Source organism: Enterobacter mori (genome assembly GCF_025244905.1).
Classification (GTDB): domain Bacteria; phylum Pseudomonadota; class Gammaproteobacteria; order Enterobacterales; family Enterobacteriaceae; genus Enterobacter; species Enterobacter mori_A.
In genome coordinates, this window is the sequence record NZ_CP104285.1 from 4,020,675 (window position 1) to 4,078,345 (window position 57,671).

Consider the following 57,671-nt stretch of genomic DNA (forward strand, 5'->3'; position numbering starts at 1 on the left):
ATGCAGTGACGCCCAGGCGCTGACATGCTCGGCGCTGTCACGCAGTGATCTGCCGGTTTCTTTGCTGATTTCTTTAGCCAGCCCCCGCCCGTCAATGTTCTTGCTGATGTATTTGGCAATGTAGCTGGTCGGCGTGCCCTTGCGCGGGTTGATTAGCTCGGACTTGAAGCGCGGCCCCGTATTGGTGCCCAGCTCCTCGCGGTCTTCACGGATGGCAAACTTGCGCAGCATCGCAGTGATGGAACGGCGGTCTTTTTTGCGCATGAAGCACAGAAGATGCCAGTGCACGGTGCCGTCATGGTGCGGCTCTGCCACGCGGACGCCATACCAGCGCAGCCCGGCCTTGTGCATGGCCTTGCGGAAAGCGGCGAATGTATCAACCAGATAGTCACTGCTCTGCCTGACAGTGGCACTGGTCCACTTCGGATTAGGTCTGCCGTTGTTAAGGGTTGCGTGGAAGCGTGACGGGCAGGTGATGGTATAAAACACCGCACAGTCTCCGCGCATTTCCGCGATCAGCTCCAGCCCCTTAACACAGGCCATCATTTCATTACGGCGGTGTGCCGGGTTGCTGTTGCTGGCGTTCACCACGTCTTCCATGTCCAGCGTATCGCCGTCTTCATTGATCAGCTCATGCGAGCGGAAGAACTCCAGCGATTTGCGGCGCTGCTCGCGTTTGTGGATCACGGCTTCATAGCTGACATACGGGGACGCTTTTTTGTTGACCAGGCAGACAGCGCGCAGCTGTTCTTCCCGCCATTCACACCGCATCTGCCACAGCTTGCGATACCACCAGTCCGCGCAAAGCATACGGGCAAGCGAGCCCGGAATAAGCTCGTATGGGACCGGCTTACGGCGGTGCTTTTTACGGCGCAGCTGTTCGAAAGCAGGCGGGATAACATCAAGGCGCATGGCCTCAGCGGCCACCCTTTCCCATGACCGGCGGATCTCTTCCGGCGTAACGTTTTCATCCATAAACAGCTCACCGCAGGCAGCATCCAGACACATGCTCATGTGTGCCGCCACCAGGGTAGATAACCGCTTGACCTGCTCCTGGTTCATTTCCGGCAGGACCAGCAGGCCCTCCAGCCCGTCGTGGCTTGCCATAAAACGGAACGAGGCAGAAACCTGGCTGGTACGCACGCGCTCCAGGCGTTCAAGGCACGGCCTGATGGTTTCACGCAGATAGCGGGAATATGCCTTCGGCTTGCCCAGGCCCTCGAAATATTTAATCCGTTCAAGCAGCGGCTTACTGATATGCGCCGGTTGGGCGCTCACGTCAGCAACGATGACCAGATCGGGGTTGAATTTCTGCTGCTCGCGGGCCATTTTGGCGCGGCTTATCAGCTGATCCTGCTCCATTTCTCGCTGAACAGGATCACGGGATTCATTGTAGAAATAGCGTTCCCAGACCTCATTACTCAGGGCCTCGCGGCGCAGCTGCTCCTGCTCGTTATCCGCAACATAGAGAGTAATCAGGTTTGAAAGCGCAGAAACCGGCGCTTCTTCCGCCGGGTCCATGTAGGGGTTAATCGCCTTTTTAGGTACATTCCAGGCAAAAGCAGCGGCGGAATCTTCTGCACCGCCGTGCTTTTCAACTTCGTGATGACTCACGCGCGCACCTCATGCACGACCGAGTAATCAGGGCCGCCGGCTGGATCAAAGCCAGCCCATACTTTCGGTTTGAGTACAGCAATCAGTTCGTCTGCGGTTTTCCCTTCGCCTGCAGCAATACCAATGCTGCGTTTTACGTTAATGCGGTTATGAGTGAAATTGCGATACAGGGAACGAGTCAGGAAAGTGTCGCTGTTCGAAACGATGACCGGATGGCCTTCTGATGCACGGCACTCAAGAATAGAGGCCAGATGATACTGATCGTCCTCAGTAAAACCGGCAGTGTGATAGCCACTGAAAGTACCGTCATAAGGCGGATCGCAATAAATAACATCCCCAGGCACTAATAATGCCAAAGTTTCGTCATAGCTGGCGCAAATGAACGTGGCGCGGGTAGCTTTTTTAGCAAAAGCGCGTATTTCATTTTCAGGAAAATACGGTTTTTTATAATTACCGTAAGGGGCGTTAAACTCACCCTTTTTGTTATAACGGCAAAGACCACGGTAACAGTGGCGATTTAAGAATAAAAACAGCGGCGCGCGCCATTCAGGGTCTTTATCATGATTGAATGAATCCCGGCTATCATAATAACCATCTTCACTATTGAATATTTTAAACAGATGTTTGGCACGCTCAATAAAATCTGATGCGTTTGTTGCTATCTCCCGATATAGATTTATTAAATCAGGGTTAATATCCGCGACAAGATAATGAGGATAGTCTGTTGCCATCATCACAGCGCAGGAACCTGCGAAAGGTTCAACCAGTCGAGGGCCATCTGGGAAGTGCTTTTTGAGTTCGGACATGATGGCGGTTTTGTTTCCCGCCCATTTCAGGATAGTGCTCATACAACGCCTCCGTTGTAGTGCTTGCCTTTAAGCTCTGCGATTTCCTGACAGGTCACACAGCACTGCACGCCCGGAATAGCGCGGCGGCGAGCTGGAGGGATCGGCGTATCGCATTCGATGCAAAGCACACGGGAAACGCCCGGCGCTCTGTTGCGGGCAGTGTGGATGTGGCGCTGGCGTTCTTCTTCAACGCGCTGTTGTACGAGGTCCATAGAGTCAGCCATTAGTGGAGCTCCTGAGATTCGTTTTCGTAGCGGGTTGCTTCGCAGCGCAGTAGTTCAGCTGCTTCAACACCGTTTAACCCTTTGTTGGTGATGTGGGTTGCCAGCGCCTCAAGGCGGATTGAAACTGCGAGCGCGCGGCCTTTGCGCTCCTCACGTTTGGCAATATCGATCACCGTCATAAGTGGATCGGTTTCGGCTACAAACATTTTTCGTAATTCTTTCTGCATTGTTCTCTCTCCTAAATTTGGGCAAAAGAATGCCCGGCGGGTTTACGCCATTAATTTCTGTTGTGGGTTAATTCGGCATGGTTAGCCGTTTGGGAAATAAGCTCACCACTGCACGAAAATGATTCATTGCTTTAACCAGTTCCCGCTTTTCGTCAGTAGTCAGATCACTAATATTGACGCCGTGACGTTCTGCCGGAATTTTTGCCATAAAGAATATGGCAGCCAGTGCGCGCTCATTTTGTTTATGGTTTATATCGCGACGGTCGCGCATATCTTTAATGAACCTTTCAAGCTCTGGCTCAATATTCAGACCAAACACACTCGCCCTTAATTCAGCTATATGGTTCAGTCCTTCAAGCCGTTGACCCGGGCTTAGTGGAACAGTCGCAGAAGTGCCTTCAATAGCCATGGATTCACCTTTTTGGTAGTGGTCAGCCCTGCCAACAGTTCTTCCTGAGAGCGGCACGGGTGCCAGCGCTTGCCATCTTTCCCGATAATCCAGCCATGGCCGCAGTGCATACCCTGGCTTTGTTTAGCCAAAAGCGATGCGAATGACGGTTCTTTAGTCAGCATAATCACCTCAGATGATGCCGAACGAAGCACCAAGGCCCGTTACGGTGTCCACCGCACTTGCCATAGCGGGGTTGGCCTGCAGGCGGGCCTGCATGGAAACGGCAGCCAGTGCCATCAGGCGAGTTACTGAGTTAATGCTGTTGATCACATCACGGCGTCCGGCAGTGGTTTTCACATCGCCAGTAACGGCACCGGCAGCAACCCGCCCTATCTCAGCGGTGGCGCTCATGACGTAATGCGGCAGTTTCTCTTTTGCCACTTCGTTCATCGGCACGCATGGCAGGCAGTGAATTTGTGCCAAGAAGCCGTCAACTAGGGTTGAGTCCTCAGTGATATCCGTGAGTAACCAGATTTCCGACGGAGTGAGCTGATGGAGCTGCTCAGGGTTAAGCTTGTTGCGCAGCGTTTGGACCTTTATTCCTGCGCGGTCTGCCAGTTTCGCCATATTGTGACGCAGTGCGAAAACGCGGCAGGCTTCATCAAAGTGAGGATGTTTGGAAACGCGATAATCAAACATGTTTTAAATCCTTTTCTATCCCAAAATGGAACTATCAGGCTTGCATTGCGATTTCACAGCCCTGAGCGGCTTCCATCGTTAACGCGAACATGTTGATTTCGATGAGGCTATTTACTCCGGCCTTTTTCCTGATAGGTAAGCGGTTTTCACGGATCATCTGGCGGGCATAGCTGGCCTTGTAACCGGTACGGCGGCAGAACTCATCCAAGGTAATGAATGGTTCAGACACCACAAGATTGATGCTAGGGCGCATTGATAATTGGCGATTCATGATGCAATATCCCTCAGTTTGGGTGACGAACTCACTATTCGGCACTGTTTTACATTATTCACAACATCTTGAATCGAGATATTAGGACCACTAAATGAACATGTCAACACGCAAATTAACGAATGAAGATGACATCAACCTGATTCGAGATTGCATATCACAAAACAGAGGTGGGAAAGAGGTCATTGCTCGTATCCTTGAAGCCTATGGTTTTAACACCCGTATTTCCCTCTGCAACCAGCTTGGCGTCTCACAAAGCACCATGGCTAACAGGTATGCGCGCGACACCTTTCCGGCTGACTGGGTGATTGTCTGCCATCTTGAAACGGGAGCATCATTAATCTGGCTGAGTACAGGCGTTGGAAGTAAGTTCGTTGATGGTCGTGACGATAAAACCATAAACCTTAAACGCATAGACATCACAAATGGGATCATTAAAACCCAAAACGACTTAATTGCAGATGTTTCAATAATCCCTGAAGGTCTGTCGTCACCGTTCATATTGACCGCAGACAAAACAACCTATCTGGCTGATCGCTATGACGGGGAGTTAGTTGATGGTTTTTGGTTTATTGAAATTGATGGGATTGTGAGTGTACGTGAACTTTATAGATTCCCTGGGGGGCGCGTGCGAATTGAAAATGGCAAAGCCTCTTTCGAATGCCCGCTCGATGACATCAAAATCCTAGGCAAAATTATCAATCGTACTCAGAGTCTCTAATTTATGGCCGTATCAAAACTACCAAATGGAAAGTGGCAGGCTCAGGTTTTCCCGAACGGTAGGGACGGACGGCGCATACGCCGCCAGTTCGCCACTAAAGGGGAAGCCCTGGCATATGAACGATACGTTAAAGAACAATCCGAGGATAAGCCCTGGCTGGGCGAGAAAGCGGACAAGCGGCGCGTTAGGGATTTAGTAACCGCTTGGTATAACGCGCACGGCGTAACACTTGCAGATGGTGAAAAGCGAAAAAGCGCCATGGAGTTTGCCTGCCTCGCCATGGGTGATCCGCTCGCTATTGAATTTAACGCAAAGCTGTTCTCAACTTACCGCGAACAGCGGTTAAGCGGAAAAATAACGCGCTCTGATCGAGTGAAGACCGTAACCCCTCGAACAGTAAACCTTGAGCTGGCTTATTTCCGGGCTATGTTCAATGAACTGAAACGACTGGATGACTGGGCCGCGCCCAACCCTCTTGAAAACGTCAGAGAGTTTAAAATTGCTGAGGTGGAACTGGCCTGGCTGACGGTTGAAGAGGCAACACGTTTGCTTGAGGAATGCGAAAAAAGCAAAGCGGACGATTTAACCACTATCGTTAAGATTTGCCTGGCGACCGGCGCGCGGTGGGGAGAGGCAGAGAATTTAACAGGCAAGCAGATCAGCCCGGGTAAAATCACTTTCATTAAAACGAAAGGCAAAAAAAACCGCGCGGTACCAATCAGTGATGAACTGTATGAGATTCTCCCCAAATTGAGAACATCGAAACCATTGTTTACGAAATGTTATTCTGCATTTCGAGGTGCCATTAAACGCGCTGGTATCGACTTACCAGACGGACAACTTTCGCATGTTTTAAGGCATACTTTTGCCAGCCATTTTATGATGAGAGGCGGTAACATTTTGGTGTTACAGCGAATATTGGGACACACAGATATAAAAGTCACTATGCGCTACGCTCATTTTGCGCCGGATCATCTGTCGGAAGCTGTGAGTTTGAACCCACTGAACCTTATAATTAATTAAAATCAGGGCATATAAAATGCCCTTCTTACAATTTACATCAAAAGTAATTCTTTTCGAAATCTACAGCACTCCCGAGGTCTGGCCTTATTCTTTCTATTAACTCTTGGCTGACAGTTTCATCCTCCATAAGAGCTTTTAGAGCTTTCTCTTTAACCTTTGGTATGTTATTAAATTTGCCTTTCATCATACCTTCAGCTCCATATGCTCCCCAAATCCCTGCGTCACATACTCTGACAATTAACTCTAAGCATTCCATATTGCTCATCAGATGGGACAAATCTTCATCATAAGCACTTGCACTTCTTGCGAATGAATTAGCTTCGTCAAAGGTTGAAGAACCTGCTTTTTCAAATATTGAGTTGATGACTTTTCTTTTAGCCCAATCTTTATTTTTTACTATTTTCATTAACAACGGACTTAGTTTATATTTTTCTAAAACATCATCAACACTTTTCTTAAAGAACTTATTAATTATCTCTTCATCTAACTTTAGCAAACTCTTAGAAATTTGAATAGGATGTTTTAAATATGTATGTTGATCAGATGTCTTTGAGGACATAATACTATCCTCAAACATTTTATTAAGTCTTAAGTATACTATTTCATCTAACCCATTCAGCAATCGGTAGTTGGTAGCTATGCACTCCATTATAAGCTGGGCCTTGTTATTATCGGAACAACAGTCAATTATTATATGTTTTTTAATCTGTTGTAAAACATCATGATTCAAGGGCTTAAATGCTAAACCTAGTAGATACCGCTTAGCATTTGTTTTTATCTGTTCATTAGCATGCTCTAAAGATTCAATCAATTTTAATAAAAGATATGAGTAGCCGTCACTATGTAGGTTTTTAACCCCATCATTTACAACAGCTGAATGATCAGTAATATTAGTTGTAGGGAATAGATAGGCATTTGTTAACTTAGAAAGGATTTGGTCTGCAACCTGCGTAGTTGAAAGTACTGGTTTAGAAAGAAATCGATTAATTGTTTCAGAATAAACATATCTCGCTTCCTCTGCAGTAGGTTTGTGTCCTGAAGGATGTGCAGCTTTATTCCTGAGAGTTTTTAATACCGTCAAAAAATCCGCATCAATTTCTGTTATTATTTTTTCAGACTTCAATTTGTTGAGCAGATCATTTTCATAGACTTTCTGCTCATCTCTTTTTTTACTAATCTCAGTAAATATGGCTCTTGCTGTTTTATTTGTTGTTGCCATCCCATCTAATTTCTTTAATAAATCCTCAAAAATAGCAATGAATGATAGTACTACACAAGCACGATGCGCTCCAGTCATGTAACATGTTAGAGCTTCACGCATATATTCCTTAAGTTCTACATCAACAATATCACTTATAAGTTCTTCCATATCTCTCAAATTTGACACAGCATCTCCTTGTTTTTACTATTAACAGCCATTTATAAACATTTAATCTAATCGGCAATGATGGTCCATAGTTTAGTGTTTTTTGGTCAAATCGAAAACCTTTGCCGTTCAGCAAGGCCCCGCCCCCCCCTTGAGATGGCAGCAAATTGGCAGCAAACCTATCCACTATGCTGGCATATTCTCCATTATTCGACTTCGCAAGCGGTTGAAATTAAAGTAACTAATTGTTTTATCTAACTTAAGTTTCGGACTCATAATCGCTTGGTCGCTGGTTCAAGTCCAGCAGGGGCCACCAAATTTTAGTTGTAGATTCAAATAATTAAGCCACTCTAGCGAGTGGCTTTTTTGTTTATCACTTTTGGCGTGCGATAAGAGAACGTGGAGACGCCAACAAAGCACAAAAAAGCCAACCCCGCATCAACGCGGCGTTGGCCCTGTTTTTAAAGCAGTCACAATATCAACAGGTTAAAAGACATAGCGCATGCCAAGGGTAAATTCATTAGAGACAATGTGCGCTTTCATTTGCTCATCTTTTAAGCCACGCGCGTTGATAAAGTTGTTATATCCGCTTTCGATCTTACCCATATCGATGTAACGGTAGCCCAAATCAACATACAGACGCTCAACCGGCATATAGATGACGCCTGCACCTAAGGCGTAGGTCAAATTGCTTTGGGTGGTAGACGCATATTCACGACCTGCATTACCCTGCCAGCCGCCCGCTTTAATCTTACTCACACCCACCCCTGCGGTACCGTACACGGAAACACCGTAACCCAGCTCATAATCGCGATACACGTTGAGCATCAGGCGCTCAGTTTCAGTCTGCAGGTGGTTATAGCTGTTGGCGAACGTGCTGGAACCGCTGGTGTATTCAGTTTTCTGCTTAAAGGTGTACTCACCTTCGGTGCGCCAACCGTTACCAAACTGATAGCCCGCAGCAATCGCCGCTCCGCCAAAATGCTCTTTTTCTTTACCGCCGGTAAACTGCCCGACACCCGGGCGAGCACTGGTATCCATCTCTTTCGCTCGCTGCTCGATCTGCAGGTATTTTGCAGAAGCGTAATAGCCTTCTTCAGTATTTGCCGCCATAACGGTAACCGGGATTGCTGCGACCGGCAGGGCGACTAACATCGCTTTCATATTCATCTTCACTCCGTTGGAAATTATTACTGCACGTCGAACCGCCGTCCGCCAGTGTCAGGAAATAACAGTCAGTGAGACGAATCATAAACAGGCCGGTGAGGGCAAACTATTAGGGTGATTACGCGTTTTACCTGGTAATTTTACGTAGGGATTTGTCTCGATTTTTATCCCGATCTTTTTACTTTCAATTATTTATTGGTTGGGGAAAACGCAGCAGGACAATCACGCCATCGGTCAGAACCTTTTCCAGTTCCGTCACATCCAGCGTGGTATTTTCCGGCAACCGTTGTTCAGTTTACCCGCTATGGCATTCTTGAGTATTGGTTGTGGAAGCCCATTGCCGAGCCCCCTGGGCACAGGGAATCGGCCTTTAATGCACGGCCCGTCGGCATTTTTGAGGGTGGTGAGATAATGCAGTTTTACCGTATCAATTAATACATGACTATCATCTACTGTGCATTATTCATAATGCAGTGAAGTCATACACACAGGATTAGAAAACCTAATATAACCGAGTTTTTTCTATGCAGAAAACACTAAGCCTGCCCCGTAATGAAAAATTTTCTGGTCACCTCAGAGACAAAATCGAAATCATTTATCACTTCATGAGAGCGACGCCAGGAAACAGGTAATACAGGTCTCTCCACACTTGAAAAACAGGCGTTTTGGATATTTTTTATTTTTGTTTCATCGTCTATATACTCAATTAATGAAAGTAAGAAATGCATACCATCTGAATGAATGCTGAGCGTTTTTTGATTATCAAAATCTTTAATATTTACACTTCCAGTATGAGTCCTGAGCTTATGAAGAGCATCACAGACATCTGCCCACAAAGGAGAATCCTTTTTACTGAATCCTGTATGTTCGCAAAACAGGAAAAGCTTCATATTCATCTTTCATCCTTTAACAAAGTTGTTCTCCTGGAATTTTAACATGGAAGACAAATAATCAAGAGTAGGATGAAGAAAGATAAAGTGATATTGCTGGCAAATTACAGATTTTAGGAATTTTATGGTAAACAGGGAGAATGGATGACAGGGTGTTTTGAATGACAACTGCAAACAAGCGTGACAACAGGTAATGGGGCGAATGTTACGGTTGAAAAAGAGATTTCAGCGCGGGGCCAGAGATCATTTACTCAAAAATATTGTTCATGAATATTTTCTGAAGCCACTTCGCAATTCTCAAAATTATCTCCCCACCAGATACTGAATTTTTATACAGTCCGGTATAATCAACCCATAGAAAATCACTCCACAGTAAAGGAAGCATTAACAGGATATAATTTTTCAAATTATTAAAGAACGCGACATGAAGGTGTACCACCACCTCCATGCCGCTAACCACAAAGCAACTAATCAGGAGTTGAATATGGCTGAGACGAATTTTAAGCCAGAGTTTACTGTTTTCAAAACAGAATCAGACGCTTTTAACAGTATTACTGAAAACCGCGATCTGATACGCAAAAAAGATATCCGTCGTTTGCACGGAAACCAGACTGATGCTGCCCCTGTTCATCCTCGTGCAGAAACGCAGGAAGATAGTTCTGCCTGTTGCGAGCTTTATTCCCGGGTGGACTGTCGATACCTTCCCCTTAGCGGCAAGTGGCTCGCAAATGCAGGTTTTATCAACGGCATGCCTGTCAAAATCCGGGTGATGAAAGATTGTATTGTTATTACACCGCAACATACACGCGAACTATGGGGCTGTCTTGAAGGCATGAGTGTGGCGAATATTAATAAAAAGAAAGTGGCGCAGTGGCTGAAAACGTTTCCGGGAGCGCTGAATGATTTGGGAGATGTGCCGGTGGTAAAGCGGGGGTAAATGACGTATAAAAAATAAAATCCCGGTGTTAAGACCGGGATTGGATAACTTAATATAGATGCTACTTTTTAAGCAAGCGCGGGAGTTGATTATTTAACTCAAGGATACAGGCATCCATATACTTCTGGGTTTCAACAGTTACCTTCTTATAATTCTCACGTTCCCATTCTGACAGATTCGCTTCCACAGGAGCTGGGGAACATTCAGCTACGGTATAAGCGGAAAACATATTCCCACTCTCAGGTTTTTTATAGAAAAGTACCTTATATTTCAGCTGATAAACGGGAGTGGTTGCCGTAGCATTTTTAAAGATCAATGCCCAGGTAGCATGGCCAATATAGAGTTGCTCTTTATAAACATACCCGCTGGATTGGGAGTCCATCCATTTACTGATAGTTTTCTTTGCAGCTTCAGCGAGATAGGTATCAGTAGGGTTTTTGATCGACTCGATGATTTCCCCTTTATAATTTTCTTTATCAAAACTGCTGGAATTTATATTTCCGGTTAACACAGACAAAACGGCTAGCCCTTTTCCTACAGCGTTATGAGTCGGGGTAACTACGCGTAGTGAATTATCTGCGATACGATTATTATTAAGGTCTGCCTGTGCTGACACAGCCATAATCTCAATCGAACTACCATTTGAAGAGGTTACATTTTCAGGTTTTACTTTGCTGGCACAACCCGTTAGCGCTACAACGAAAAGTAAAGTAGTTGCTGAAAATTTTGTTACTTTCATTTTCTTTCCTTGAGATAAAATAATGAAGGAGAATATCCTTCTACTTGCTTACGCTTACCGCTCTTTCGTACTTAGTTCAGGCCTAATTCGGCGTTCCCCTGCATTCTGCAATATCCACTGCCGTTAAATGTCGACAATCGGCTGGTGATCCAGCACAGGAACGGGAATTTCGGGTAAAGCCTGATAGAACGATCCCGGCGCGGTGGCCGGGATCGTTTATACGATTATTTGATTGATTTTTAATATATCTTTTCTTAGATCATCGTTAATATCTGAAGGAGACAGCTGGTTAATCAGTTGCCTTATTTGGGTAAAAGTATTTTTCTGACCTCTTAGATCTTCTGCTTTTATGGTTGATAAGGCAGTAATTAGTTCACCATCGTAATAATCACCTGCCAACGGCTCTTCAGTCAGAACTTCCAATACCCTTGGCATCAATTGGTCAATACATAATTTCTGTCGGATAGCTCGGCAGAGGTCTTCCACTGTTAGCTCTTCAATAGGTACATCAATAATACGTTCGAACCAGAGTTCAAGTGGTGATTGTTGATCTGGTTCTTTCGTCACATTGATGTTTCCAATCAATTTACGGAAGGTAATCATATTCCATGTCCTTTCAAAGCCGATTCTATTTTATTAATAGCATCTGTTGCTCTACTATACGCAGCCTGAGCTTCGGGGTTGTTGACGTTTTTCAACGTATCCGCATGATTTCTTAATCCTCTGAGCGTATTTTGCATTTCCTGCATATGATCCCAATACCCTCCATTCTCTTTAGGCACTGGATTACCATCCATGTCTTTGATAGTTCCAGTAATATCATGGTCTTTCAGAGCATTTTTTATAGTGTTATCAATCTTCTTAATCGCACTTTCTTGTTTCTGATTAAGCTTTTCTACGGGCTTTTCATTTTGCTGCTTAGGATCATTTTCCGGCGGTGGTGGTGGTGTACCGGTGCCTGAACCCGCACCGCCCAGTTCTGCTTTCTCACCATCCGTCAGATCCTTGCCAATATTCGGGTTCGAAGCACTCCCTGAACCGTACTTATCCTGCAACGAACTGAGATACTTACTGGTGATCTCATCATTACCCATCATTTCAAGGGTAACAAGATGATCCAGTTCATCAGCAGTCAGCTTGTCGGCAAGTGTTTTTGCCACGGCGCCAGTAATACCGGCTTTGACCCCGATTTCCAGCAACTGCTCTGCGACCTTCGTCCTGCAGGGTGCAGCAACCGCGCAACCTCTGGCAACCAGTGCCAGTGAGTTATTCTCCGCCGCATTCTTCCCGGCCTGCCCCCCGGCCACCGCTGACCCCGTACTATCCCCCGTCAGCCCGCCAGCCATCCCGGCCGATATCGTTGCCAGCGCACTGACCGTCTGCTTCTGCTCCTCGCTCAGCTTCGACAAATCTTTGACGTCAGGGTACAGCATACCCGCTATCGCTTTCGCCGCAAGCTCACCGGTCGCCGCGCCCGCAGCACCCGCTGCCGCACTGTTCCCCTGCAGTGCCGCAACTGCGCCACCCAGTATCGCATGCGCTATGGCTTTCGCTGCCGTATTGTCATCAATCCCCATGCCGTGACCAATACGATACGCCAGCTCCGGTGCCGAGGCCCCCGCCAGCGCTGCCTTCAGGTCGCTGCCTGCCAGCCCCTGAAGCGCGGCCGTCGCCGCCTGGATACCCCGCTGCAGGTCGCTGCCCGTGCCGTATTTCGCCGTCGTGGTCTTGTACGCATCGGTCCCGCGCAGGGCATCCTGATAGGCCTTTTTCAGTGCGTCGCTGGCATCCGCGTCCGGCTCAGTCACGCCCTCTTTCGACAGCGCATCCCGCGCTGCCTTCAGCCCTTCTGTCTCTCCATAAGTGTTCGCAATGTCCACCGCCTGCGAGCCAATCTCACCAATCAGCTGCACTTCCTGCAGGCGCTGCTGCTCCTTCTCCTTGTCAAATATCGGACTGATGATGCCGTTCGCATGCTCCGCATCGCGGCTCAGGTCAGCCACATCCTGCTTCTGGCTCTCCTTGTCGCGGATGATGAGCGTCCCCTCGCTCACCGCCGCCTGTGTCGTGCCTTCCGCGTGACCACTGTTACCGCCTCCGGCCAGCAGAGCGTTCGCCATGTTCCCGGCAAACTGCCCGCCGATGCTGCCGCCCGAGCTGATGCCCGCGCCCTGATGTTCGGTCTTAAAGTCCGCCTGGTTGTGGATATCACTGAAGCCCAGCGTCCCGGTGTCGAGGCGATTTTTATCCGCCGTCGCCGTTGAGGCAATCACCCCGCCGTCAAGCTGCGTGTGTTTACCCACCGTCACATCAAAACCACCGCTGCCGGCGAACAGCCCGCTCTGCTCCTGCACCGAGTCGTAGTCACTGGTCATTTTATCGCGGCTGACGTTGACGCTGCCCGAAGCCGTGCCTGCACCAAAGGTGTACCCCACGCCGCCGCTGACGCTGTTCTGTTTGCTGTTGTAGTGGTCACTGTCCTGAGTACTGGCAATCGTCAGGTCGCGCCCGATATCCGCCACCACGGCTTCACCGCTCACCTGCGCCCCGGCAATCGTCGCGTCACGCCCGGTGTTGATGGTCACGCGGTTACCCGCATCAACCGTGGTCTCGTTCTGCCAGACGCCGTTGCCCTTCTCGTGCCCTTTGCTGCTATTGGCGTTCGCCGAGATGCTGATGCCCGCCCCACCGGAGCCGACACCTACCCCGACACCCAGGCTGCCGCCGCTGCTGCTGTTTTTACCCGTCGTCTGCTGCGTGTCCTGCGAGGCAATCAGGTTGACGTCCCGCGCCGCCTCCAGCGTCACGTCTTTCCCGGCCTTAATCTGGCTCCCCGCCACGGTGATGTCGCTTCCGGTGGCTTTTATCGTGATGTTATTACCCGCACTCAGGGTGCTGCCTGTTGTCGTCTCACTCTGCATATGGGATGAGGATGTCGACGACTGCGTTCCCACCGACGCACTGACGCCGACAGTGTTGTTATTCCCTTTGTCAGAACTGCCCTTCGCCTGGTCCAGCGCAACCGCCTGACCCGCCTGCACGCCGGAAAGCGCCGCCTGAGTACCCTGAAGTGCAGCAAGGCGCGAGTCGCTGCTCTGCTTCGCGCTCTGCGCCGTGGTGACCGCGTTATTCACCGCGCTCCCCGCCGCCCCTGACAGCGCCACCGTCAGCCCGCTGCTCTTCTGCTCAAACGTCTCATCGCGGGTGCGTTTGTCATGCCCCGGTTCAATCACCACGCTGTCGCCCGTCAGGCTGATATCCTTCTGCGCGATGATATCCGCCCCGCCGATATGCGCCTGTTTGCCCGCCGTGATGCTGACGCTGCCGCCCGTCGAGCCGACGGTGCTGAAGCTCTCGCTCTGCGTCGTGCCCTGCTCTCGCAGGTCGTGGGTGGTTTTGCTGCTGCCGATGGTGAAGCCGATACCGCCCGTGCCCATCAGGCCGGACTTTTTGGTCTCCTTAAAGCGCCAGGAGGTGTCGGTGTTGGTGGCCGCCACGATGTCCACGTTGTTGCCTGCGGACAGGGCCACGTCGCCGTCTCCGGCGACCGCCGAACCTTTCACCAGCAAGTTGTTCCCTGCCGACACCGTCACATTGTCACCGCTCAGCAGCGAGCCTTTCTCCCGCGTCGCGCTGTCTTCCTCGATGGTGTGGGTGGTCTTCTTGCTGAGGAACCCGCTACTGGTTTTGGTTTGCTCCCGGTAGCGGTAATCGCTCTCCGTTGCCGTCGTCAGGTTGACGTCGCGGCCTGCCGCCACGCCGATATCGCCCTGCGCAGTGACCTCTGCCGCCTGCGCGGTCACGTCGCGCCCGGCGAGGATCACCGTATTACCGCCGCTGGCAATCTCCGTTCCCTGCTGACGAACAGATTCATCAATGACGGTTTTTTTCTTCGCCTGGCTGCTGGAGCGTTCCGTTGACGCTTCCGCCAGCAGGTTCACATCCCGCCCGGCCTGAACCCCCACATCGCCTTCCGCTGCCATCGCCGCCGCACGAGCATTCACGTCGTTACCCGCCTGCAGGGTCAGATCGCCGCCCGCACTCAGGGTGCTGCCCTGATGCGTGACGGACGCTGTCTCTGTGGTCGCACGGTTGCCCCCGGCACGTCCCTCGCTCGTCGCAATCTCGTTGGCGGTGATGTTGATGTCATTCCCCGCCGCCATGGCCAGACTGCCGCCCGCCGACACGTTTGCGCCGGTCACGTTGATATCCTGTCCGGCGCGCATCGTCAGCCCGTCGGTGGCGGTGACGGAGGCCGTCCTGCCCACATCCGTACCGCTAAAACGCACATTGCCCGCATCAACATTCCACTGCTGCGCGCGGGTCACGTTGTTAATGCTGCCCGTGACGCTCTCCAGCCCTACCGTTTTACCGCTGATGGTGGAGCCGATGTTGTTGATGTCCCCCAGCACGCTCAGGTTCAGCCCGCCGCCTGCGCTCAGCAGCCCGGCGTTGAGGTTACTCAGGCTGTTGCTGCTGTCGATTGTCAGGCCATTCTGCGCCGCGATCGTACTGCCGCTGTTGATGACGTTGCCGCCCGCCAGCTGGACGTTATTACCGCTAATCACGCTGCCGCTGTGAACAGTGACGTCTTTCGGTGACAGATAGACTTTCGGGATCATCACCGTCTGACCATTAATGGTCGCCGCTTCCCACCACAGCAGGCTGTGGTCAAGCGCGGCAACCTGCGCCGCCGTGAGCGCCACGCCAAATTGCAGCCCCAGCGTTGTCTGTTGCTCTGCGGCGCTGTCCATCAGGTAGCGCATCTGTTCGAGGTCGGAACCGATGCCGTTGATATACCGGCTGCCGGTCTGGTTCAGGATGGCGTTGCTGACGTAACGGGTATCGAATGCCGCGTCGCCGAGGAAACGGTAGTCGCGGTCCGGGTTCAGGCCGAGCCTGTCGAGGAAATACGATGAACCAAGGAACTGGTTCCGATCGGTGAACGCGCTGTTGGTTTCGCGCGGCGCGTCGCCGGGTTTTATGCCGAGCAGGTCATACAGTCCGTCAAACAGGCTGTCGTCCATATTACCGAGGTCATCGAGCTTCGGGTTCACCGTAATCAGATACGGGCTGTCGGGATCGGTGGATGGCACGAAGTAACCGTTGTTGCCGGATGGCAGTGGATAGTTACTGCTGCTGCCGTTCTGATCGGAAAGGGATGAAGCGCCGGAGATGTCTTTCAGGGCGTCGCTTAACGCATCACGCCATTGCGGCGTGGTGATGTCCTGCGTATCGGTTTCGACAAGAGACTGCGCCTGCTCACCATTGGCGATGGACTGATTGCTGAGTGGGGTCAGCGTTGGTACGGCAATCGTATTGCTAAAGCCATCCGTGTTCGCGGTGACGAGCGTGTTGCTGATATCGTTAGTAAAGGTTGCGGAGACATTGCCGCCAGCCTGTATTACTGCCCTAACAACGTTAGCGGTATTTTCTGATTCGAACTCACGACCAGCCAGAGTATAGGTTATACCACCAGCATTAATGGTTGATGCCGTGTAGACAAGATACTCCGTCTCAGAACTGGCCTGATAGCTTTGGTTGTTGAGTTGCGTACCTTTTAGGCTAATGTCGCGATTAGCAAGTATATTGCTACCGCTATTGTCGAGATAATTTGCAGTGATATTTAGATTATTAGCAGATGCTATGCGCGCTGCCTGGCCAGCACTGCTTACATCAACCTCAGTTCGTTTAATACCAAAACGTTTGGTTTGACCCGAATCATTAATCCGGTAAGAGGTGGTAAAGAAAGGCTCGTCCATGCTGCACGCACCTGGATAGGTTGGAAAACTCATACAGCTTCCAACCCAGACATCCGTGCGATTTTTTACTGTTGAATAGCTTCCTTCCTCCATATCATCCAGGCTTACAACAAAGGATGAATCACCAACCCAGGAAGGGTTATCCAAATCAATTATCTGAGTATTCGAATTGCTTCCATCTCGCTCATTTAATAAGTGGGCTGTAATGATCGTAATATCACCCTTCTGCGTCTCAATATTTCCGGACGTGTTCACCACTTCACTGTTCGCCGCACCCGCTGCATTTTTCTGCATCCACAGGCTATTCCCTGCCAGAATATCGCCGTAGACGTTATGGATACGCTCAGCGAAAAGTTGCAAATTATTCGCAGCATAAATCAGTGCGGTATTGAGCAAGGTGCCCGCCGCATTCATCGTCAGGCTGCCTGCCGTACCGGTAAAGCCATTCACGGTAATATCGCTCAGGCTCTTAAATACCACGTCGCCGGCTGCAGAGAGGCTACCGGCTGCATTGAGCAAAATACGTTGCGCACTGAACGCGCTGTCACCCTTACCTGCGGTGAACTGGCCGTTGTTGGTTAACGCCCCACCGGCGCTCAGAACGAGGCTGTTTCCCTGTAGGGTGCCATTATTGGTGATATCACCCTCAGTGGTGAGAGACAGGCTGTTGCTGGCGGCCAGCGTTCCACTGAACTCCAGCGCACTTAACAGGTGAAGCGTGACATCCCCCAGCGCCACAATCTGTCCGGCGTTTTTCAGCGTGCCGTTGTTGAGCATGAGGTTACCCGCACTGAATAACCTACCGCTGGTGGCGTTGGTAATCGCATCGCCCTTCACCGTAAGCGAAGTGGTGCCGAGTGCCGTACCGCTGTTATTCAGTTTTTGATAGTTAACCAGCAGGTCTGCACCCTGCAGCGTGCCGTCGTTGGTGAGAGTCATTCCCCGTAGTTCGGCGTTGTCGGTCGCAAGTATCCGCCCACTATTCACGACGTTCACCACATCCAGCAGCAACCTCACTGCCTGAACCAGCCCAACGTTACTGTTCGTCAGCTCCGGCGCGGTCAGTGTGAGGCCACCGCCAGAGAGCACTTTGCCGTCGTTCTGTACGCGGGTGGTGGCCTTCACCGCAGATTCCCCACCGCCCTGTATCGTGCCCTGATTATTCAGCGTGTCAGCCGACACCGTCAGTGCGTTTTCACTGAGCAGCACACCGCTGTCGGTATTGTTCAGCACGCCCGTGGCACTCAGCGTCAGCGCTTCTCCCTGAAGCCGTCCGCTATTAATGAGTTGCCCGGCAGTAACCGTGGTAGCTTTCCCCTGGATTTGCCCGGCGTTCGTTGCATTGTCCGCATCAAGCGTCAGCGCTCCTGCACTGAGCAGTTTTCCTCCGGCCTGGTTATTCAGCTGCTTAAGGGCGACCGAAAGCGCATCAACGCCGGTGATCTCGCCGCTGTTGTTCAGCGTACTGGCCTCCAGCGAGAGGTGCTTCGCAATCCACTGCCCGCTGTTTGCCAGCGTCAGTGCTGAGAGCGCCAGTTCTCCGTTTGAGGTGACTTTGCTGCCCGTCGTACTGATAAGATTGCTGACGATATGCGCATCCAGTACATCTGCCGCCTGGATCGCACCGCCGTTCGTAAGCGCCTGCGCATGAATAAGTACCCGTTTACCCTGCCATTGCCCGGCGTTACTGAGGTCACCGGCCGTCACCGTCAACTCACCTGCCGTCAGCAGCGCTCCCGATGCTTCATTCACCAGCGAGAGGAGCGGTGCAGCCATCTCCAGACGAGCAGCCAGCGTCAGCGCGGCGATCCCGGTGAGCGTGCCGCTGTTAGTGATACTGTCCTGATGCGCGGTGACATGGTTCCCCTGAACCGTTCCGCTGTTGCGCAGCGTATTCCCCGCGAGCGAGAGCGTGCCAGCCGATAACAGATTGCCGTTGTTAACGGTATTGCCCGCATTCAGCGTGATGTCTCCCTGGCTCATCACTTCACCGGTATTGCTGAATGTCCCGGTGGTGAAGGAATTAAAGGAGCCGGTCGCCAGCGAACTTCCGCTGTTATTCCAGTCGCGGCCGCGGAGACTGACATTCTGCCCCTGCAGCTGGCCAGCGGTGGTTAGCGTGGTGCCTGAAAAGGTGAGGTTCCCCCCCGTAAGCGTGCGCGAGCCTGCCGCTAAATCCAGCACACCGGCGGTCACGGATAACGCGGTATCACCCTGCAAAAGACCGCGACTGTCGAGGCGATCGGCATTCAGCGTCAGCGTGTTCCCCACGATACTGCCTGCACTGGACACCGATTGTGCCGTGATGCTGTTTTCCCCCTGCGCCAGCAGCAGGCCTCCTGCGCTGTTATTCAGCGTATCGTAATCAACAAGAAGTGAAGCGCCGCTCAGCTCGCCGCTGTTGGTCAGGGTTGAGCCAGACAGGGAAAGCGCCGCGTCGCTGGTGATAATACCGGCGTTGTTCAGTTCAGAGAGAGAAAGCGACAGCGCCGCCGGGCTGTACAGCACGCCGCTGCTGCGGTTATCCAGCAGACGGGTAACCAGTGACAGCGTCTGACCCGCGTGGATCAAACCACTGTTAATGACTGCAGGGCTGCTGATGGCGAGCGAAGACGCCGTCAGCGTCCCCCTGTTATTGAGATTCGTGGTTTCAATCTTCAGGGCTGACGCTGAAGATTTTCCCCCGTGACTGAGAGCGTCAGTGGCTGTCAGGATAAGCCCATATTTCGCAGCCTGCGTCCCATCAAGCTGCGCATTCTGTACGTCCACGCTGACGCTGTTACCCTGCGTCTGCGCCGTTGCCGTGGTCGTCAGGCTTTGACCCCGAACGCTCACGGAACCGCCCGCGCTGGTTTCGCCTGCAAGGGTGGTAGCCGTATTGTTCAGCGCCAGATCGCCATCGCTGTGGGTCACTGACTTTTCGGTTGTGATGAACGCGTCTGATGAGCCATCAAGCCCTCTGGCACCGGAAAGCGTGCCGCTGTTTGTCACCTGTGCAGCCTTCAGCGTCAGCGTGTCATCGCTGACGAGCGCGCCGCTGTTATCCAGCTTACCGCTCGCGATAACGGTCGTTTTGCCTTTCGCGCCGGTGTCACCAGACAGCGTGGCGTTGCGAGCGTTGATACCCAGCGTGGAGGCGCTTTTCAGGGTGCCGGAACTGGTGATGTCGGTTCCTGAAACGTCCAGGTTGTTGCCCTGAACGGTGCCGGTATTGCTGAATGTCCCGGTCGTCAACGAGGCATCCGTCCCCGCGGACAGCATCCCGCTGTTGATCAGGTTCCCCGTATTTATGGCAAGAGATTTTCCGGCAGTGGTACTGCCTTTCAGCAGGGTGTTCCCTGACGTGGAGAGAGCGATATTCCCGCTGGCACTGGTTCTGCTGCTGCTCTCCTGAGTCAGCGCCTGACCGCTGAGCGAGATATCTGAGGCGCTGACGTTTCCGCGCTGCGTCAGCTCACCGCCTTTCACCAACAGTTGCTGACCCGCGACGACAGAGCCGTTAAGCGCGGCACGCTGCGACGCTTCCAGCGAAATATGGCGTGATGCGGTCAGCTGCGTCCCGGTCTCCAGCGTTTTCGCGTTAACCGTGGCATCCTGCCCGGCGATGTTTTTCCCCTTAAGCGCCGCGTTTTCTGCAACGTTCACAGCAAGGTTACGACCGGCACCGGCCTGAGCATCCGCACTCTGGGTGAGGGCGTTTGCCGTCAACGTGATGTCTGCTCCCGCAGTGAACGCGCCGCCGTTTTGCGTGAGGGTACCGTTGGTCGCTAACTGAAGATTTTTCTCGGCGGCGATATGGGCCTGGTCGAGCGTCAGGGCGCTCTGCCCGGAGACAGTGAGGTTACCCCCTGCTTTATGGTCGCCGGTTAACGTCACCTCTTTCGCAGAAACGCGGGTGCTACCGCTGGCAAGCGTGTTTTTCAGCACCACTTTCCCCGCGCTGCTGAGCGTAATATCCCCCTGGCGTGCGTTCAAATTGCCCAGGTTTACCCCCAGCCCCGCTTCACTGGACACCAGACGAATACGGTTGGCGTACATGCCACCCAGCGCGCCGGTGTCTACCGCCACCTTCGGCGCGTCACCTTCTCCTTTCAACGCGCTGACGCTGCCATCCGCCGCGACGCGGTTCGCCCCGGCGACCACACGTACCTCTTTCGCATGCAGTTGCGCATTGATCTCAGTCGCGCGGGAGATAATCGACACCGCATCGCTCTGGCTACCATTCAGCCCCGCGCCCTCAATGGTGACGGCGCCTTTGGTCACATCAAGCGATTGCAGCTTCCCGCTGGCGTCGAGCATCGGTTTACCCGTGGTGAGCGTCGCATTCGGCGTGTTGATAAACCCGCAGCCGTTACAGGTGATGCCGTAGGGGTTCGCCACAATGACGTTGGCTGCCTTGCCCGCCACTTCGGTGTAGCCCTGCAAATTCGAGCGGTTCGCGCCGGTGACTTCGTTGATGATCCCTTTGGCTTCCTGCCCGGCTTTCAGATTCGGGTTGTTCTGGATCAGACCGCCAAGCTGAGTCTGGTTCAGCTGCCCGGTCGCGTTATTGAGGATCAGCCCCTCTTTCCCGACGTTGTAATCGTTGTACTTGTTATGGGAAATACCGGACTGATTCGGCGTGGCAATGTTCACGACCGGAACACCGTTTGCCGCCTTGTCCATCTGCGTATTGCCGGTCGGGGTGAGGGTTGCCGCCATCGCAGGCAGCAGCGGCTGCGTCGCCAGCAATACGCTCAGAAAGGCGCTCAGCGCGCGCTGCGAAAAACGAACCTGATCCTTTTTCATCATCCTTGCCCCTTAAAAAGCCACTGATACGCGGTAATAAATCGTGAGGTGATCCGGCCCCAGCCAGTCCGGATACGCCATCGGTGTGCCAACGGTAAACTGGCTCGAATAGCCACGATGAGCCGTCGTCAGCCCCAGTGCAGCCCCCCACAGCGTGCCGGAGGCGTAACGGTCAAAACCGTCCTTCTTCAGCCAGCCGCCATCAATTGCCGCCAGCAGGCCGACATCCCCCACCCACGGTAGGGTAAAGAGCGAATAATTGAGCTCATTTCGCCAGTAGCCGCCGTTATCCCCGGAGATGTAGTGCTCCTTAAAGCCGCGCACGGAGGCTTCGCCGCCCAGCGTCAGCCGCTCGCTGCCGTACAGCCGGTCCGGCGACCACTGAAAGTAGATGCTGGTCAACCACCACAGCCTGTCTGCAACGGGGCGCTGAAAGCTGCCGTTCACGCTCCATTTGCGATATTCGGCTTTCGGCACATCGCCATGCTTGTCGTTATCATCTTCGGCGCCAAACCACGGTACCCCCTGCGTAAAGGTCGGGTTCAGGGTCGCCACGCCGGAGGCGATTTTTTGCGTGTGGTTAAGGCCCAGAGAGAAACTGGAAAGCTTGCGGCTGCTGGTGGCCAGCAGAACATCGTCGAGATAGTTATGGTTGATGCGGTGCGTGAGGCCCGCCGCCACGCCGGTTTTGATATCGCCATTGCGGAACAATATCCAGGAGCCCGTCAGACGGTGCGTTTCGGTATCCCCCGTCGATCGCCAGAGGTAGCCGTTATTATCAATAGTGCTGAGGTAGTTGCTCCAGCTGTAGCTGTAGTCCAGCAATCCGTAGCCGTAAGGGATGCTGACGCCTGCTGCAAAATTTTGAGCATCATTGCTGTTGGAAAAATCACTGCTGCGCCCGCCGCTGATAAACCACTTATCCGCCAGACCCAGCAGGTTATTTCCGTACAACGCGCCATTAAGCTGCCCGGTCCCGGTGCTCTTTTGCCCGCTATTATCGAAACTCACTGAACCGCTGAGGGGGAATTCTGGTGTAGCCGTCAAATTGACGACAGAGTAGCCCTGCCTGTCGCCGGGCAATATTTCTATTTCAACCGGCGTCTGGCGCACGCGATTAAGTTGCTCCATACCCTGTTCGATATCGCGCAGGTTGAGAATTTTTCCTTCGAGCCCGGGGAAGGTCATGCTCAGGGTGCGCGACGGGACGCCTTCAAGGCGTATTTGCTGGAGCTTACCCTCCAGAACCGCAAGCTGGAGGACACCACCGGAGAGGTCCTGCTCGGTCAAAAATGCGCGGCTGGTGATATAGCCCCGGCTGATGTACCAGTCGGACACAGCGTTAGTCAGGGCATTTAAACGGGCAATATCAAGGCACTGATTCAGCCATGGCGCAATCAGCTGCTTTTCAGCAGAAGGCGAAAGCAGGGTTGCTCCAGACAGCGCAATGCGGCTGATGAAGAAACACGGACCCTGTGACGCAAAGGTTTCGTCTGGCCTGACAGGCCGCGGTAACACCACGCTGCGCTCGAGCGATTCACGCTGACGCTGGCTCTCATCCAGCAACTGCTGCTGTTGCTGTTGGATGATATTACGGTCAGCCGGTGACAACGGGGCGGCGAGTGCGATGCCTGGCATCAGTAACATGATAGCCGCCAGCAGCACGCATGCTGATGTTTTCCCTAACATTATTTACTCTCCGCTCAAAGTACGCTTACAAACTTGACTGTTAAAAAACGAGCAACTTATTTCAAAAAGTAAATAGTGTAAATATCAGCAAAGAGAATAAGGATATTTCTGGCGCATTTTCAGATTTTTGCAGGGGTAAATCTGAAGCAAGATTAAAGAAATCCCTTATCGCGCCGATCATCATCCGTGTGTATTATTTCCTGTAGCTTTTACAACAACTATCCTTAACTCAAATACTTAAGCGCCAAAGCGAAAGGCATCATGAGCACACCGATCAAACGGCTAGAAATCATAAAAAATGCCATCGAACTGGAAGATGACGACATCATCCAGAGCCAGCTGACGCGGCTGAAAAATGAAGCGTTTGACGAGGAGCTACAGGCAATCGTCGTGGCGCTTGAGCAGAAGAACTACACCGCAGCTATCAGGGCCATCACCGCATGGCTGCAGGGCCAGCGTGCCGTGACTCCGTGGCGTGACCCGCAGGTGGCTGCCAGCAAGCTGGAGCTGAAGGCGCTAGAGGAGCGTCTGCGCGATCTGATTGACCGTCGCAACGCTCGCGTGCAGCAGCTTGATGAGTTCAACGATCTCTATTTCTCCCGTCTCGGGCCGCTGATGCAGCAGATCCTCGCCCTGCGTAAAACGCTGGCGGAGCTAAACCTGCGTCGTCAGCAGGCGGAGGCGCGTCGTCGCGAAGAGGATTATCGCCGCTGCCAGCGCTATATGGCGCAGGCGGTAGAGGTGCTGGCAACGCTCACCCAGCGCTGGCGCGATCTCCCGGCCGATTCCGTACAGGCTGCCGAGGCGCGTAAACAGCTACAGCAGCAAAGCAACCTGATTGCCAATCTGCTGGCCGAAGCGCTGGAACTGGAGAGCGGCTTAACGCGTGAAGAAGAGCCCGCGCGCCAGGCGCGCGATGAGGCTAACGAAGAGTACGAGAAGTATCGCGAGCAGCATCACGATGCCGAAATGCGTCTGCGCAAAGGGAAAGATCTCTCGGAAGAGGATCAGAACGAGCTGAAACGCCTGTGGCGTCAGGCGAGCAAGCTGTGCCACCCGGATCTGGTGGCAGACGATCTGAAAGAAGAAGCCAACACCATGATGGTACAGCTCAACCAGGCCAAACAGCGCGGAGATGTGAAAGCGATCCGCTCACTGGTGGCGCGTCTGCAGCAGGGCTTTGAGCCAATGATGGCGAGCGACAGGCTGAACGATCTGGAGCGTATCCGCAAAAAAATGGCGCAGGTTCGCGAGCAAATCGACACCTTAGTGAACGAGCTGGCGGAACTGGAGAAAGAAGAATCCTGGCTGCTGGTTTCGTCGCTGAACAATATGGAAGCCTACTTTGCCCAGCAGGAGAAGGCGCTGCATGAGGTCCGCGCCTCGCTCGAACATCAGGTGAGCGAAGCGCAGCTGGAGTCCGCAGCCTGACTATTTCGCGTGCCAGTATGCGCTGGCACGCACCAGCTGTTGGTCAATCGCGTCGGTTTCAAACTGGCGGCTCAGGTTTTTCACCACCTTCCCTTCCCCGGTCAGCCAGATAAAGTAATCCTCTTCTGGCACGGCCAGCGTCGCCAGACGATCGGCCACCGCCTGCGGGTTGTGGCCCACAATCCAGGTGAGGTTGAATTCACTCAGGTGCGCCAGATAGTCCTTATAAGATCCGTCACCCACGGTCACGACCGCATGAATGTCCGGGCGCACCGGCAGTTTTGCGATGCCTTCTAAACGGCGGCGCAGCGCGGGCATCCCGGATTCATCGCACACGTACAGCTGCCAGGCGTAATCTTCCGGCACCACCAGCGATCCGCGTGGCCCACCGATAGTGAGTTTGTCGCCAGGTTTGGCCGCTACCGCCCAGTTGCTGGCAACGCCGCCATCATGAACGAAGAAATCCAGCACCAGCTCATTTTTCTCCTCATCGAACAGTGGCGTATAGTCACGCGCCTGCGGGCGTACGCCGTCGCCCCAGTCGATGCCTTCATCGGTGACAACGGGCGGAACAAAGGTCGCGCCCGGTGCCGGGAAAAAGACCTTGGTGTGGTCGTCGAAGCCGCGGGAGCTAAAGCCCTCCAGCGCCTCACCGCCGAGAACAATGCGCTGGAAGCCAGCGCTGACACGCTCGACGCGGAGCACGTTCAGCTCACGAAAGCGCAGGTCATTGCGGACACGTTGAGGGTAACGGGTTGGTGTCATTTTTATGCCCTTCTCAGATGAATACGATATATCGAAATTGATTTTTTAATGATAATGATTGCTATTAACCAGGAATGCAAGATCTTTTAGATTGCATCTGAATATATCTAAGATATAGTTTAGATATATCAAATTGAGAGAGTCACTATGCGACACGAACATGATGGCGGCGGACGCCGACCGCGCTTTTTCGGCCACGGCGATCTACGGCTGGTGATCCTGGATATCCTGACCCGCAATGCCAGCCACGGTTATGAGCTGATCAAAGAGATCGAGAACCTGACGCAGGGGAACTACACACCGAGCCCGGGCGTGATCTACCCAACCCTGGATTATCTGCAGGATCAGACGTTTATCACCATTACGGAAGAAGAGAACGGCCGCAAGAAAATTGCGATAACCGCTGAAGGACAAAACTGGCTGGATGAAAACCGGGAACAGCTGGAACAGATCCAGGTGCGCATCAAAGCGCGCAGCGTCGGCTTCCAGCTGCGCAAAAACCCGCAGATGAAGCGGGCGCTGGATAACTTCAAAGCGGTGTTAGACCTGAAGGTGAATCAGGGAGAACTCAGCGACGCGCAGCTCAAGCAGATCGTCGGGGTGATCGACCGCGCGGCGCTGGAGATCTCCCAGCTGGATTAAGCCAGCGCGCGTTCGCTCACGCGGAACACTTTTACCAGCTCTTTCAGGTGCATCGCCTGCTCGTTCAGCGAGGCCGCCGCCGCAACGGACTCCTCCACCAGCGCGGAGTTCTGCTGGGTGGTGGCGTCAATCAGGCCAATCGCGCTGTTGATCTGCGAGATGCCTTCCGTCTGCTCATGGCTGGCCTGACGGATCTCACGCAGAATCACGTCCATCTCCTCCACGTTGCCGACCATCCCGTTGATCAGCCCGCTGGCTTTTTCGACCAGGTTCATCCCGTCCTGGGTCTGGCTGGTGGAGCTTTCAATCAGCTGGCGGATTTCACTCGCCGAAGAGGCGCTCTTCTGTGCCAGCTGGCGCACTTCGCCCGCAACCACCGCAAAGCCACGACCGTGCTCTCCCGCACGTGCCGCCTCGACCGCTGCGTTAAGCGCCAGAATATTGGTCTGGAAAGCAATGGCGTCGATCAGGTCGATAATGTCGGACATCCGGTTGGATGTTTCGTTAATCAGGCGCATTTTGCTGGTCACCTGTTTCATCATCTCACCATTGTTTTTGACCACCGTGGCGGCATCGGCAGAGAGGTTGGTCGCTTCCCCGGTGTGCGATGCGGTGTTTTTCACCGTTGCGGTGATCTGCTCCATCGAAGCAGCCGTCTGCTCGACGGAACTGGCCTGCTCTTCGGTGCGCGCGGCCAGATCCTGGTTACCTGCAACAATCTGCGCGGCGGCGCTGGAGATGTTTTCCGAGCCGGTTTGCACCTGCTGCACAATCTCCAGCAGACGGGTTTTCATCTCCATCAGCGCATACAACAAGAGGCCGGTTTCGTCTTTACCGTGAGACGTAATGCTGCCGGTCAGATCGCCATCGGCAATGGCTTCAGCAAAGCTCACCGCTTCGCCCAGCGGACGGGTAATGGAGCGCACGATAAACCAGCCGATCAGGCTGCCCGCCGCCACGCTGAAGAGCGTGATCAGGAGCAGCAGCATGCGGTTGGTTCGGAAATCACCGTCCACCTGCGCGCCCGCGCTCTGCATCTCATTGTTTTGGATGGCGATCAGCGCCTGCACCTTCGCTTTGTAAGCCTGCTGCACGGTGAGGGTGTTGGTCATCATCTCCTGGATAGCGCCCGCACGGTTGTTGTTCTGCACCGCCTGCAAAATGCGGTAGCGCGAGTCCAGATATTGCTGGCGCACGCTGCGGATATCCGCCAGTACCTGCTGAGACTTCTGATCCTGCAACGCGTTGTTCAGCTCGCCCAGGAGCACCGTAATGTGCTCGCTGATCTCTTTCAGACGCTGCTGAGATTGCCCCGTGTAGGTGCCCTGCTCGTCCAGCAGCATAAGCTGCTGCGTGCTTATAAATTCCTGGAAGTTGTCGATTAGCTGGTTGGCTTTTACCGTGGTTGGATAATCCTGGGTAATGATAGTCTGCATCCCGTTGTTCGCCCGATTCAGGCTCAGCAATGAGACACTCGCACTGACGATCATCAGAACAATAAAGAACCCGAACGCCAGAAATAATTTCGTGCCGATCTTTACGTCATGTAAGAACATATTTACTCCATCGATGTGATTATTTCTCAGACGATCGCTGTTATCGGTAACGAACGCGCTAACTTTATGACTTTGATCGTTTTTTTATTTCATAACCATCACAATGGATAGGTACTGTCTATTAATTTTGGCGCATCGATCGTTGCTTAACCACCGGAGAGGGCATTTCTGAAATAGCATCGGGGAAAACTGACTTAGGCAGGCATAAATAACTGAACGGATTTTTTAGTTATTTAATATTACATTAACAATAAACATTAAAAATAATCACATTAAAACGCCGTTTATACCTGGTGGCATAAACGGCTTTTCTGGAACATTACTGACTCAATGGAGCACGGTCACGGCATCTTTGAGACGTCCCGCACGGTGCTTCACCATGGCGGAGATCTGCGCGCTCTCCTCTACCAGGTCCGCATTTTTCTGCGTGATACTGTCCAGTTCGGCAACGGCCCGGGTTAACTCGGACAGCCCACTAGCCTGTTCAGACGTGGCGTGGCTAATCTGGGCAATAAGCTGCGTGACGTTTTTCACCTGCTCAACAATGTCATCCATAGTGCGGCCTGCCGCGTGAACCTGATCGGAGCCGGACTGTACCTTGCTGGCGCTGGCGTCAATCAGCTTACGGATATCGTTGGCCGCACTGGCGCTGCGGCTGGCGAGGTGGCGAACCTCACCGGCCACGACCGCAAAGCCTTTACCCTGTTCGCCTGCTCGTGCCGCTTCCACTGCCGCGTTCAGCGCCAGAATATTGGTCTGGAAAGCGATGTCATTGATAAGCGAGGTGATCGAGCCAATCCGCTGGGTGCTGTCAGCAATATCATCCATGGTTTTCACCACCGTCTGCATCGCATTTCCGCCTTTGGTCGCCGCGTTGCTGGCCGCCACGGAGAGCTTATCGACTTCGGCAGCGGTTTCAGAGTTGCTTTGTACCGAGGCGGCCATCTGATTCATCGTCGCCACAGTCTGCTGCACATTGGTGACGGTTTGGCGCGTACGGTCGTTGAGATCGTCATTCCCCTGCGCCAGCTTATCGCTGCCATCGCGCACGCTCACCACCTGGCTTGATACATCATTGATTAACCAGCGACACATCAGCCCCAGCTGTCCGATCGCGCGCAGCGTCAGCCCCAGCTCGTCGCTGCGGTTCAGGTGCTGCACGCTATTACGCTCACCGGTCGCGACCTTCAGCGCCTGACGCGTGACATTTTCCACCGGTCGGACAATCTGCTGCTCGAACAGCATCGTCCCGACGACCATCACGACGGCAGCAGCCACTAGCGATGGCCAACCTGCAGAGGTTAACGCCAGCGTGGTAGCCATTACCGCAAACAGCGCCGCCATTACGCTACGAACCCGCCAGCGCAGCGGCATAGCCGCTAACTTCCCGAGCCAGCCTTTGCGCACCACCAGCCCTTTATGGATACGTTTTTTACAACGGCCTTCATTGAGCGCCTTATATAAAGGCTCCACGGCCGCAATCTCTTCAGCCGTCGCTTTTGTGCGGATCGACATATAGCCGGTCATTTTCCCGTGGCGCACCATCGGTACGGCGTTCGCTCGCACCCAGTAGTGGTCGCCGTTTTTGCGGCGGTTTTTGACAATCCCGCTCCACGGTTCCCCCTGTTGCAGCGTGTACCACATGTCGGCGAAGGCCGCTTTCGGCATGTCGGGGTGACGCACCATGTTGTGCGGCTGTCCCATCAGTTCCTGGAGCGTATAGCCACTTACCTGCACAAAGGTGTCGTTGGCATGGGTCATGTAGCTCTGGAGATCGGTGGTCGACATAAGAGTGGTGTCACTATCCAGAGGGAATTCATTCTGGGTGACAAAGGATGGAGAAGACATGGCGGGCATTCCTTGCAGGTTATTCGAGTGTTAATTTTGTGGTTTATTGTTTTTTCGGCGGTTACAAATTTATCTTTAGTTGTTAAATCCGATCGAGATCGCAAATTTAGGGTAAACCGCACTTTCTGTATGCTTTTCTAATCGATTGATTTGAAATACTTTCGTAGAGGAATTACCCGCAAAGCATGATCTATTAACGCCCACTTAAGTGGCATCTTACGCACCACGTCGGTGCAATTGACCCCATCCATCGCTTTCTCCCCTCTCTCCTTCATCCCGTCAGGCTGGTATCGGCATGATTAAATATTGCGCAATATTATTTTAACCTGGTGTTTATCCCGATTTTCGTTAAGTCCGCTGAAGTGGCGTAATCCCTGCAATAATTAACGCAGTATCATGTGATACGCGATCCCCGGGAGCACATTTTGAACAGGTTACCTTCCAGCGCCTCGGCTCTTGCCTGCACCGCGCACGCACTGAATCTCATTGAGAAGCGAACGCTTGATCATGAGGAGATGAAACAACTTAACCGAGAGGTCATCGATTACTTTAAAGAGCATGTGAATCCTGGTTTTCTGGAGTATCGCAAATCTGTTACCGCCGGCGGGGATTACGGAGCCGTAGAGTGGCAAGCGGGAAGTCTGAACACGCTTGTCGACACCCAGGGACAGGAATTTATCGATTGCCTGGGTGGTTTTGGTATTTTCAACGTGGGGCACCGTAATCCAGTTGTGGTTTCCGCCGTACAGAATCAACTTGCGAAACAACCTCTCCATAGTCAGGAACTGCTCGACCCGCTTCGCGCCATGCTCGCGAAAACGCTGGCGGCCTTAACGCCCGGCAAACTGAAGTACAGCTTCTTTAGCAACAGCGGCACGGAATCGGTCGAAGCGGCGATTAAGCTCGCCAAAGCGTACCAGTCGCCGCGCGGGAAATTCACCTTTATCGCCACCAGCGGCGCGTTCCACGGGAAATCCCTGGGTGCACTGTCGGCGACCGCCAAATCCACCTTCCGCAAACCGTTTATGCCGCTGCTGCCGGGCTTCCGCCACGTGCCGTTCGGTGACATTAATGCCATGCGTACCGTGCTGAGTGAATGCCGTAAAACCGGCGACGATGTGGCAGCGGTGATCCTGGAGCCTATTCAGGGTGAAGGCGGCGTGATCCTGCCGCCGCAGGGCTATCTACCCGCCGTGCGTCAGCTGTGCGATGAGTTTGGCGCGCTGCTGATCCTCGACGAAGTCCAGACCGGGATGGGGCGCACCGGCAAGATGTTTGCCTGCGAGCACGAGAACGTGCAGCCGGACATTCTGTGTCTGGCGAAGGCGCTCGGCGGCGGCGTGATGCCAATAGGCGCGACGGTGGCGACGGAAGAGGTGTTCTCGGTGCTGTTCGACAACCCGTTCCTGCATACCACCACCTTTGGCGGCAACCCGCTGGCCTGTGCGGCGGCGCTGGCGACCATCAACGTGCTGCTGGAGCAAAACCTGCCTGCGCAGGCGGAGCAGAAAGGCGACATGCTGCTGGACGGCTTCCGCCAACTGGGCCGGGAATACCCGGACCTTGTGCAAGAAGCGCGCGGCAAAGGGATGCTCATGGCAATCGAGTTTGTGGACAACGAAATCGGCTACAGCTTCGCGAGCGAGATGTTCCGCCAGCGGGTGCTGGTGGCCGGGACGCTCAACAACTCTAAAACCATCCGCATTGAGCCACCGCTGACGCTGACGATTGAGCAGTGTGAGCAGGTGCTGAAAGCGGCACGTAAAGCGCTGGCAGCCCTGCGCGTCAGCGTGGAAGAGGCATAATAATGAGCCCCCTGTTTAGTGGGGGCTCCTGTTATTTCTTAACGTAATAAAATAATGATTACGGCAACATTTACCACAACCGTAAATAAATCAGGCACTGATAATAGTTATTCAAACGGTATTCGTATGTCTCGCGACTGATATCACCGATTTCACATATTATACATTCAAATAAATTAATATAACTCCGGCAAATAGGTTCCCATAGATTAAGATTATTTTAATCATAAATTAAGAAGTTCTAATAAAAAACACCGAACAAATCGATTGCATTACCTTCGGTACATTTCTACCATGTAAATATTAAACTATAAATTACGATATCAAAATGTCTAATATAATATTTTTACTGTTGATATTTTTGGATGTATAGCAAGGCCCTTCTGGTATTCCAGATATTATTAACGTTAATTTTTGTTTTAAAAAAGGATTTCTATGAAAAAGCAATTGTTGGGTATGGCTGTGACTGCAGCGTTATTGGGCGGGCTGGCAATGAACGCTCAGGCTGATACCGTAACCGTCTCCGGCGGTACGGTGAACTTCGTCGGTCAGGTGGTTAACGCCGCGTGTTCCGTTGCGGCTGATTCCGTCGATCAGACCGTCATTCTGAGCCAGGTCCGCACTGTCAAACTGACCGCAGCCGGTATGCAGGCAAATCAAAAAGAAGATTTCAGCATCGTGCTGGAAGATTGCGACACGACCGTCAGCCAAAACGCTGCGGTTATCTTTAACGGTCAACAGGATGCCGCTCATGTGGGCTCCCTGGCGAATACTGCAGGCGCAGGCGCCGCCACCAACGTTGCTCTGCAGCTGTTTGGACCAGATGGCAACACGCTGAAGCTGGGTGAAACCTCCTCCTCCACAAAACTCATCAACGGCGAAAATATCATTCCTCTCAGCGTGGACTACATCGCGACGGGAGCCGCAACACCCGGTAACGTCTCATCCACGGCAACATTCCAGATGGTTTACTCCTGATTCGCTAACGTCTGTAACATCTCTCTGACGGAGAGGTGTTACGCGTTCAACGGGAATTTAGCGAATGATGAAGCATGCCACTCAATACGTATTACTCGCTCTGGGCCTGATAGCGTGTGCTTCAGGGCATGCTTTGGCGAGTGAAGATGGGCAGGTCACCTTTATGGGTCAGGTCGTTAATGCCGCCTGTACCGTGAGCACCGACAGCCAGGATCTGGTCGTTCACATGGGTCAGGTACGTAGCAGCCAGTTCATCTCGACCGGGGACTGGGCTATGCCGACGCCTTTTCAAATCAAACTTGAAGAGTGTGATGCCAGCGTAAGCCAACATGCCGGCGTGCTGTTTTACGGAGAGACGGCGTTAAAAGATCCCCAGATCTTTCATGCCGGCAAGGGTGCAGGGGCCGCGAAGGGTATTGGGATAGGTATTTTTGATGCGGCAGGTCATCTGCTCGTTCCGGGTACCACGCCCCTCTGGAAAGCTCCCCTGCGAGGGGGTGAGAACGTGCTGCGATTCATCGCGAAATATCGGTCGACAGCTCCTCACGTCCAGGCGGGAACCGCCGATGCGCAGATCTGGTTTAACGTCATCTATCAATAAAATGCAGACAGTCGTCTCATAGAGAGAATAAAGAGATAATGAAAGGATTCATGATTAATCAATTACGTGCTGGCTTATTCATGGCCGCAACGTTTACGCTTACAGTAGGTATAACACCTGATGCAAATGCCGGCGGCATCGCCCTGGGAGCCACTCGTGTCATTTATCCTCAGGGTGATAAACAGGCATCACTACCAGTTATTAACTCGTCAAGTAATAATACATTCCTGATTCAGACTTGGGTGGCCAATGCTGAGGGTGTAAAATCTTCTGATTTTATTATTACTCCACCGCTGTTTGTTATACACCCTAAAAAAGAAAATACGTTACGTATTATGTATGCGGGGCCTGATCTGCCCACCGATCGTGAAAGCGTATTTTATCTTAACAGTAAAGCAATCCCCTCTATTGATAAAAGTAAGCTGAATGGGAACACGCTACAGATTGCCACGCAAAGCGTAATAAAACTGTTTGTCCGTCCGAAAAAATTGGCGTCTCTCTCCGCCGATGCGCCCAAAACACTCTCCTGCCAGACAGCCAACGGCAAAGTGTCCATTAAAAATCCGTCCCCCTATTACGTTTCGCTTGTGCAGTTTTTCGTCGGTGATACACAACTGCCAAATTCGATGGTGGCCCCCTTCAACACCCTTACCTTGCCTGTTCCAGGCGGCGGTGCCGGGCGCGTCAGGTTCCAGACGGTGAATGATTTTGGTGCTAATACGCCCGCACAAACGTGCTCTTGATAGCAGACTGGAAAACACGGTCTGCACGTTATGCAAGCAGACAAAAAGTGCCTTGCCATGGATAGCAGGAAAAGTAGATGAAGCGTAACGATTCACCGGCTCCAGACACAGCCTATTTAACCTCGCTGACGCCCGTGGCAGTAGCCGTTACGGCACTCCTCGCACTTACCGAAGCGCGCGCTGAGTATTTTTTCAATCCCGCCTTCTTGTCAGGCGATCCTTCAGCGGTTGCCGATCTGTCGCGTTTTTCCACTAACGGTCAGGCGCCTGGCGTCTACCGCGTGGATATATGGCTAAATGAGCACTTTATCGCTACACGCGATATCACCTTCGATGCCCGGAAAGTGGAAGACAGTGCCCCGGCAAAATCGACGGATGACACTGGCCTTGTCGCCTGCCTGTCGGCGAAATCTCTTGAGAATATGGGGGTCAACCTACAGGCTCTCTCTTTACAGGCATCGGCTCAAAAAGATAACTGTATTGATGTGGCGGGTGCCATTCCAGATGCCAGCACCACGTTTGATTTTGAAAAGCTCAGACTGGATATCAGCATCCCCCAGGTTGCCATGAGAAACAATGCGCGAGGCTATATTCCTCCCGACCAGTGGGATGAGGGGATTAACGCGCTCCTGCTTAATTATAATTTTTCCGGATCGCGCAGTCGCGATCGCGGAACCGATAATGGGATCAGCAATAACGCTTTTCTCGGCCTTAACAGCGGGTTAAATATCGGCCCGTGGCGTTTGCGTGACAATGCTTCCTGGAACCATTCCAGCAGCGCTCAGAGCAAAAGCGATAGCTGGCAGCATATCAGCACTTATGCGGAGCGTACGGTCGTCCCCCTTCAGGGAAGGCTAACGCTGGGAGACAGCTATACCCCCTCAGATGTCTTTGACAGCCTGCCCTTCCGCGGTGCGCAAATTGCCTCTGATGACAATATGCTGCCGGACAGCATGAAGGGCTTTGCGCCAACCATTCGCGGTATCGCGAAAAGTCATGCCCAGGTAACCATCAGGCAGAACGGCTACGTCATTTATCAAAGCTACGTGCCGCCCGGCGCATTCGCGATCAACGACCTTTTCCCCACCTCATCCAGCGGTGACTTGATGGTCGAAGTCAAAGAGGCAGACGGCAGCATCAATAGCTACTCCGTGCCCTATTCCGCAGTGCCTATTTTGCAGCGCGAAGGGCGACTAAAATACGCCCTGACGGCGGCTGAATACCGTAGCAGCGGTAGCCAGCAGGATGACGTTGAGTTTATTCAGGGCTCCCTGATCTGGGGGCTTCCTCACGGTCTTACCGCGTACGGCGGATCGCAATTGACCCGGAACTACACTGCCGCCGCATTGGGCGCAGGGCTGAACATGGGCGAGGCGGGAGCCCTCTCTGTTGACGTGACGCACGCAAAAAGCCTCCTCGCCGATGATAGCAGTCACTCCGGACAGTCCATTCGTTTTTTGTACGCGAAATCCTTAAACGCCATTGGCACAAACTTTCAGCTGCTGGGCTATCGCTACTCCACCTCCGGGTTTTACACCCTGGATGAAACCGCCTACAGACAAATGCGGGGCTATAAAGGCGACGCTCAGGAGGAGGATAACGCGCAAACCCTCTGGATGGATTACTACAACCTTTACTACACCAAACGCGGCAAGGTGCAGTTCAATCTCTCTCAGCAATTGCCTGGTTCAGGCTCTGTTTATGTTACCGGTAGCCAGCAAAGCTACTGGCACACGGATGAGAAAAATACGCTATTGCAGATTGGATACAGCGGAACCTGGGCAGACGTCTCCTGGAGCCTCTCCTATAACTACAATAAGGCCCCCGGCATGACGGGAAGTGATGAAATCTACGCGCTGAATATATCGCTGCCATTAAGCCAGTGGTTATCCCCACAGAATGAAGTGGGACAAAAACATAATTATGCCTATGCAACCTATAGCCTGAGCACGAACAAACAGGGTGACACGTCCCAGAACGCAGGCGTAAACGGCACGCTGCTGGAGGACAACAACCTCAGCTACAGCGTGCAGCAAGGCTATACCCGCCATGGCTCGCACGCTCAGGGGGCGAGCAGCATGGAATACGACAGCGCATACGGCAATGCCAGCGTCGGGTATAACTATAGCCAAAACGGGGACTATCAGCAGGTCAATTACGGGTTAAATGGCGGCGTTATCGCGCACCGCAACGGTATCACCCTGAGCCAGCCTCTGGGCGATACCAACGTACTCATTGCTGCGCCAGGAGCAAAAGAGGTCAAGATTGAAAATGAACCCGGCATCCATACTGACTGGCGCGGTTATGCCGTTGTTCCCTACGCCTCGTCCTATCGCCTCAATCGCATGGCACTGGATACCAACTCGCTGGCCGACGACGTGGATATTGACGATGCGGTGACGCACGTTGTGCCGACACGAGGTGCCGTTGTCCGCGCGACGTTCAAAGCGCGCCCCGGAACGCGCGCCTTAATGACCCTGCTCTATCGTGGAAAACCCGTTCCTTTCGGCGCCATGGTGACCCGCGACGACGGTGGCAGCAACACGATTGTCGGTGAAGAGGGTGAGACCTATCTGTCCGGCCTGAACCCAACAGGAACGCTGAATATTCAATGGGGAGAAGGCGCAAACCGGCAGTGCACGGCGAGATATCAACTACCGGAAAGTAAAGCGCCGCTGGTACGGCTGAAAATGGAGTGTTTATAAATGAAGCTATGGATAGTGTTAATCAGCGTAGCGGGGCTGGCATTTAGCGGTAATGGCATCGCCAAAACCTGCGTTAACGCCAATGGCAGCATTTCCATCGTTAACTACGACCTGACCACTACACTCACGACCGATCAGAATCGCCCCGGTAGCGGTACAGAATTAGAGAAAAGTCAGGATGTTAATATCGGTGCCAGATGTCCGGCGGGGGACTGGGACAAACGAACCTATCGTACTTACCTGAGCCCGTATCCCGTCATCAAAACCGAAGGCGAATGGAAGTATCTGCAGCTTGATCCGGATTACATCATTGGGGCCATGAAAATTCATGATGCCACCATCGGCGATTTCTATCCGCCAGTTGAATATGTGCATATGGGCGGCCATGACGAAGTCGATACGGGAGGGGTATTCCCCGTCAACGACAGTCATCTTGTGTTCAGGCTGCAAATTGTAAAACCCTTTATCGGCACCGTCGTGATCCCCTCAAGGCTCATGTTTAACGTCTATATCACCACAACGGATCATGAACCGGTTAACACAATTGTTTATAAAATCATCTACAGCGGGGTAATTAGCGTTCCGCAAAACTGCGTCATCAACGCCGGGCAAACCGTCACGGTGGATCTGGGTAAACTCTACCACGGTGATTTCAGGCAGGCAGGCCAGATGCCCGATAATGTCCGTCCGAAAACCTTTAACGTTCCGGTCGAATGCAATGGGGACGTTGAATCTCCCGCACAGTTAACGCTGCGCTTAACGGGCACGGCGGACAGCCGTTATTCACAGGCGCTGGCTACGGACAATCCGGACGTGGGGGTCGTCATCACCCGTGAGGACGGCACGCCCCTTACGCCAAACGTCTTTTCAAGTAACGCGCCCTTCGAGACGGATATCTCTGGAAAAGCGAACGTGACGCTGCAAGCGTATCCAATCAGCACCACGGGTCTTTCTCCCGAGCTGGGTGTTTTCACCGCTCTGGCACTGCTACGCATTGATTTCGCCTGAGGATAAATGATGAATTTTCCCTGGAAAAAAGGGCTGTATCTGACAGCCCTGTTATTCACCCCGTTCGTCATGGCTGACAGCAGTTATAACCTTCACGTTTTCGGTACCATTGTCGGTGAATCCTGCAATGTCGATACGCAAAGCGTGGAGCAGACTGTCGACATGGGCGAGTTTTCCGCAGACGATTTTCCCGTACCGGGCTCCACCACTAACCCGAAAAAATTCGATATCAGTCTCAAAGGGTGCACCGCTGCGATTACCGATACTCAGGTGTGGTTTACCGGACAGGCGGATCGGGACAATCCCTCTCTGCTGGCGCTTTCAGATACCGGTAAAGGCCACCTCTCAACCATGGCGACCGGTCTGGGCGTAGAGCTTCTGGATAGCACTCTCACGCCCATCGCTATTAACAACACCGAATCTGCCCACTATCCGCTCGCGCCGGGGGACAATCTGTTGACCTTCTTTTTACGCTACAAATCCACCTTGCCCACCGTCACATCAGGCGAAGCCACGGCGGTGATGTATTTCGATCTGCTGTATCAGTGAGGCCCCGCGTGAAACCCTTCATCAGATTAGCTTTACTTAGCGTATCTCTGACACTGTTCCCGCTGGCCGAAGCAAGGTCGCATGACGGAACGATTTATATTACGGGAACGATAAAAAACAAAACGTGCGTCATTTCCCCCGACTCAGAACATCTGGTCGTTACCATGACGCAGGCTAATGCCACCCAGCTTGAGAAGGCAAAGAATGAGACGCCGTATGAGCGGTTCACGATTAACGTCGAGCAGTGCGGGGCGGGGCTTAACACCATTACCACCCGTTTCGAAGGAACACCTGACGGACTGGACAACGCGCTTTTGGCGCTTACCGAGGCGCAAGATAGCGCCACTGGTGTCGCAATCGGCCTTTTCAACACCGATAAATCCCCGCTGCCGCTGAGCGGAGAGAGCCTACCCTTTGTGCTTACCGGAAATCAAACGACCGCCGAGCTCGTTTTCTTTGCCCGCTATCTCGCCGTCACAGATACCGTCACCCCAGGTACCGCAAACGCGGCAGCAACCTTTGTTTTGACTTATGCATAAATTTGTCATGTCAGCGAACAAACTCGCAATTTCACTGATGATTGTGTTGCTGGTCAACGCGCAGGGACATGCAGGCGTAGTTGTCGGTGGAACCCGGTTTATCATTCAGCAGAATGATAAATCAACCACCGTCTCGGTGCGCAACAAGTCGGACATACCTTACCTTGTTACTGTCCGAATCTCTCCCGGTGGAAAATGGCCTGGCGCAGAAGCGCCCGGGTCTGCGAGCCGTTCGCTGGTGGTTATACCACCGCTGTTTGCCATAAAACCCGGACATGAACATATTATCCGCCTGCTGCAGGCAGAGGCTGACCTGCCAGCCGATCGCGAATCGCTCTTTACGCTGGCCATCGCCAGTATTCCGTCAGCCCATGAGGGCAGTCGCGATGTGCAGATAGCGGTACGTTCGGCGTTTAAGCTGCTCTATCGCCCGGAGGGATTAAAAGGAACCCCCGATCGTGCCTATCGCGAAATACGCTGGTCTTACTCTGATGATGGATTAATCGCGACGAATCCTACCTCGTATTACGTGACGCTTTTCCAGACCGTCATCAACGGCAAGCCCGTTGTTAACGCTGGTGTTGTTGCTCCCTTCAGCCAACGAAAAACCGACTGGTGCCGTCGCGCACCGCGCTGTGAGATACGCTGGCAAACCCTCAATGACGCCGGGCGGGTGTTGCCCATGATGGTTCAGACGCTGCATCGAGGAACCCACAAACCCGACACTAACGGTGAAACTCCGCCACCGTCATAGTGAAGCGAAGCACGCTCTCCCCTTCGTTCGCATAGCCGTGCGCCGCTTCGGTTTTCGCCACCGCAGACGCGCCAGCATTCACCTGCGTAACCGTCTCGTCCACCGTCAGCGTCAATACGCCTTCGTTCACGTGCAGCAGCTCAAAGGTTCCCGCAGGATGCCCTGTCGAGGTGAAATACTCTCCCGGATGCATCTCCCACTGCCACAGCTCAATCATGTCCGGGCCCGCGGTGCCCGCCAGAAGCCTGGCGTAACCACCCTGTGCGCCCTGCCACAGAACCGGGATCGCCGCTTCTTCGATAATGTGCACCAGCGGCTCGCTGGAGACGTTAACGATATCCGCCACGGAGATGCCGAGTGCGGCGGCCAGCTTGCACAAAATGGCGATGCTGGGGTTGGCTGCGCCCTTTTCGATCTCCACCAGCATGCCTTTGCTGACGCTGGCTCGGCGGGACAGCTCGTCCAGCGACAGCTTTTTCTCTTTCCGCCAGTTGCGGATGCGGTTCGCCACGGCCAGGCTCACCTGGGCAACATCGGCACCCTGAGAAGTCATTATATTGACTTTATCAGTCATTGGTCACTACCATGGTATAAAACAGTCAATACAGGATTATTTATGTCTCTCGTAACGCCGTCAATAGATTCGCGACTTGCCGACATTGCGCCCGGCTTTCGGGCTTTGAGCATTCTGGTTGAAGCCACGCCGATTACCTGCCCGGAGGTTGCGCCCGCCGCGCTGGCGCAGGCCTGCCAGCAGATGTTAAATGATGATGTGCCGTGGGCTGATGCACACCTTTCGGACTGGGATAACGTATTCAAAGCCTTCGGCGCTAAACCGAAACGCACGCCCTGCTCGGCCGCGGCCCTGCGCAAGCGGGTACTGAAAGACGGTTCACTGCCGTCGCTGGATCCGGTCGTGGATATCTATAACGCGGTGAGCATTCGCTATGCCATTCCGGTGGGTGGGGAAAATCTCAAGGCGTACTCGGGCGCGCCGCGCCTGACCCTGGCCGACGGCAGCGAGCCGTTTGATACCTTTAAAGAGGGAGAGCCGGTGGTGGAACATCCTGAACCGGGCGAGGTCATCTGGCGTGACGACCTCGGCGTCACCTGCCGCCGCTGGAACTGGCGACAGGGGATACGGACCCGCCTGGACAGCCAGGCGCAATCGATGTGGTTTATCCTTGAAAGCCTGCCGTCGATGCCGCTTGCGGCACTGGAAGAGGCAGGGCAAGAGCTGGTCAACAATTTGCAGCAGTTGATGCCGGGGGCAACGGCGCAGGTGAAGCTGCTGGAGCTGGCCTGAACAACGCCGGGTGGCGCTGCGCTTACCCGGCCTACAAAATCAACACACCCCAGTACCCGTAGGCCCGGTAAGCGTTAGCGCCACCGGGCAAAGCCGCTACTCGGGCAACAATCCCACAAAACTGCGTTTTTTGCGCGGCTCCGACATCAGCTCCTCGAGCTTATCCACACACGCCAGATAGTGCGGCGTTTGCTTATGCGCCAGCACCGCCTCTTCGTCCTTATAGGCCTCGTAGATAAAGAAGCGGGTTTTCACCCTCGGGTCCTGCAATACGTCAAAGCGCAGGTTCCCCGGCTCCTTGATTGCTCCCTCATGGTTGGCGCGAAACACCTCCAGAAACTCGTCCACCCGCTCGGGCTTGATGTTGATTTCAACCAGCGTCACATTCATTTTGCTTCTCCCTGTTTCTCGTCCTGCCAGAACTGGAACGCCTCCCGGGCGCTCACGTTCTCGTGAACCACTTTTTTCACCGCTTTCAGCATGGCGAGCGGCGCGCTGGACTGGAAGATATTGCGTCCCATGTCCACGCCGGACGCCCCCTGATCAATCGCCCGCCAGCACATCTCCAGCGCCTCGAGCTCCGGCAGCTTTTTGCCCCCGGCGATGACGATCGGCACCGGGCAGCTGGCGGTCACTTTTTCAAAGCCCTCGTCCACGTAGTAGGTTTTGACGAACTGCGCCCCCATCTCGGCGGCGATGCGGCTGGCCAGCGAGAAGTAGCGCGCGTCACGCGCCATCTCCTTGCCGACGCCCGTCACCGCCAGCACGGGCATCCCGTAACGTGCGCCTGCGTCGACCAGCTTGATGATGTTGTTGATCGACTGGTGCTCAAACGGGCTTCCGATGTAGACCTGCGCCGCGACCGCGGAGACGTTCAGGCGCAGCGCGTCCTCCATCGCCACCGCCACGCACTCGTTCGAGAGCTCGCCCAGGATTGAGTTACCGCCGGAGGCGCGCAGCACTACCGGCCTGTTCGTCGCGGCGGGCACCTGACTTCGGAGAATGCCGCGGGTGCACATCAGCACGTCGGTTTCACCAAACAGCGGCGCGATGGAGAGATCGATACGCTCAAGGCCGGTGGTCGGCCCCTGAAAGTAGCCGTGGTCAAAGGCCAGCATCACCGTGCGGTTGCTCTGCGGGTTGAAGATGCGCGCCAGCCTGGACTGCATGCCCCAGTCCAGCGAGCCGCAGCCCTTCAGGGTGTAAGGCACATTCTGCTGCGGCGTGCCGATGCCAAAATCCTTGCCGTCTTTGATGTCGTCTAAATCAGCCATTTGCTCCCCCGTCAGAAATCGTATTTGCTGATGTTCTCTTTGGTGAACACCACGCGCTCCGGCAGCAGCACGATGCCGTTGCCCTTCGCCTCATACTGGTAGCCCTGCACGCTGTTCGGCTCGACCTTCAGCGTCCCGATATCTTTCACGTCCACGCTGTCGCCGACGTTAAGATCGCCTTTTTTCAGCAGGCGATCGGCGACATTGACCGCAATTTTGCCCTGTTGCACCACGTCCCACAGACCGAAGGCCTTCACCGTGCCGCGCTCAACGTACGGGCGCATCACGTTCGGCGTGCTGAACCCGACAATCGCCACCCCTTCCCGCTTCAGGTTTTCCGCCGCCTGCGCCGCCGCCGGCAGCGCGTTGGCGTCCGGGGCGATAATCGCATCCAGATCCGGATACGCTTTTAAGATCCCCTCGGCGGTTTGCAGAGATTTGGTGGCGTCGTTATAGCCAAACTGGGTGGTGACGACCTGCCACTGCGGATGATCTTTCTCGATTTTGGCCTTCGCCTCTTTTACCCACTGGTTCTGGTCGGTAACGGTGGGGCTGGAGTAGAAAAACGCCACTTTAGCGTTCGGTTTGGTGACCTGTTTACCCGCCATCTCCACCAGCAGGCCGCCCAACTGTTCCGGCGTCCCCTGGTTGATGTAGATGCTGCGGCACTCCGGCTTAGTGTCGGAATCCCAGGTCAGGACCTTGACGCCGCGCTGCATCGCCCGCTTCAGCGCCGGACAGAGGCCGTCCGGCGACACGGCGGAGACGATAATGGCGTTATAGCCCTGGTTGACGAAGTTATTGATGAGCTGCACCTGGCCGGAGACGCTCGGCTCGGTCGGACCGTCGTAGGTGACGTCCACGCCGAGATCTTTCCCCGCCTCTTTCGCGCCGTTGCCGCCGCTGGTGAAGAAGCCCACGCCCACCAGCTTTGGAATAAAGGCAATGCGGTCCGCCGCCTGCGCCGAGGCGAAGCTGAGGGCCATTGCCAGGACGAACAGTTTTGTTTTCATCTTACGCTCCGGAGTGTTTTCTAAAGAGAGACCGCACCCATTCACGGTGCAGACTCAGCGAACGTCCCATCACCACCGCAACCAACAGCGCCCCTGACAGCGCGCTCGACACCTGGTTGGGGATGCCGACCATCTGTAAACCCTGTTGCAGATACCCCACCAGCAGCGCCGCCAGTGCCGTACCGATAACCGAACCTGAACCACCGTAGATATTCGCGCCGCCCAGCACCGCGGCGGTCAGCGCAGGCATCAGTAAATCGCGCCCCAGATCCGAACGCGCCGAGCCGAAATAGGAGACCATCACCAGCGCGGCAATCGCCGAGGCCACGCCCACCAGGCCGTACAGCGCATACGGCATGCCGTTGACCGACAGCGCCGCATAGCGCGCCGCGCGCGGGTTTTGCCCAATCAAAAACAGATGCCGGCCAAAGCGCCCGCGGTGGGTCATCAGCCAGAAGAAGACGGTAATTACCGCGAACAGCACCAGCGGGATCGGCAGCCCCAGCACCGTGAGGTTAGCGAAGGCGGTAAAGCTGTCCGGGAAGCCGCCGATGCCCTCATAGCCCGTCGCCCCCGCCATGCCGGAGAGCAGCAGCGCCCCGCCGCCGTAGAGGTAAAGCGTGCCGAGGGTGATCACCAGCGGGCTGATGCCGGTGTAGTGGATCAGCGCCGCGTTCAAAAGCCCGCACAGCAGGCCGAGCAGCAGCGTCAATGGAACGGCGAGTGCCATCGGCCACCCGGCCTGCATCATCACCCCCAGCGCAATCGCGCACAGCCCAATGGTGGAGCCGAGGGAGATGTCGATCCCGCCGCTGATAATCACCAGCGTCAGCGGCAGCGCCACAATGCCGATGCAGATAAAATCGCTGGTGCTGAACAGCAGCATGTTGATATCAAGCATGCGCGGATTGATGGCGCCAAAGAGCAGGATCTCCAGCACCAGTAAAATCAGCAGCGCGCTTTCCCAGTTAAGCCTCATTTACGCCACCTCTTTTTTGCGTTTGGGAAACGGGGTGACGTGCTTTCCCCCTTTGTTACCCGGCTGGAAACGGCCGTACTTCAGCGCCCGCTGATGCCTTGAAAGCGCCTGACGCAGGCGTCCGTCAAGTACCAGCACGCCCAGCAGCACCAGCCCGGCGATAAAGTCGTTCCACCACGCCGGGAGCCTGAACAGCACCAGCACGGTATCGATTTGGGTGAGGAAGAAAGCCCCAAGCAGAGCACCGATCAGCGTGCCGGTGCCACCCAAAAGCGAGATCCCCCCGAGGACGCAGGCGGCGATAGCCTTCATCTCCAGCCCGCTGCCGGTCTGGTTGGGCACAAAGCCAATCTGCGCGGCAAAGACGATCCCGGCGCAGGCCGCCAGCATGCCGTTCAGGGTAAAGGCAATCATGCGGGTGCGGTTCACCGCCACGCCCAGCTGTCGCGCGGCGGCGAGGTTATCCCCCACCGCGTAGAAATCACGCCCGAACGCGGTGCGCGACAGCGTCCACGCGCCGGTGGCCGCGATGATCAACACCACCATGCCGAGCGGCGAAATGCCGACGGCGGCAGGCTCAGAGAGAGATTTCAGTCCCGGCGGCAGCCCCTCAATCCACTTTCCGCCGGTCCAGAGCAGCATCGCCCCGCGGTAAAGCCCCAGCGTGCCGAGGGTGGCGACAATCGCAGGGATGCGCAGCCCCACCACCAGCACGCCGTTGAACGCCCCGGCCAGCGCGCCGATGGACAGCGCGAAGAGAATGGAAACGGGCAGGCTGTAGCCGCTATTAAGCGCCACGCCGACGGCAATGGCGGACAGCCCGACGGTTGAGCCCACGGACACATCAATATTGCGGGTCAGCATCACCAGCGCCGCGCCGATCGCCAGCAGGATCAGGATCTGCGCGCTGGCGAAGATCATCCCCAGCGTCTGCAGACTCAGGTAGGACGGATTCAGCGCCACCAGCACGGCGAACAGCGCCAGAATGGCGAGAAACGCGCTCAGCTCGCGGTTTTTCAGTAAGGTCTTCATGATTGCCCTCCGAACGCCAGCGCCATCATCCTGTCGAGACTGACGGCATGGCGCGGCAGCTCGCCGCTGAGTACGCCCTGATGCATCACCAGCACGCGGTCCGCGAGGCCGGGGAATTCATCGAGATCGCTTGAGATCATCAGCACCGCAACATTCTGCGCCGCCACGCTTTTAATGAGCTGGTAGATATCGGCACGCGCCGACACGTCCACGCCGCGCGTCGGCTCATCGACGATCAGCAATAATGGATTGGCCTCCAGACAGCGCGCCAGCAGCACCTTCTGCTGGTTGCCGCCGGAGAGCGTGCGCACGGTTTGATCCGCATGGTTGAGCTTGATCCCCAGCGCCCGGTGATAGCGTTCCACCACCGCGGACTCCCGCCTGCGCTGCTGCCAGAGAGACGGCTCGTTCAGCGCCACGGTGTTCCAGCGGATCGGCGCGTCGAGGAACAGGCCGGACACCTGCCTGTCTTCCGGCAGATAGACCAGCCCTTTTTCCAGACGTGAACTTACCGGATCGGCGGTGATCTCGTGACTTTCGAGCCACACCCGCCCGCCGCGTACGGGACGCAGGCCGTAGAGCGTTTCGGCAAACTCGGTGCGCCCGGATCCGACCAGTCCGGCAAGGCCGACGATCTCCCCGGCGTAAATCTCCAGGCTGAGATCGATAAAGCCCTCTCCGGTGAGATCTTCCACGCGCAGCACCGGGAAATCCTTCGGCTGGGTGCGGCGGTTGCCCGGCAGCGCCAGCCACAGCTTTTGCGCATCGCTTAAGCCTTTCTCACGGCTTATCGGCGTCATGGCGGCGATCAGGGCGCTGTCGTCAAACTGGGCGGTTTCGCCGCTGAGCACTACCGCGCCGTCGCGCATCACCGAAACGTGGCTCGACAGCGTGCGGATTTCCGGCAGCTTATGCGAGATAAAGACAATCCCGACGCCGAACGCCTGTAAGGCGCGGATCTGGCGAAACAGCCGTTCGGTTTCGCCGGGCGTCAGCGAGGCCGTGGGCTCGTCGAGGATCAAAATTCTGGCGTTGCGCATCAGCCCGCGCAGGATCTCAACCATCTGCTGGTCCGCCACTTCCAGGGTGCTGGCCGTTGCGTCAAGATTAAGCTGACATTGCAGCTGCTGGAGTTTCTCCGTCAGGCGTTTTTCCCGATCGCGCTCGCGCGGCAGGCGGAACAGGATGTTTTCCCGCACGGTCAGGTTGGGGAAAAGCAGAGGCTCCTGCGGCACCAGATAAATGCCTAACCGGTGCGCCTGCGCCGGGGTAAGCCGTGCAAAAGACTCGCCCGCGACCGAAAGTTCACCGCTATCCGGCGTTTCCACCCCAGCGATGATCTTCATTAGCGTCGATTTTCCCGCGCCGTTACCGCCCATCAGCGCATGCACCTGCCCCGCAAGCAGCGTGAAATCAATGCCTTTTAAGACCGGCACGCCTGAGAACTGCTTGCTGATATTCCGCGCGTCGAGAAGTGGGGTCATCATCGCTCCGCTATTGAACAAATGATTTTTAGATTTAATAATGTTCAAAAGCGTAGACGGTGAACTATATTTACAACCGTGCAGGGATCACAGTTTTATCGATTGAGATACAGATAAACCAGAAACGATCTATAAAGATCCGTTTTGCCGCGTGGCTCACACTTTCCACCTGCGCCATCACGAACATATGATCTAAATTTTTATAAGAGTTCAACTATGAGCGATAAACGCACTGCGGAAGAAGGACGGTTTGCCGGGCTGGCACTGGCGGAAGAGGAGCTGGTGGCGCGCGTGGCCTGGTGCTATTACCACGACGGATTGACCCAGAACGACATCGGTGAACGGCTCGGGCTGCCGCGTTTGAAGATTTCCCGCCTGCTGGAGAAGGGCCGCCAGTCCGGGGTGATCCGGGTGCAGATCAACTCCCGCTACGAGGGCTGTCTGGCGCTGGAGACCGAGCTACAGCAGCGCTTTGGCCTGAAGCTGGTGCGCGTAATGCCCGCTCTGAATACGCCGCCGATGAACGTGCGGCTGGGCATTGGCGCGGCGCAGTCGCTGATGGGCGTGCTGGAGCCCGGCCAGCTGCTGGCGGTGGGGTTTGGTGAAACCACCATGAGCAGCCTGCAGCACCTGAGCGGCTTTATCAGCTCACAGCAGATCCGCCTGGTGACGCTCTCCGGCGGCGTCGGGCCGTATATGACCGGTATCGGCCAGCTGGACGCGGCCTGCAGCGTCAGCATGATCCCCGCCCCGCTTCGCGTTTCATCTGCAGAAGTTGCCGGGATCTTAAAACGCGAGACCAGCGTGCGGGACGTGATCCTCGCCGCCACCGCCGCCGATGTTGCAGTGGTCGGCATTGGCTCGGTGAACCAGCGCCGTGACGCCACGATACTGCGCTCCGGCTACATCAGCGAAGGTGAACAGCTGATGTACGCCCGCAAAGGCGCGGTCGGCGACATTCTTGGCTATTTCCTCAATGCCGAAGGGGAGTGCGTCGAGGAGCTGGAGATCCATAAAGAGTTACTTGGCGTCACGCTCGATGAACTGGCGCAGCTGCCCACCATCGTTGGTGTGGCCGGAGGGGAAGAGAAAGCCGATGCGATTTATGCCGCACTGAAGGGTCGCCGTATCAATGGCCTGGTGACGGAGGAGACGACAGCCCGCGCGGTGCTGGCCCTGACGTAAAGGGCATGCCCTGCGCTAACAATGAGGCAAGCTCATGAGTTACCTTTTAGCGTTAGATGCAGGGACAGGCAGCGTTCGCGCCGTGATTTTCGATTTGCAGGGCAACCAGATTGCCGTCGGCCAGGCCGAGTGGAAGCACCTGAGCGTGGAGAACGTGCCGGGCTCGATGGAGTTCGATCTCGACACCAACTGGCGGCTGGCCTGCCGGTGCATTCATCAGGCGCTGGAGCATGCGCGCCTGAGCGCGGCAGATATCCAGTCCGTCGCCTGCTGTTCGATGCGCGAAGGGATCGTGCTGTACGACCGCAACGGCGAGGCCATCTGGGCCTGTGCCAACGTCGACGCCCGCGCCAGCCGCGAGGTGGCCGAACTCAAAGAGATCCACGACAACCGTTTTGAATCCGAAGTGTATGACGTCTCAGGGCAAACGCTGGCGCTGAGCGCCATGCCGCGCCTGCTGTGGCTGGCGCACCATCGCCCGGACATCTACCGCAGGGCCGCGACAATCACCATGATCAGCGACTGGCTGGCGGCGAAGCTTTCCGGCGAGCTGGCGGTCGACCCGTCGAACGCGGGCACGACGGGCATGCTGGATCTCTTCTCCCGCGACTGGCGTCCGGCGCTTCTCGACATGGCCGGGCTGCGCGCCGATATCCTCTCCCCGGTGAAAGAGACCGGCACCGTGCTGGGTGCCATTACCCATGAAGCCGCGCAGCAGAGCGGCCTGCGCGAAGGCACGCCGGTAGTGATGGGCGGCGGCGACGTGCAGCTGGGCTGTCTGGGGCTGGGCGTGGTTCGCGCCGGACAAACGGCGGTGCTGGGCGGCACCTTCTGGCAGCAGGTGGTTAACCTGCCGCAGGTACGCACCGACCCCGACATGAACATCCGCGTGAACCCGCACGTTATTCCCGGCATGGCGCAGGCGGAGTCGATCAGCTTCTTTACCGGGCTGACCATGCGCTGGTTCCGCGACGCCTTCTGCGCGGAGGAAAAGCTGATTGCCGAACGGATGGGAATGGACACCTATTCCCTGCTGGAAGAGATGGCAAGCCGCGTGCCGGCGGGCTCCCACGGGGTAATGCCGATATTCTCCGACGCGATGCATTTTAAGCAGTGGTACCACGCTGCACCGTCGTTTATTAACCTCTCCATCGACCCGGAAAAATGCAACAAAGCGACGCTGTTCCGCGCCCTGGAGGAGAACGCGGCGATCGTCTCGGCCTGCAACCTGGCGCAGATTTCGCGCTTCTCCGGCGTGACGTTTGAGGGCCTGGTGTTTGCGGGTGGCGGTTCGAAAGGGGCGCTGTGGAGCCAGATCTTAAGCGATGTCACCGGGCTGCCGGTGCGCGTGCCGGAAGTGAAAGAGGCGACGGCGCTCGGCTGCGCGATTGCGGCAGGTGCTGGCGCGGGGCTGTTTGCGGATATGGCCTCGACGGGCGAGCGGCTGGTGAAGTGGAGCCGGGAGTTTACGCCGAACCCGGCGCACCGCGAGCTGTACGACGGCATGATGCAGAAATGGCAGGCGGTGTACGCAGACCAGCTTGGTCTGGTGGACAGCGGACTGACGACGTCGATGTGGCAGGCGCCGGGGCTGGTGCGTGCAACGACGCCGTAAAAACCGCCGGATGGCGCTGCGCTTATCCGGCCTACGGTTTTGTAGCCCCGGTAAGCGAAGCGCCACCGGGGAAGTTCTTTGAGATCTATCACAATCATTCGATCCCGCTTTTACCTTTCTACTGCCGCTGGCTAAATTAGTAACTCATCCGACCACATAACAATAATTTTACACTGGAAGAGACTATGAGCCGCTACCCGTCGTTATTCGCCCCCCTCGATCTGGGGTTCACCACACTCAAAAACCGCGTGTTGATGGGCTCGATGCACACCGGACTGGAAGAGCATCCGGACGGGGCCGAGCGTCTGGCGGCCTTCTATGCCGAGCGCGCTCGCCACGGGGTGGCGCTGATTGTCACCGGCGGCGTGGCCCCTGCGCCTTCCGGCGTGGGCATGGAGGGCGGCGCGATCCTGAACGATGCATCACAGCTGCCGCATCACCGCATTGTGACCGACGCGGTACACCGCGAGGGCGGCAAAATCGCCCTGCAAATCCTGCACACCGGGCGCTACAGCTATCAGCCGAACCTGGTCGCACCGTCGGCCCTTCAGGCGCCTATTAACCGTTTTAAACCTCACGCCCTCACCCATGACGAGATCCTGGCGCTGATTGACGACTTCGCCCGCTGCGCCGCGCTGGCACGCGAGGCGGGCTACGACGGCGTCGAGGTGATGGGTTCAGAAGGCTACCTTATTAACGAATTCCTCGCCGCCCGCACCAACCATCGCGACGACGAATGGGGCGGCGATTATGCCCGCCGCATGCGCTTTGCCGTGGAGGTGGTGCGAGCGGTGCGTGAACGTGCGGGCGCGGACTTTATTATCATCTTCCGCCTGTCGATGCTCGACCTGGTGGAAGGCGGCGGGACGTTCGACGAAACCGTACAGCTGGCGCAGGCGATTGAAGCCGCAGGGGCCACGATTATCAACACCGGCATCGGCTGGCACGAGGCGCGCATCCCGACCATCGCCACGCCGGTGCCACGCGCGGCGTTCAGCTGGGTAACGCGCAGGCTGAAGGGCAAAGTGTCTGTTCCGCTGGTCACGACCAACCGCATTAACGATCCGCAGGTGGCGGACGATGTGATTTCACGCGGTGATGCCGACATGGTCTCGATGGCGCGTCCGTTCCTCGCGGATGCCGAACTGCTCTCCAAAGCGCAAAGCGGCCGTGCGGATGAGATCAACACCTGCATCGGCTGTAACCAGGCCTGTCTGGATCAGATTTTCGTCGGCAAGGTCACCTCTTGCCTGGTTAACCCTCGCGCCTGCCATGAAACCAAAATGCCGCTCGTTCCGGCGGCTAACAAGAAGCGTCTGGCCGTGGTGGGCGCAGGCCCGGCGGGACTGGCGTTTGCGGTGAATGCCGCTTCGCGCGGGCACAGCGTGACGCTGTTTGATGCGCTGGCGGAGATTGGCGGCCAGTTTAATATCGCCAAACAGATCCCCGGCAAAGAGGAGTTCTATGAAACCCTGCGCTACTATCGCCGGATGATCGAGCTTACAGGCATCGAGCTGCGGCTTAACCAGTTTGTCAGCGCAGCGGATCTGATCGGTTTCGATGAGGTGATCCTGGCGAGCGGGATCGTACCGCGCCTGCCTGCGATCGAGGGCATCGATCATCCGAAGGTGTTGAGCTATCTGGATGTATTGCGGGACAAAACACCGGTTGGCGAGAAAGTGGCAATTATCGGCTGCGGCGGGATCGGCTTTGATACCGCCATGTATTTAAGCCAGCCGGGCGAGGCCACCAGCCAGAATATCGCCGAGTTTTGCGTGGAATGGGGTATCGACACCAGCCTGAAGCAGTCCGGCGGGCTACGCCCGGAAGGGCCTCAGCTGCCGAAAAGCCCGCGCCAGATCGTGATGCTGCAGCGTAAGGCCAGCAAGCCGGGCGAAGGGCTGGGCAAAACCACGGGCTGGATCCACCGCGCCACCCTGCTCTCACGCGGGGTGAAGATGATCCCGGCGGTCAGCTACCAGAAGATCGACGACGAGGGTTTACACGTCACGATCGGCGGTGAACCGCAGCTGCTGCGCGTGGATCATGTGATTTTATGCGCCGGGCAGGAGCCGAAGCGCGATCTGGCGGATCCGCTGCGCGAAGCCGGTAAAACGGTGCATTTGATTGGCGGGTGCGACGTGGCGATGGAGCTGGATGCGCGGCGGGCAATTGCGCAGGGGACGAAGTTAGCTCTGGCGATCTAGAACATTGCCGGGCGGCGCTGCGCTTGCCCGGCCTACGGGTCCGAGGCCATTGTAGGCCCGGTAAGCGAAGCGCCACCGGGCAAAACAATCTTAACGACGGCGCCCCAGCTTCACCGACTTCAACACCACAAACTTGTTATTGGTCGCAATGGTGACGCAGTTACCGAAAATCTTCTTCAGCTTGTGGAAGTAGTCCAGGTGGCGGTTCGCCACGATGTACAGCTCGCCGTTGATTTTCAGGCAGCGGCGCGCGTGGTGGAACATCTCCCACGCGACGTTATCCGTCAGGGCGTGCTTCTGGTGGAACGGCGGGTTGCAGAACACCGCGTTGAAGCGGAACGGCTCTACGCCAGACAGCGCGTTGTTGATCATAAACTCGCAGCGGTCCAGCGCGTCCGGCATGTTGGTTTCCACGTTCAGACGGCTGGAGGCCACCGCCATTGGCGACTCGTCGCTGAACACCACGCTGGCGTCCGGATTCTTCGCCAGCAGCGTCAGGCCAATCACGCCGTTGCCGCAGCCCAGGTCGACGATTTCGCCTTCCAGGTTTTCCGGCAGATGTTCAATAAAGAAACGCGCGCCGATATCCAGCCCGGTACGGGAGAAGACGTTCGCATGGTTGTGGATGGTCCAGTCGGTGCCTTCCAGCTTCCAGCTCAGGGTCTCTGGCGCGTCGGCCAGCGCCGGTGCGCTGAACGTACAGTTGATCAGGCGCGCTTTTTTCCAGGCCAGCGTCGTGGTGGTCGGGCCGAGCACTTTCTCAAACAGCTCCAGCGTCGAGGTGTGGATATCGCGCGCTTTGGCGCCCGCGATAATGCGCGTTTCAGGCGTCACCACTTTACGCAGCGCGCGAAGCTGCTGCTCCAGCAGCGCCATGGTTTTTGGCACTTTGATCAGCACCACGCCCGGCGCCTGCGGGTAGTCCGCGGTACTGTCGAGGAACTTCACGCTGGACTCTTCGATGTCGTTATGGCGCAGGTTTTCACGCGTCGCCAGCTCGCTCAGGTAGGAATCGCCGATGCTGTAAGGCGTGTGCTCCGCCAGGGCGCAGCCCAGCGCACCAAACGCGTCATTCAGGATCAAAACCGGGCCGCGGATTTCAGTCTCATCCAACTGCTGCAGCAGATATTCATCCGCCGCTTCCCACGCCTGAAGCGGGTTAACGTCGTCCGTTTCCGGGAAACGTTTAAGGTTGAGTGAACGGAAACCGTTGTCTAAGTGGCTCATCGGCCCTCCTGAATGGTAAAATTTGGCGTATCCCTGAAAAGGGTGCGTGAGTATACCCGTTTTATTGTCGATTTGGGGCGTTGATGAACCAACTTACTTATCTCCAGGGCTATCCGGAGCATTTACTGACTCAGGTTCGCAGCCTGATTGCCGAGCAGAAGCTCGGCGCGGTGCTGGAAAAACGCTATCCCGGCACGCACGATTTCGCGACCGATAAAGCGCTCTGGCAGTATACGCAGGATCTGAAAAGCCGTTATCTGAAGAGCGCGCCGCCGATCAACAAGGTGATGTACGACAACAAGATCCACGTTCTGAAGAACGCGCTCGGCCTGCATACCGCGATTTCCCGCGTGCAGGGCGGCAAGCTGAAGGCCAAAGCGGAGATCCGCGTGGCGACCGTGTTCCGTAACGCACCGGAAGCCTTTTTGCGGATGATCGTGGTGCATGAGCTGGCGCATCTGAAAGAGAAAGAGCACGACAAAGCGTTCTATTCCCTGTGCTGCCACATGGAGCCGCAGTACCACCAGCTGGAGTTTGATACCCGGCTATGGCTTACGCATTTATCGTTAAATAGTAATGCGGAATAGCGCACGCGAATTGTCATGATGACGTGCTACAGTGGCTAAAGGTTCCCCGCTACGGAGTACGTAAACGTTTATGATACGTTTCGCAGTCATTGGAACGAACTGGATCACGCGCCAGTTCGTCGACGCCGCCCACGAAACCGGCAAATATAAGCTTACCGCGGTCTATTCCCGCAGCCTCGAGCAGGCGCAGAGTTTCGCGAACGATTACCTGGTCGAGCATCTGTTCACCTCGCTCGACGAGATGGCGCAAAGCGACGCCATTGACGCGGTCTATATCGCCAGCCCGAACTCCCTGCACTTCCCGCAAACGAAGCTGTTCCTCAGCCATAAAAAGCATGTGATTTGCGAGAAGCCGCTGGCGTCGAATATTCAGGAAGTGGAAGCGGCCATTGCGCTTGCCCGCGAAAACCAGGTGGTGCTGTTCGAAGCGTTCAAAACCGCCAGCCTGCCGAATTTCCTGCTGTTGCAGCAGTCCCTGCCGAAAATTGGCAAAGTGCGTAAAGCCTTTATCAACTACTGCCAGTACTCGTCGCGCTACCAGCGCTACCTGGACGGCGAGAACCCGAACACCTTTAACCCGGCGTTCTCTAACGGCTCGATTATGGATATCGGCTTCTACTGCCTGGCCTCTGCCGTGGCCCTGTGGGGCGAGCCGCATGGCGTAACGGCCACCGCCAGCCTGCTGGAGAGCGGCGTGGATGCGCACGGTTTAGCGGTCCTGGATTACGGTGATTTCAGCGTCACGCTGCAGCACTCCAAGGTGAGCGATTCCGTGCTGCCGAGCGAAATTCAGGGCGAGGCGGGCTCGCTGGTTATCGAGAAGATCTCCGAATGCCAGAAAGTGAGCTTTGTGCCGCGCGGCGGTAAAGCGCAGGAGCTGACGCAGCCTCAGCATATTAACACTATGCTCTATGAGGCAGAGGTCTTCGCCCGTCTGGTGGAAGACAACGAAGTGAATCACCCTGGCCTCGCGGTAAGCCGCACCACGGCGAAGCTGCAAACGGAGATCCGCCGCCAGACCGGCGTGGTGTTCCCGGCAGACGACGTGAGCGCGGAAGCTATCGCGTAAAACTGTGTAATGAAACGGCGCAGACCATTGACGAAACCGATGGTCTGACATATTTTGTTACCTGCAAAGGGGAGTAACTTCTTCGCCGGTGGATCGTCATTACGATGCGTGCAATACCGCATCCGGTCGCCGGGCAACCCTCGTGGTTGTAAGTGAGACCTTGCCGGAAGGCGAGGTCTATGCATAAAAAGCTAACGGCTATCGTCTTCTGACCATAGCCGTTTTTGTTTTTTTATGTGTAAGGAAAATAGTATGCATTCTGTCGGCACTCCAATGTTGTGGGGCGGATTCGCGGTTGTCGTGCTCATCATGCTGGCGATCGACCTCTTTTTGCAGGGCCGTCGCGGCGCGCACGGCATGAGCATCAAACAGGCTGCGGCCTGGTCTCTTGTGTGGGTTACTCTCTCCCTGCTGTTCTGTGCCGCCTTCTGGTGGTATCTGGCCTCGACCGAAGGCCGTGCGGTGGCCGATCCTCAGGCGCTCGCCTTCCTCACCGGCTATCTGATTGAAAAAGCCCTGGCCGTTGATAACGTCTTCGTCTGGCTGATGCTGTTCAGCTACTTCGCCGTACCTGCTGCCCTACAGCGCCGCGTGCTGGTCTATGGCGTGCTGGGTGCGATTATCCTGCGTACCATCATGATCTTCGCCGGCAGCTGGTTGATTACCCAGTTTGAATGGCTGCTGTACGTCTTCGGCGCGTTCTTGCTCTTTACCGGGGTCAAAATGGCGCTGGCGAAAGAAGACGAAACCGGTATTGGCGAGAAGCCGTTGGTGAAGTGGATCCGCAGCCATCTGCGCATGACGGACAAAATCGAAACCGAGCACTTCTTCGTGCGCAAGAACGGCCTGCTGTTTGCCACGCCGCTGCTGCTGGTGCTGATTCTGGTCGAGCTGAGCGACGTGATTTTCGCGGTCGACAGCATCCCGGCAATCTTTGCCGTCACCACCGACCCGTTCATTGTGCTGACCTCTAACCTGTTTGCAATCCTCGGTCTACGTGCGATGTACTTCCTGCTTGCGGGCGCGGCGGAGCGCTTCTCCATGCTGAAGTACGGCCTGTCGGTGATCCTGGTGTTTATCGGTATCAAGATGCTGATCGTCGATTTCTACCACATCCCTATCGCCATTTCGCTCGGCGTGGTGTTTGGCATTCTGGTTGTGACGCTGATTATCAATACCTGGGTTAACCGCCAGCACGATAAGAAGCAGCAGGCTTAGTACATTTTGCCGGGTGGCGCAGCGCCACCCGGCACCTTCGTTAATCAATAGTTAAAAAACATGACGCAACACGTAAAATCCAGCATTTTACGCTTCCCTCCTTTCGCGCATTCCCTATACTCGACCAGGCAAACATTTACTTACATCCGGACATAAATGTGACTAAGAGCACATTCGGAATGGAACGCAATTTCACTCAGGAATAATGTATGAGCACACAATCAATGGGGCTTTTTGCGCGCCTGGCGCAGGGGAGTCTGGTTAAACAAATTCTGGTAGGGCTGGTACTGGGGATCCTGCTGGCGCTGGTGTCGAAACCTGCTGCTATCGCGACGGGCCTGCTGGGTACGCTGTTTGTTGGTGCACTGAAAGCTGTCGCGCCGGTTCTGGTACTGATGCTGGTGATGGCGTCAATTGCCAACCATCAACACGGACAAAAAACCAACATTCGCCCTATTCTGTTCCTGTATCTGCTGGGAACCTTCTCTGCTGCATTAACGGCCGTGGTGTTTAGCTTCCTGTTCCCATCCACGCTGCACCTGACCAGCGCGGCCGGTGATATCACCCCGCCATCCGGGATTGTGGAAGTCCTTCGCGGTCTGCTGATGAGCATGGTCACTAACCCGATTGATGCCCTGCTGAATGCAAACTACATTGGTATCCTGGTCTGGGCGATTGGCCTGGGCTTCGCGCTGCGTCACGGCAACGAGACCACGAAAAACCTGATTAACGACGTGTCGAACGCCGTGACCTTTATGGTGAAAATCGTTATTCGTTTTGCGCCAATCGGTATCTTCGGTCTGGTCTCCTCAACGCTGGCAACCACCGGGTTTGAAACCCTGTGGGGTTACGCGCAGCTTCTGATTGTGCTGATTGGCTGTATGCTGCTGGTCGCGCTGGTCATTAACCCGCTGCTGGTGTTCTGGCAGATCCGCCGCAACCCGTACCCGCTGGTGCTGACCTGCCTGCGCGAGAGCGGCGTGTATGCTTTCTTCACCCGCAGCTCTGCGGCGAACATTCCGGTTAACATGGCGCTTGCTGAGAAGCTGAACCTGGATCGCGATACCTATTCCGTGTCAATCCCGCTGGGCGCAACCGTGAACATGGCGGGTGCGGCGATCACTATCACCGTGCTGACGCTAGCGGCGGTACATACGCTGGGCATTCCAGTGGATCTGCCAACCGCGCTGCTGTTGAGCGTGGTGGCGTCACTGTGTGCCTGTGGCGCATCCGGCGTGGCGGGCGGCTCGCTGCTGCTGATCCCGCTGGCGTGTAATATGTTCGGTATCCCGAACGAGATCGCGATGCAGGTTGTGGCCGTTGGCTTTATCATCGGCGTATTGCAGGACTCCTGCGAAACGGCGCTGAACTCCTCTACCGACGTGCTGTTCACCGCAGCGGCCTGTCAGGCGGAAGACGCGCGTTTAGCTAAGAATGCTCTGCGCAGTTAAAAAGAAAAGCCCGGTGGCGGCTACGCCTTACCGGGCCTACAGGGTTCACCAGGTCGGGTAAACGCTAGCGTCACCCGACTAACCACCTAAAGCGTCACACCACTCTTAAAGAGCGCCAGCTCGCGGAAGTCGTTCTTCTCGTTACAGGTTTGCTTGCCGCTGGCAATTTCCACGATGACATCAACAAATTCATCGAGCAGCTGCGGCATCGCTTTGCCGTGAATCAGCTGGCCCGCATCAAAGTCAATCCAGTGCTTTTTCTTTGCCGCCAGTTCGCTGTTGGTGGCGATTTTCACCGTCGGCACAAAACCGCCGTACGGCGTACCACGCCCGGTGCTGAACAGCACCATATGGCAGCCGGCTCCCGCCAGCGCGCTGGTGGCGACCGCATCGTTGCCCGGTGCGCTGAGCAGATTCAGACCGTGCGTTTTCAGGCGCTCGCCGTAGCGCAGCACGTCAACCACCTGGCTCGCGCCCGCTTTCTGGGTGCAGCCGAGGGATTTCTCTTCAAGTGTGGTGATCCCGCCCGCCTTGTTGCCCGGCGACGGGTTCTCATAAATCGGCTGATTGTGGGCGATGAAGTACTGTTTGAAGTCGTTCACCATGGTGACGGTTTTCTCAAACGTCTCTTCGTCGCGGCAGTGGCTCATCAGAATACGCTCTGCGCCGAACATTTCCGGCACTTCGGTCAGCACCGTGGTGCCGCCGTTGGCGATGACGTAGTCGGAGAAACGGCCGAGCATC

49 protein-coding genes (2 of these 49 cut by a window edge) are annotated in these 57,671 nt (G+C 55.2%); 22 read left to right on the forward strand and 27 right to left on the reverse strand.

From position 1 onward, the window contains the following. The 8 genes from N2K86_RS19000 to N2K86_RS19035 form a co-directional block, all read right to left on the reverse strand. On the reverse strand, nucleotides 1-1,614 hold the 5' portion of the coding sequence (locus tag N2K86_RS19000) for a replication endonuclease (protein WP_260659620.1). Its footprint begins 780 nt before the window's first position; the window shows 1,614 of its 2,394 coding nt (coding positions 1-1,614); it begins with the start codon at nucleotides 1,612-1,614; the stop codon falls past the left edge of the window. After that, nucleotides 1,611-2,462 carry a DNA adenine methylase gene (locus N2K86_RS19005; RefSeq protein ID WP_260659621.1) on the reverse strand — a complete coding sequence of 284 codons (852 nt, stop codon included), beginning with the start codon at nucleotides 2,460-2,462 and terminating at the stop codon, nucleotides 1,611-1,613. The genes N2K86_RS19000 and N2K86_RS19005 overlap by 4 nt, the downstream gene beginning before the upstream one ends. After that, nucleotides 2,459-2,686 (reverse strand): TraR/DksA family transcriptional regulator, encoded by a 228-nt coding sequence (locus tag N2K86_RS19010; RefSeq protein ID WP_039025454.1) that lies wholly within the window; start codon nucleotides 2,684-2,686, stop codon nucleotides 2,459-2,461. Before N2K86_RS19010 ends, N2K86_RS19005 begins: the two co-directional genes overlap by 4 nt. After that, nucleotides 2,686-2,892 carry a DUF2732 family protein gene (locus N2K86_RS19015; protein WP_252054876.1) on the reverse strand — a complete coding sequence of 69 codons (207 nt, stop codon included), beginning with the start codon at nucleotides 2,890-2,892 and terminating at the stop codon, nucleotides 2,686-2,688. The genes N2K86_RS19010 and N2K86_RS19015 overlap by 1 nt, the downstream gene beginning before the upstream one ends. 88 nt (nucleotides 2,893-2,980) lie before the next feature. Beyond that, nucleotides 2,981-3,322 (reverse strand): DUF5347 domain-containing protein, encoded by a 342-nt coding sequence (locus tag N2K86_RS19020; protein WP_032707289.1) that lies wholly within the window; start codon nucleotides 3,320-3,322, stop codon nucleotides 2,981-2,983. After that, on the reverse strand, nucleotides 3,286-3,486 hold the full coding sequence (locus N2K86_RS19025; protein WP_252108499.1) for a phage filamentation protein Fil family protein: 201 nt from the start codon (nucleotides 3,484-3,486) through the stop codon (nucleotides 3,286-3,288). The genes N2K86_RS19020 and N2K86_RS19025 overlap by 37 nt, the downstream gene beginning before the upstream one ends. Nucleotides 3,487-3,493: 7 nt before the next feature. Next, entirely contained in the window at nucleotides 3,494-4,003 is a 510-nt protein-coding gene (locus N2K86_RS19030; protein WP_032414767.1) for a phage regulatory CII family protein, read from the reverse strand. A gap of 34 nt (nucleotides 4,004-4,037) precedes the next feature. Next, a complete protein-coding gene (locus N2K86_RS19035; RefSeq protein ID WP_032414769.1) occupies nucleotides 4,038-4,274 on the reverse strand; it encodes a hypothetical protein in 237 nt (78 codons plus the stop codon). A gap of 94 nt (nucleotides 4,275-4,368) precedes the next feature. Between N2K86_RS19035 and N2K86_RS19040 the strand changes: the two genes are divergently transcribed. Both N2K86_RS19040 and N2K86_RS19045 read left to right on the forward strand, forming a co-directional pair. Continuing rightward, nucleotides 4,369-4,995 (forward strand): phage repressor protein CI, encoded by a 627-nt coding sequence (locus N2K86_RS19040; RefSeq protein WP_407065247.1) that lies wholly within the window; start codon nucleotides 4,369-4,371, stop codon nucleotides 4,993-4,995. Between the two features lie 3 nt (nucleotides 4,996-4,998). Then, entirely contained in the window at nucleotides 4,999-6,018 is a 1,020-nt protein-coding gene (locus tag N2K86_RS19045; RefSeq protein WP_032414771.1) for a phage integrase, read from the forward strand. Nucleotides 6,019-6,055: 37 nt separating this feature from the next. Here the strand turns inward: N2K86_RS19045 and N2K86_RS19050 are convergent, their stop codons facing one another. The 3 genes from N2K86_RS19050 to N2K86_RS19060 all read right to left on the reverse strand — a co-directional run bounded on the left by N2K86_RS19050 (nucleotide 6,056) and on the right by N2K86_RS19060 (nucleotide 9,447). Continuing rightward, entirely contained in the window at nucleotides 6,056-7,405 is a 1,350-nt protein-coding gene (locus N2K86_RS19050) for a hypothetical protein (RefSeq protein ID WP_260659622.1), read from the reverse strand. A 465-nt stretch (nucleotides 7,406-7,870) separates the two neighbouring features. Continuing rightward, complete coding sequence (locus tag N2K86_RS19055) at nucleotides 7,871-8,554, reverse strand: outer membrane protein (protein ID WP_260659623.1); 684 nt, start codon at nucleotides 8,552-8,554, stop codon at nucleotides 7,871-7,873. A gap of 533 nt (nucleotides 8,555-9,087) precedes the next feature. Next, a complete protein-coding gene (locus N2K86_RS19060) occupies nucleotides 9,088-9,447 on the reverse strand; it encodes a DUF6911 family protein (protein ID WP_260659624.1) in 360 nt (119 codons plus the stop codon). Between the two features lie 478 nt (nucleotides 9,448-9,925). On the opposite strand from N2K86_RS19060, the gene N2K86_RS19065 reads away from it, so the two are divergent. Then, nucleotides 9,926-10,378, forward strand: a complete 453-nt coding sequence (locus N2K86_RS19065) for a type I toxin-antitoxin system SymE family toxin (RefSeq protein ID WP_260659625.1) — start codon at nucleotides 9,926-9,928, stop codon at nucleotides 10,376-10,378. Between the two features lie 61 nt (nucleotides 10,379-10,439). Here N2K86_RS19065 and N2K86_RS19070 read toward each other — a convergent pair whose 3' ends face one another. From N2K86_RS19070 to N2K86_RS19085, 4 genes are all read right to left on the reverse strand, one after another. Beyond that, the gene (locus tag N2K86_RS19070) at nucleotides 10,440-11,117 is read right to left on the reverse strand and encodes a hypothetical protein (protein WP_260659626.1); all 678 of its coding nucleotides are present in this window, start codon (nucleotides 11,115-11,117) and stop codon (nucleotides 10,440-10,442) included. 216 nt (nucleotides 11,118-11,333) lie between these two features. After that, entirely contained in the window at nucleotides 11,334-11,720 is a 387-nt protein-coding gene (locus N2K86_RS19075; RefSeq protein WP_260659627.1) for a contact-dependent growth inhibition system immunity protein, read from the reverse strand. Further along, entirely contained in the window at nucleotides 11,717-21,670 is a 9,954-nt protein-coding gene (locus N2K86_RS19080) for a hemagglutinin repeat-containing protein (protein WP_260659628.1), read from the reverse strand. Before N2K86_RS19080 ends, N2K86_RS19075 begins: the two co-directional genes overlap by 4 nt. A gap of 9 nt (nucleotides 21,671-21,679) precedes the next feature. Then, entirely contained in the window at nucleotides 21,680-23,356 is a 1,677-nt protein-coding gene (locus tag N2K86_RS19085; RefSeq protein WP_260659629.1) for a ShlB/FhaC/HecB family hemolysin secretion/activation protein, read from the reverse strand. Nucleotides 23,357-23,617: 261 nt separating this feature from the next. Between N2K86_RS19085 and N2K86_RS19090 the strand changes: the two genes are divergently transcribed. After that, nucleotides 23,618-24,787, forward strand: coding sequence for a DNA repair protein (locus tag N2K86_RS19090; RefSeq protein ID WP_260659630.1), 1,170 nt, complete (start codon nucleotides 23,618-23,620; stop codon nucleotides 24,785-24,787). Here N2K86_RS19090 and N2K86_RS19095 read toward each other — a convergent pair whose 3' ends face one another. Continuing rightward, nucleotides 24,788-25,552, reverse strand: a complete 765-nt coding sequence (locus N2K86_RS19095) for a siderophore-interacting protein (protein WP_260659631.1) — start codon at nucleotides 25,550-25,552, stop codon at nucleotides 24,788-24,790. A 147-nt stretch (nucleotides 25,553-25,699) separates the two neighbouring features. Between N2K86_RS19095 and N2K86_RS19100 the strand changes: the two genes are divergently transcribed. Then, nucleotides 25,700-26,194, forward strand: a complete 495-nt coding sequence (locus N2K86_RS19100) for a PadR family transcriptional regulator (protein ID WP_260659632.1) — start codon at nucleotides 25,700-25,702, stop codon at nucleotides 26,192-26,194. Here the strand turns inward: N2K86_RS19100 and N2K86_RS19105 are convergent. Both N2K86_RS19105 and N2K86_RS19110 read right to left on the reverse strand, forming a co-directional pair. After that, nucleotides 26,191-27,750, reverse strand: a complete 1,560-nt coding sequence (locus N2K86_RS19105; protein ID WP_260659633.1) for a methyl-accepting chemotaxis protein — start codon at nucleotides 27,748-27,750, stop codon at nucleotides 26,191-26,193. The genes N2K86_RS19100 and N2K86_RS19105 overlap by 4 nt on opposite strands. A 327-nt stretch (nucleotides 27,751-28,077) precedes the next feature. Next, a complete protein-coding gene (locus N2K86_RS19110; protein ID WP_260659634.1) occupies nucleotides 28,078-29,598 on the reverse strand; it encodes a methyl-accepting chemotaxis protein in 1,521 nt (506 codons plus the stop codon). Between the two features lie 425 nt (nucleotides 29,599-30,023). Between N2K86_RS19110 and ygjG the strand changes: the two genes are divergently transcribed. From ygjG to N2K86_RS19155, 9 genes are all read left to right on the forward strand, one after another. Then, nucleotides 30,024-31,403, forward strand: coding sequence for a putrescine aminotransferase (gene ygjG, locus N2K86_RS19115; RefSeq protein WP_042715413.1), 1,380 nt, complete (start codon nucleotides 30,024-30,026; stop codon nucleotides 31,401-31,403). Between the two features lie 435 nt (nucleotides 31,404-31,838). Beyond that, nucleotides 31,839-32,381: a fimbrial protein BcfA gene (locus N2K86_RS19120; RefSeq protein WP_260659635.1), complete on the forward strand. Its 543-nt coding sequence runs from the start codon at nucleotides 31,839-31,841 to the stop codon at nucleotides 32,379-32,381. Between the two features lie 64 nt (nucleotides 32,382-32,445). Continuing rightward, entirely contained in the window at nucleotides 32,446-32,982 is a 537-nt protein-coding gene (locus tag N2K86_RS19125; RefSeq protein ID WP_260659636.1) for a fimbrial protein, read from the forward strand. A gap of 80 nt (nucleotides 32,983-33,062) precedes the next feature. Continuing rightward, a complete protein-coding gene (locus N2K86_RS19130; RefSeq protein ID WP_260661730.1) occupies nucleotides 33,063-33,725 on the forward strand; it encodes a fimbria/pilus periplasmic chaperone in 663 nt (220 codons plus the stop codon). Between the two features lie 77 nt (nucleotides 33,726-33,802). Further along, nucleotides 33,803-36,430, forward strand: coding sequence for a fimbrial biogenesis usher protein (locus tag N2K86_RS19135; RefSeq protein ID WP_260659637.1), 2,628 nt, complete (start codon nucleotides 33,803-33,805; stop codon nucleotides 36,428-36,430). Next, entirely contained in the window at nucleotides 36,431-37,438 is a 1,008-nt protein-coding gene (locus N2K86_RS19140; protein WP_260659638.1) for a fimbrial protein, read from the forward strand. Nucleotides 37,439-37,447: 9 nt separating this feature from the next. Next, a complete protein-coding gene (locus tag N2K86_RS19145) occupies nucleotides 37,448-37,987 on the forward strand; it encodes a fimbrial protein (RefSeq protein ID WP_407065288.1) in 540 nt (179 codons plus the stop codon). Between the two features lie 8 nt (nucleotides 37,988-37,995). Continuing rightward, on the forward strand, nucleotides 37,996-38,526 hold the full coding sequence (locus N2K86_RS19150) for a fimbrial protein (RefSeq protein ID WP_260659640.1): 531 nt from the start codon (nucleotides 37,996-37,998) through the stop codon (nucleotides 38,524-38,526). Between the two features lie 7 nt (nucleotides 38,527-38,533). Further along, nucleotides 38,534-39,280 carry a fimbria/pilus periplasmic chaperone gene (locus N2K86_RS19155; RefSeq protein WP_260659641.1) on the forward strand — a complete coding sequence of 249 codons (747 nt, stop codon included), beginning with the start codon at nucleotides 38,534-38,536 and terminating at the stop codon, nucleotides 39,278-39,280. On the opposite strand, the gene N2K86_RS19160 is transcribed toward N2K86_RS19155, so the two are convergent. Beyond that, nucleotides 39,252-39,854 (reverse strand): helix-turn-helix domain-containing protein, encoded by a 603-nt coding sequence (locus N2K86_RS19160; protein WP_260659642.1) that lies wholly within the window; start codon nucleotides 39,852-39,854, stop codon nucleotides 39,252-39,254. The two genes, N2K86_RS19155 and N2K86_RS19160, sit on opposite strands and share 29 nt — an antisense overlap. A gap of 42 nt (nucleotides 39,855-39,896) precedes the next feature. Between N2K86_RS19160 and N2K86_RS19165 the strand changes: the two genes are divergently transcribed. Further along, nucleotides 39,897-40,586, forward strand: a complete 690-nt coding sequence (locus N2K86_RS19165) for a B3/B4 domain-containing protein (protein ID WP_260659643.1) — start codon at nucleotides 39,897-39,899, stop codon at nucleotides 40,584-40,586. Between the two features lie 96 nt (nucleotides 40,587-40,682). Here the strand turns inward: N2K86_RS19165 and lsrG are convergent, their stop codons facing one another. The 6 genes from lsrG to lsrA are packed head-to-tail and all read right to left on the reverse strand — an operon-like array spanning nucleotide 40,683 to nucleotide 46,368. Then, nucleotides 40,683-40,976 carry a (4S)-4-hydroxy-5-phosphonooxypentane-2,3-dione isomerase gene (gene lsrG, locus N2K86_RS19170; protein ID WP_003862606.1) on the reverse strand — a complete coding sequence of 98 codons (294 nt, stop codon included), beginning with the start codon at nucleotides 40,974-40,976 and terminating at the stop codon, nucleotides 40,683-40,685. After that, nucleotides 40,973-41,860, reverse strand: coding sequence for a 3-hydroxy-5-phosphonooxypentane-2,4-dione thiolase (gene lsrF, locus N2K86_RS19175; RefSeq protein WP_260659644.1), 888 nt, complete (start codon nucleotides 41,858-41,860; stop codon nucleotides 40,973-40,975). Before lsrF ends, lsrG begins: the two co-directional genes overlap by 4 nt. A gap of 11 nt (nucleotides 41,861-41,871) precedes the next feature. Then, on the reverse strand, nucleotides 41,872-42,873 hold the full coding sequence (gene lsrB / locus N2K86_RS19180) for an autoinducer 2 ABC transporter substrate-binding protein LsrB (RefSeq protein ID WP_260659645.1): 1,002 nt from the start codon (nucleotides 42,871-42,873) through the stop codon (nucleotides 41,872-41,874). A 1-nt stretch (nucleotide 42,874) separates the two neighbouring features. Next, entirely contained in the window at nucleotides 42,875-43,852 is a 978-nt protein-coding gene (lsrD, locus tag N2K86_RS19185) for an autoinducer 2 ABC transporter permease LsrD (RefSeq protein WP_260659646.1), read from the reverse strand. After that, a complete protein-coding gene (lsrC, locus tag N2K86_RS19190; RefSeq protein WP_260659647.1) occupies nucleotides 43,853-44,884 on the reverse strand; it encodes an autoinducer 2 ABC transporter permease LsrC in 1,032 nt (343 codons plus the stop codon). Further along, nucleotides 44,881-46,368 carry an autoinducer 2 ABC transporter ATP-binding protein LsrA gene (gene lsrA, locus N2K86_RS19195; protein WP_260661731.1) on the reverse strand — a complete coding sequence of 496 codons (1,488 nt, stop codon included), beginning with the start codon at nucleotides 46,366-46,368 and terminating at the stop codon, nucleotides 44,881-44,883. The genes lsrC and lsrA overlap by 4 nt, the downstream gene beginning before the upstream one ends. A gap of 216 nt (nucleotides 46,369-46,584) precedes the next feature. Between lsrA and lsrR the strand changes: the two genes are divergently transcribed. The 3 genes from lsrR (at nucleotide 46,585) to N2K86_RS19210 (ending at nucleotide 51,375) form a co-directional block, all read left to right on the forward strand. After that, nucleotides 46,585-47,553, forward strand: a complete 969-nt coding sequence (gene lsrR / locus N2K86_RS19200) for a transcriptional regulator LsrR (protein WP_010435856.1) — start codon at nucleotides 46,585-46,587, stop codon at nucleotides 47,551-47,553. A 34-nt stretch (nucleotides 47,554-47,587) separates the two neighbouring features. After that, nucleotides 47,588-49,168: an autoinducer-2 kinase gene (gene lsrK, locus N2K86_RS19205; RefSeq protein WP_260659648.1), complete on the forward strand. Its 1,581-nt coding sequence runs from the start codon at nucleotides 47,588-47,590 to the stop codon at nucleotides 49,166-49,168. Nucleotides 49,169-49,353: 185 nt separating this feature from the next. After that, nucleotides 49,354-51,375, forward strand: coding sequence for an NADPH-dependent 2,4-dienoyl-CoA reductase (locus N2K86_RS19210; RefSeq protein ID WP_260659649.1), 2,022 nt, complete (start codon nucleotides 49,354-49,356; stop codon nucleotides 51,373-51,375). A gap of 90 nt (nucleotides 51,376-51,465) precedes the next feature. On the opposite strand, the gene rlmG is transcribed toward N2K86_RS19210, so the two are convergent. After that, entirely contained in the window at nucleotides 51,466-52,602 is a 1,137-nt protein-coding gene (gene rlmG / locus N2K86_RS19215) for a 23S rRNA (guanine(1835)-N(2))-methyltransferase RlmG (protein ID WP_260659650.1), read from the reverse strand. 83 nt (nucleotides 52,603-52,685) lie between these two features. Here rlmG and N2K86_RS19220 point away from each other — a divergent pair, with 83 nt between their 5' ends. The 4 genes from N2K86_RS19220 to sstT all read left to right on the forward strand — a co-directional run bounded on the left by N2K86_RS19220 (nucleotide 52,686) and on the right by sstT (nucleotide 56,927). Further along, entirely contained in the window at nucleotides 52,686-53,189 is a 504-nt protein-coding gene (locus tag N2K86_RS19220; RefSeq protein WP_047347756.1) for a YgjP-like metallopeptidase domain-containing protein, read from the forward strand. A 70-nt stretch (nucleotides 53,190-53,259) separates the two neighbouring features. Then, on the forward strand, nucleotides 53,260-54,258 hold the full coding sequence (locus tag N2K86_RS19225) for a Gfo/Idh/MocA family protein (RefSeq protein ID WP_010435866.1): 999 nt from the start codon (nucleotides 53,260-53,262) through the stop codon (nucleotides 54,256-54,258). Nucleotides 54,259-54,510: 252 nt separating this feature from the next. Then, nucleotides 54,511-55,476 carry a TerC family protein gene (locus tag N2K86_RS19230; protein WP_260659651.1) on the forward strand — a complete coding sequence of 322 codons (966 nt, stop codon included), beginning with the start codon at nucleotides 54,511-54,513 and terminating at the stop codon, nucleotides 55,474-55,476. 209 nt (nucleotides 55,477-55,685) lie between these two features. Next, the gene (sstT, locus tag N2K86_RS19235) at nucleotides 55,686-56,927 is read left to right on the forward strand and encodes a serine/threonine transporter SstT (protein ID WP_260659652.1); all 1,242 of its coding nucleotides are present in this window, start codon (nucleotides 55,686-55,688) and stop codon (nucleotides 56,925-56,927) included. A gap of 86 nt (nucleotides 56,928-57,013) precedes the next feature. Here sstT and N2K86_RS19240 read toward each other — a convergent pair whose 3' ends face one another. After that, nucleotides 57,014-57,671 carry the end of a UxaA family hydrolase gene (locus tag N2K86_RS19240; RefSeq protein ID WP_260659653.1) on the reverse strand. It continues 830 nt past the right edge of the window, so the window shows 658 of its 1,488 coding nt (coding positions 831-1,488); the start codon falls outside the window, past its right edge; it ends in the stop codon at nucleotides 57,014-57,016.

Bases quoted from the DNA above. Each gene is read 5' to 3' on its own strand.
- N2K86_RS19005 (WP_260659621.1), bottom strand. From the start codon at position 2,462: ATGAGCACTATCCTGAAATGGGCGGGAAACAAAACCGCCATCATGTCC.
- N2K86_RS19010 (WP_039025454.1), bottom strand. From the start codon at position 2,686: ATGGCTGACTCTATGGACCTCGTACAACAGCGCGTTGAAGAAGAACGC.
- N2K86_RS19015 (WP_252054876.1), bottom strand. From the start codon at position 2,892: ATGTTTGTAGCCGAAACCGATCCACTTATGACGGTGATCGATATTGCC.
- N2K86_RS19020 (WP_032707289.1), bottom strand. From the start codon at position 3,322: ATGGCTATTGAAGGCACTTCTGCGACTGTTCCACTAAGCCCGGGTCAA.
- N2K86_RS19025 (WP_252108499.1), bottom strand. From the start codon at position 3,486: ATGCTGACTAAAGAACCGTCATTCGCATCGCTTTTGGCTAAACAAAGC.
- N2K86_RS19030 (WP_032414767.1), bottom strand. From the start codon at position 4,003: ATGTTTGATTATCGCGTTTCCAAACATCCTCACTTTGATGAAGCCTGC.
- N2K86_RS19035 (WP_032414769.1), bottom strand. From the start codon at position 4,274: ATGAATCGCCAATTATCAATGCGCCCTAGCATCAATCTTGTGGTGTCT.
- N2K86_RS19040 (WP_407065247.1), top strand. From the start codon at position 4,369: ATGAACATGTCAACACGCAAATTAACGAATGAAGATGACATCAACCTG.
- N2K86_RS19045 (WP_032414771.1), top strand. From the start codon at position 4,999: ATGGCCGTATCAAAACTACCAAATGGAAAGTGGCAGGCTCAGGTTTTC.
- N2K86_RS19055 (WP_260659623.1), bottom strand. From the start codon at position 8,554: ATGAATATGAAAGCGATGTTAGTCGCCCTGCCGGTCGCAGCAATCCCG.
- N2K86_RS19060 (WP_260659624.1), bottom strand. From the start codon at position 9,447: ATGAATATGAAGCTTTTCCTGTTTTGCGAACATACAGGATTCAGTAAA.
- N2K86_RS19065 (WP_260659625.1), top strand. From the start codon at position 9,926: ATGGCTGAGACGAATTTTAAGCCAGAGTTTACTGTTTTCAAAACAGAA.
- N2K86_RS19070 (WP_260659626.1), bottom strand. From the start codon at position 11,117: ATGAAAGTAACAAAATTTTCAGCAACTACTTTACTTTTCGTTGTAGCG.
- N2K86_RS19075 (WP_260659627.1), bottom strand. From the start codon at position 11,720: ATGATTACCTTCCGTAAATTGATTGGAAACATCAATGTGACGAAAGAA.
- N2K86_RS19080 (WP_260659628.1), bottom strand. From the start codon at position 21,670: ATGATGAAAAAGGATCAGGTTCGTTTTTCGCAGCGCGCGCTGAGCGCC.
- N2K86_RS19085 (WP_260659629.1), bottom strand. From the start codon at position 23,356: ATGTTAGGGAAAACATCAGCATGCGTGCTGCTGGCGGCTATCATGTTA.
- N2K86_RS19090 (WP_260659630.1), top strand. From the start codon at position 23,618: ATGAGCACACCGATCAAACGGCTAGAAATCATAAAAAATGCCATCGAA.
- N2K86_RS19095 (WP_260659631.1), bottom strand. From the start codon at position 25,552: ATGACACCAACCCGTTACCCTCAACGTGTCCGCAATGACCTGCGCTTT.
- N2K86_RS19100 (WP_260659632.1), top strand. From the start codon at position 25,700: ATGCGACACGAACATGATGGCGGCGGACGCCGACCGCGCTTTTTCGGC.
- N2K86_RS19105 (WP_260659633.1), bottom strand. From the start codon at position 27,750: ATGTTCTTACATGACGTAAAGATCGGCACGAAATTATTTCTGGCGTTC.
- N2K86_RS19110 (WP_260659634.1), bottom strand. From the start codon at position 29,598: ATGTCTTCTCCATCCTTTGTCACCCAGAATGAATTCCCTCTGGATAGT.
- N2K86_RS19120 (WP_260659635.1), top strand. From the start codon at position 31,839: ATGAAAAAGCAATTGTTGGGTATGGCTGTGACTGCAGCGTTATTGGGC.
- N2K86_RS19125 (WP_260659636.1), top strand. From the start codon at position 32,446: ATGATGAAGCATGCCACTCAATACGTATTACTCGCTCTGGGCCTGATA.
- N2K86_RS19130 (WP_260661730.1), top strand. From the start codon at position 33,063: ATGGCCGCAACGTTTACGCTTACAGTAGGTATAACACCTGATGCAAAT.
- N2K86_RS19135 (WP_260659637.1), top strand. From the start codon at position 33,803: ATGAAGCGTAACGATTCACCGGCTCCAGACACAGCCTATTTAACCTCG.
- N2K86_RS19140 (WP_260659638.1), top strand. From the start codon at position 36,431: ATGAAGCTATGGATAGTGTTAATCAGCGTAGCGGGGCTGGCATTTAGC.
- N2K86_RS19145 (WP_407065288.1), top strand. From the start codon at position 37,448: ATGAATTTTCCCTGGAAAAAAGGGCTGTATCTGACAGCCCTGTTATTC.
- N2K86_RS19155 (WP_260659641.1), top strand. From the start codon at position 38,534: ATGTCAGCGAACAAACTCGCAATTTCACTGATGATTGTGTTGCTGGTC.
- N2K86_RS19160 (WP_260659642.1), bottom strand. From the start codon at position 39,854: ATGACTGATAAAGTCAATATAATGACTTCTCAGGGTGCCGATGTTGCC.
- N2K86_RS19165 (WP_260659643.1), top strand. From the start codon at position 39,897: ATGTCTCTCGTAACGCCGTCAATAGATTCGCGACTTGCCGACATTGCG.
- lsrG (WP_003862606.1), bottom strand. From the start codon at position 40,976: ATGAATGTGACGCTGGTTGAAATCAACATCAAGCCCGAGCGGGTGGAC.
- lsrF (WP_260659644.1), bottom strand. From the start codon at position 41,860: ATGGCTGATTTAGACGACATCAAAGACGGCAAGGATTTTGGCATCGGC.
- lsrB (WP_260659645.1), bottom strand. From the start codon at position 42,873: ATGAAAACAAAACTGTTCGTCCTGGCAATGGCCCTCAGCTTCGCCTCG.
- lsrD (WP_260659646.1), bottom strand. From the start codon at position 43,852: ATGAGGCTTAACTGGGAAAGCGCGCTGCTGATTTTACTGGTGCTGGAG.
- lsrC (WP_260659647.1), bottom strand. From the start codon at position 44,884: ATGAAGACCTTACTGAAAAACCGCGAGCTGAGCGCGTTTCTCGCCATT.
- lsrA (WP_260661731.1), bottom strand. From the start codon at position 46,368: ATGACCCCACTTCTCGACGCGCGGAATATCAGCAAGCAGTTCTCAGGC.
- lsrR (WP_010435856.1), top strand. From the start codon at position 46,585: ATGAGCGATAAACGCACTGCGGAAGAAGGACGGTTTGCCGGGCTGGCA.
- lsrK (WP_260659648.1), top strand. From the start codon at position 47,588: ATGAGTTACCTTTTAGCGTTAGATGCAGGGACAGGCAGCGTTCGCGCC.
- N2K86_RS19210 (WP_260659649.1), top strand. From the start codon at position 49,354: ATGAGCCGCTACCCGTCGTTATTCGCCCCCCTCGATCTGGGGTTCACC.
- rlmG (WP_260659650.1), bottom strand. From the start codon at position 52,602: ATGAGCCACTTAGACAACGGTTTCCGTTCACTCAACCTTAAACGTTTC.
- N2K86_RS19220 (WP_047347756.1), top strand. From the start codon at position 52,686: ATGAACCAACTTACTTATCTCCAGGGCTATCCGGAGCATTTACTGACT.
- N2K86_RS19225 (WP_010435866.1), top strand. From the start codon at position 53,260: ATGATACGTTTCGCAGTCATTGGAACGAACTGGATCACGCGCCAGTTC.
- N2K86_RS19230 (WP_260659651.1), top strand. From the start codon at position 54,511: ATGCATTCTGTCGGCACTCCAATGTTGTGGGGCGGATTCGCGGTTGTC.
- sstT (WP_260659652.1), top strand. From the start codon at position 55,686: ATGAGCACACAATCAATGGGGCTTTTTGCGCGCCTGGCGCAGGGGAGT.